Source organism: Pseudobacteroides cellulosolvens ATCC 35603 = DSM 2933 (assembly GCF_001262605.1).
GTDB classification, from domain to species: Bacteria; Bacillota; Clostridia; order Acetivibrionales; family DSM-2933; genus Pseudobacteroides; species Pseudobacteroides cellulosolvens.
Map to the genome: position 1 here is coordinate 749729 of NZ_LGTC01000001.1, position 57671 is coordinate 807399.

General features: G+C 35.1%; 49 protein-coding genes, 1 pseudogene and 1 riboswitch (2 of these 51 running past the window's edge). Of the genes and pseudogenes, 43 read left to right on the forward strand and 7 right to left on the reverse strand.

All coding sequences use genetic code 11. The features are described 5' to 3' along the window. From Bccel_RS03130 to Bccel_RS03220, 19 genes and pseudogenes are all read left to right on the forward strand, one after another. Positions 1-486, forward strand: partial view of a helix-turn-helix domain-containing protein gene (locus Bccel_RS03130; protein WP_036942959.1) — the end only. Its footprint begins 1098 nt before the window's first position; only the last 486 of its 1584 coding nucleotides appear in the window; the start codon falls outside the window, past its left edge; it ends in the stop codon at positions 484-486. A gap of 428 nt (positions 487-914) precedes the next feature. After that, entirely contained in the window at positions 915-3305 is a 2391-nt protein-coding gene (locus Bccel_RS03135) for an S-layer homology domain-containing protein (protein WP_036942961.1), read from the forward strand. A gap of 211 nt (positions 3306-3516) precedes the next feature. After that, entirely contained in the window at positions 3517-3873 is a 357-nt protein-coding gene (locus Bccel_RS03140) for a putative DNA-binding protein (RefSeq protein ID WP_036942964.1), read from the forward strand. A 14-nt stretch (positions 3874-3887) separates the two neighbouring features. Beyond that, entirely contained in the window at positions 3888-5231 is a 1344-nt protein-coding gene (gene ffh, locus Bccel_RS03145; protein ID WP_036942967.1) for a signal recognition particle protein, read from the forward strand. Positions 5232-5296: 65 nt separating this feature from the next. Next, on the forward strand, positions 5297-5539 hold the full coding sequence (gene rpsP, locus Bccel_RS03150) for a 30S ribosomal protein S16 (protein ID WP_036942969.1): 243 nt from the start codon (positions 5297-5299) through the stop codon (positions 5537-5539). A gap of 90 nt (positions 5540-5629) precedes the next feature. Then, positions 5630-5860, forward strand: coding sequence for a KH domain-containing protein (locus Bccel_RS03155; RefSeq protein WP_036942970.1), 231 nt, complete (start codon positions 5630-5632; stop codon positions 5858-5860). Positions 5861-6001: 141 nt separating this feature from the next. Then, the gene (gene rimM / locus Bccel_RS03160; RefSeq protein ID WP_036942972.1) at positions 6002-6523 is read left to right on the forward strand and encodes a ribosome maturation factor RimM; all 522 of its coding nucleotides are present in this window, start codon (positions 6002-6004) and stop codon (positions 6521-6523) included. A 62-nt stretch (positions 6524-6585) separates the two neighbouring features. Next, positions 6586-7269, forward strand: a complete 684-nt coding sequence (gene trmD, locus Bccel_RS03165) for a tRNA (guanosine(37)-N1)-methyltransferase TrmD (RefSeq protein ID WP_036942975.1) — start codon at positions 6586-6588, stop codon at positions 7267-7269. A 147-nt stretch (positions 7270-7416) separates the two neighbouring features. Next, entirely contained in the window at positions 7417-7770 is a 354-nt protein-coding gene (gene rplS, locus Bccel_RS03170; RefSeq protein WP_036942977.1) for a 50S ribosomal protein L19, read from the forward strand. A gap of 146 nt (positions 7771-7916) precedes the next feature. After that, positions 7917-8564, forward strand: a complete 648-nt coding sequence (gene lepB, locus Bccel_RS03175) for a signal peptidase I (RefSeq protein ID WP_050753044.1) — start codon at positions 7917-7919, stop codon at positions 8562-8564. A gap of 148 nt (positions 8565-8712) precedes the next feature. Then, positions 8713-9643 (forward strand): annotated as a pseudogene (ylqF, locus tag Bccel_RS03180) (ribosome biogenesis GTPase YlqF). After that, complete coding sequence (locus Bccel_RS03185) at positions 9621-10397, forward strand: ribonuclease HII (protein WP_036942980.1); 777 nt, start codon at positions 9621-9623, stop codon at positions 10395-10397. The pseudogene ylqF and the gene Bccel_RS03185 overlap by 23 nt, the downstream one beginning before the upstream one ends. A gap of 62 nt (positions 10398-10459) precedes the next feature. Beyond that, positions 10460-12178, forward strand: a complete 1719-nt coding sequence (fliK, locus tag Bccel_RS03190) for a flagellar hook-length control protein FliK (RefSeq protein WP_036942983.1) — start codon at positions 10460-10462, stop codon at positions 12176-12178. 24 nt (positions 12179-12202) lie between these two features. Then, on the forward strand, positions 12203-12499 hold the full coding sequence (locus Bccel_RS03195; protein ID WP_036942986.1) for an EscU/YscU/HrcU family type III secretion system export apparatus switch protein: 297 nt from the start codon (positions 12203-12205) through the stop codon (positions 12497-12499). Beyond that, positions 12483-12854, forward strand: coding sequence for a YraN family protein (locus Bccel_RS03200; RefSeq protein ID WP_036942989.1), 372 nt, complete (start codon positions 12483-12485; stop codon positions 12852-12854). The genes Bccel_RS03195 and Bccel_RS03200 overlap by 17 nt, the downstream gene beginning before the upstream one ends. A gap of 14 nt (positions 12855-12868) precedes the next feature. Further along, positions 12869-15016 (forward strand): substrate-binding domain-containing protein, encoded by a 2148-nt coding sequence (locus Bccel_RS03205; protein ID WP_152965905.1) that lies wholly within the window; start codon positions 12869-12871, stop codon positions 15014-15016. A 197-nt stretch (positions 15017-15213) separates the two neighbouring features. Further along, the gene (locus Bccel_RS03210) at positions 15214-16113 is read left to right on the forward strand and encodes a substrate-binding domain-containing protein (protein ID WP_050753046.1); all 900 of its coding nucleotides are present in this window, start codon (positions 15214-15216) and stop codon (positions 16111-16113) included. Then, positions 16083-17378, forward strand: a complete 1296-nt coding sequence (locus Bccel_RS03215) for a sensor histidine kinase (RefSeq protein ID WP_050753047.1) — start codon at positions 16083-16085, stop codon at positions 17376-17378. The genes Bccel_RS03210 and Bccel_RS03215 overlap by 31 nt, the downstream gene beginning before the upstream one ends. Then, positions 17368-18936, forward strand: a complete 1569-nt coding sequence (locus tag Bccel_RS03220) for an HD domain-containing phosphohydrolase (protein WP_050753048.1) — start codon at positions 17368-17370, stop codon at positions 18934-18936. Before Bccel_RS03215 ends, Bccel_RS03220 begins: the two co-directional genes overlap by 11 nt. Positions 18937-18947: 11 nt before the next feature. On the opposite strand, the gene Bccel_RS03225 is transcribed toward Bccel_RS03220, so the two are convergent. After that, a complete protein-coding gene (locus Bccel_RS03225) occupies positions 18948-20048 on the reverse strand; it encodes an AI-2E family transporter (protein ID WP_036942991.1) in 1101 nt (366 codons plus the stop codon). A gap of 370 nt (positions 20049-20418) precedes the next feature. Between Bccel_RS03225 and Bccel_RS03230 the strand changes: the two genes are divergently transcribed. The 7 genes from Bccel_RS03230 to Bccel_RS03260 all read left to right on the forward strand — a co-directional run bounded on the left by Bccel_RS03230 (position 20419) and on the right by Bccel_RS03260 (position 32599). After that, entirely contained in the window at positions 20419-22227 is a 1809-nt protein-coding gene (locus tag Bccel_RS03230) for a GGDEF domain-containing protein (protein WP_036942994.1), read from the forward strand. 29 nt (positions 22228-22256) lie between these two features. Next, complete coding sequence (locus tag Bccel_RS03235) at positions 22257-22577, forward strand: hypothetical protein (RefSeq protein WP_036942995.1); 321 nt, start codon at positions 22257-22259, stop codon at positions 22575-22577. A 37-nt stretch (positions 22578-22614) separates the two neighbouring features. After that, entirely contained in the window at positions 22615-23544 is a 930-nt protein-coding gene (locus Bccel_RS03240; protein ID WP_050753049.1) for an extracellular solute-binding protein, read from the forward strand. Positions 23545-24106: 562 nt separating this feature from the next. Then, positions 24107-25588 carry a glucuronyl esterase domain-containing protein gene (locus Bccel_RS03245; RefSeq protein ID WP_050753050.1) on the forward strand — a complete coding sequence of 494 codons (1482 nt, stop codon included), beginning with the start codon at positions 24107-24109 and terminating at the stop codon, positions 25586-25588. A 179-nt stretch (positions 25589-25767) separates the two neighbouring features. After that, a complete protein-coding gene (locus Bccel_RS31210) occupies positions 25768-28995 on the forward strand; it encodes a glucuronyl esterase domain-containing protein (RefSeq protein WP_050753051.1) in 3228 nt (1075 codons plus the stop codon). A gap of 575 nt (positions 28996-29570) precedes the next feature. Further along, positions 29571-31769: a glycosyl hydrolase family 8 gene (locus Bccel_RS31215; RefSeq protein ID WP_081926996.1), complete on the forward strand. Its 2199-nt coding sequence runs from the start codon at positions 29571-29573 to the stop codon at positions 31767-31769. A gap of 188 nt (positions 31770-31957) precedes the next feature. Then, complete coding sequence (locus tag Bccel_RS03260; RefSeq protein ID WP_050753052.1) at positions 31958-32599, forward strand: GDSL-type esterase/lipase family protein; 642 nt, start codon at positions 31958-31960, stop codon at positions 32597-32599. A gap of 21 nt (positions 32600-32620) precedes the next feature. Here the strand turns inward: Bccel_RS03260 and Bccel_RS03265 are convergent, their stop codons facing one another. Further along, a complete protein-coding gene (locus Bccel_RS03265; protein ID WP_036943002.1) occupies positions 32621-33529 on the reverse strand; it encodes a helix-turn-helix domain-containing protein in 909 nt (302 codons plus the stop codon). Between the two features lie 413 nt (positions 33530-33942). On the opposite strand from Bccel_RS03265, the gene Bccel_RS03270 reads away from it, so the two are divergent. Both Bccel_RS03270 and Bccel_RS03275 read left to right on the forward strand, forming a co-directional pair. Continuing rightward, positions 33943-34872, forward strand: a complete 930-nt coding sequence (locus Bccel_RS03270) for a dipeptidase (protein WP_036943003.1) — start codon at positions 33943-33945, stop codon at positions 34870-34872. Positions 34873-35149: 277 nt separating this feature from the next. Continuing rightward, positions 35150-38416 (forward strand): ATP-binding protein, encoded by a 3267-nt coding sequence (locus tag Bccel_RS03275; RefSeq protein WP_050753053.1) that lies wholly within the window; start codon positions 35150-35152, stop codon positions 38414-38416. 47 nt (positions 38417-38463) lie between these two features. Here the strand turns inward: Bccel_RS03275 and Bccel_RS03280 are convergent, their stop codons facing one another. The 4 genes from Bccel_RS03280 to Bccel_RS03295 are packed head-to-tail and all read right to left on the reverse strand — an operon-like array spanning position 38464 to position 41639. Beyond that, positions 38464-38937: an ACT domain-containing protein gene (locus tag Bccel_RS03280; protein WP_036943005.1), complete on the reverse strand. Its 474-nt coding sequence runs from the start codon at positions 38935-38937 to the stop codon at positions 38464-38466. Between the two features lie 21 nt (positions 38938-38958). Then, on the reverse strand, positions 38959-39720 hold the full coding sequence (gene dapB, locus Bccel_RS03285; protein ID WP_036943007.1) for a 4-hydroxy-tetrahydrodipicolinate reductase: 762 nt from the start codon (positions 39718-39720) through the stop codon (positions 38959-38961). Positions 39721-39741: 21 nt separating this feature from the next. Next, a complete protein-coding gene (gene dapA, locus Bccel_RS03290; protein WP_036943009.1) occupies positions 39742-40620 on the reverse strand; it encodes a 4-hydroxy-tetrahydrodipicolinate synthase in 879 nt (292 codons plus the stop codon). 20 nt (positions 40621-40640) lie between these two features. Beyond that, a complete protein-coding gene (locus Bccel_RS03295) occupies positions 40641-41639 on the reverse strand; it encodes an aspartate-semialdehyde dehydrogenase (RefSeq protein ID WP_036943012.1) in 999 nt (332 codons plus the stop codon). Between the two features lie 135 nt (positions 41640-41774). Further along, positions 41775-41947, reverse strand: a riboswitch (Lysine riboswitch). 334 nt (positions 41948-42281) lie between these two features. Here Bccel_RS03295 and Bccel_RS03300 point away from each other — a divergent pair. From Bccel_RS03300 to panD, 13 genes are all read left to right on the forward strand, one after another. Further along, on the forward strand, positions 42282-44009 hold the full coding sequence (locus tag Bccel_RS03300; RefSeq protein ID WP_081927000.1) for a SpoIID/LytB domain-containing protein: 1728 nt from the start codon (positions 42282-42284) through the stop codon (positions 44007-44009). 139 nt (positions 44010-44148) lie between these two features. Next, positions 44149-45174 carry a tRNA preQ1(34) S-adenosylmethionine ribosyltransferase-isomerase QueA gene (gene queA, locus Bccel_RS03305; RefSeq protein WP_036943013.1) on the forward strand — a complete coding sequence of 342 codons (1026 nt, stop codon included), beginning with the start codon at positions 44149-44151 and terminating at the stop codon, positions 45172-45174. A gap of 88 nt (positions 45175-45262) precedes the next feature. Then, the gene (tgt, locus tag Bccel_RS03310; RefSeq protein ID WP_036943015.1) at positions 45263-46393 is read left to right on the forward strand and encodes a tRNA guanosine(34) transglycosylase Tgt; all 1131 of its coding nucleotides are present in this window, start codon (positions 45263-45265) and stop codon (positions 46391-46393) included. A 100-nt stretch (positions 46394-46493) separates the two neighbouring features. Further along, entirely contained in the window at positions 46494-46766 is a 273-nt protein-coding gene (yajC, locus tag Bccel_RS03315) for a preprotein translocase subunit YajC (protein WP_036943016.1), read from the forward strand. 128 nt (positions 46767-46894) lie between these two features. Further along, positions 46895-47332 (forward strand): TIGR04086 family membrane protein, encoded by a 438-nt coding sequence (locus Bccel_RS03320; protein WP_036943019.1) that lies wholly within the window; start codon positions 46895-46897, stop codon positions 47330-47332. Between the two features lie 141 nt (positions 47333-47473). After that, positions 47474-48841: a hypothetical protein gene (locus Bccel_RS03325; RefSeq protein WP_036943021.1), complete on the forward strand. Its 1368-nt coding sequence runs from the start codon at positions 47474-47476 to the stop codon at positions 48839-48841. Positions 48842-48974: 133 nt separating this feature from the next. Further along, complete coding sequence (scfA, locus tag Bccel_RS28620; RefSeq protein WP_081927002.1) at positions 48975-49115, forward strand: six-cysteine ranthipeptide SCIFF; 141 nt, start codon at positions 48975-48977, stop codon at positions 49113-49115. Between the two features lie 195 nt (positions 49116-49310). Then, positions 49311-50654 (forward strand): thioether cross-link-forming SCIFF peptide maturase, encoded by a 1344-nt coding sequence (scfB, locus tag Bccel_RS03330; protein WP_036943024.1) that lies wholly within the window; start codon positions 49311-49313, stop codon positions 50652-50654. 237 nt (positions 50655-50891) lie between these two features. Next, entirely contained in the window at positions 50892-52223 is a 1332-nt protein-coding gene (gene secD / locus Bccel_RS03335; RefSeq protein WP_036943027.1) for a protein translocase subunit SecD, read from the forward strand. Next, complete coding sequence (gene secF / locus Bccel_RS03340; protein ID WP_036943030.1) at positions 52216-53163, forward strand: protein translocase subunit SecF; 948 nt, start codon at positions 52216-52218, stop codon at positions 53161-53163. The genes secD and secF overlap by 8 nt, the downstream gene beginning before the upstream one ends. Positions 53164-53455: 292 nt before the next feature. Further along, positions 53456-54298 (forward strand): 3-methyl-2-oxobutanoate hydroxymethyltransferase, encoded by an 843-nt coding sequence (gene panB, locus Bccel_RS03345; RefSeq protein ID WP_036943032.1) that lies wholly within the window; start codon positions 53456-53458, stop codon positions 54296-54298. Next, complete coding sequence (gene panC, locus Bccel_RS03350) at positions 54299-55144, forward strand: pantoate--beta-alanine ligase (RefSeq protein ID WP_036943035.1); 846 nt, start codon at positions 54299-54301, stop codon at positions 55142-55144. A gap of 3 nt (positions 55145-55147) precedes the next feature. Further along, positions 55148-55537 carry an aspartate 1-decarboxylase gene (gene panD, locus Bccel_RS03355; RefSeq protein WP_036943038.1) on the forward strand — a complete coding sequence of 130 codons (390 nt, stop codon included), beginning with the start codon at positions 55148-55150 and terminating at the stop codon, positions 55535-55537. A gap of 62 nt (positions 55538-55599) precedes the next feature. Here panD and Bccel_RS03360 read toward each other — a convergent pair whose 3' ends face one another. After that, positions 55600-55872, reverse strand: a complete 273-nt coding sequence (locus Bccel_RS03360) for a hypothetical protein (protein WP_036943040.1) — start codon at positions 55870-55872, stop codon at positions 55600-55602. Positions 55873-56224: 352 nt separating this feature from the next. Here Bccel_RS03360 and Bccel_RS03365 point away from each other — a divergent pair, with 352 nt between their 5' ends. Together Bccel_RS03365 and Bccel_RS03370 are read left to right on the forward strand one after the other, a co-directional pair. Further along, positions 56225-56536: a DUF6514 family protein gene (locus Bccel_RS03365; protein ID WP_036943042.1), complete on the forward strand. Its 312-nt coding sequence runs from the start codon at positions 56225-56227 to the stop codon at positions 56534-56536. A 256-nt stretch (positions 56537-56792) separates the two neighbouring features. Further along, positions 56793-57671, forward strand: the 5' portion of a protein-coding gene (locus tag Bccel_RS03370) for a deoxyguanosinetriphosphate triphosphohydrolase (RefSeq protein WP_036943043.1). It continues 120 nt past the right edge of the window; 879 of the gene's 999 nt are visible here — the first part of the coding sequence; it begins with the start codon at positions 56793-56795; the stop codon falls past the right edge of the window.

Sequence of the window (57671 nt, forward strand, 5' to 3'; positions counted from 1 at the left end):
ATTATAAAGTTCATTAATGAAAAATGCTACGATACGGTTGAGGTTTTTGGACAAAATCTAGATTTCTACGATATAATAGCCAAATTTGAGACCCAGGAAGAGATTAATGAATGGATAAAGGATATAACTGATATTGTTGTCAGTTATCTAAAGGAAAAACGTGATGTTAAGGTTAACAGGGCTATACTAAGGGTTCAGGAATTTATTCGCAACAACTACCATAATGATCTGACTCTTAAGATGGCAAGTGATTTTGTTGGTTTGAGTGAAAGCCACTTAAGCAATATATTTACTAAAAAAACAGGGCAAACTTTTACCGACTACCTTACTTCGGTAAGGATAGAAAAGGCCAAAGAACTTCTAGAAACCACCAATTTGAAGGTTTATGAGGTAGGTGTTAGCATAGGCTATGCCAATGTGGAGCATTTCAGCAGGGTTTTCAAAAAATTCACAGGTTTAAGCCCAAATAATTATAAAAACTCATAATATAAGGAATGACTAAAATATTACTAAACCTTTTTCCATGCCTAAAACAATTTAGTGCATATTATGCCAAAAAAGAGCATTGAAACGACAACCGATCTAAACTAAAATAAATATAGAAACATTTTGTAAAATTAAATTATGATTTTACTTATTTTGGGAGCATAAACTCCCATTTTCGTTTTAATTTATCATTTTCTGATCAATTCTTATCTTCAATTTAGCCAAATATAAAAAAAGATTTGCAAATCTTTGGAAATAAGGATAGAAATGTAGAAAAAGGTTTACACATTTTTGCCTTATTTGATATAATATTCTTAGTGTTTCATATAATAAAGATGATTACAGCTAAAGATGCTTATTTAAGGCTTCGGCATGTTTGGGTTGGTGATCTTTAAATATTTATTTTTTTGGGGAGGATGATTATTTTTATGTTATTAAAGGATGGGAAAAGATATTCTAATGTAAAAAAGATAATTTGTTTAATGCTTGTGCTGTTCAATATGCTGGTTTATTTGCCGGTAATTTCATTTGGAGCAGACGGCCCTAGTTTAAATGTTGGTTCAGCAACTGGTAAAAAATTGGATATTATTGATATACCTATTAAATACTCAAATATACCTAGTAGTGGAGTAGGGTATTTCAGTTTTACCCTTAAATTCGATAAGTATTGTTTAAAGAAAAAAGAAATTATAAAAAATTCAAGAATAATAAATAATTTAGCAGCAATAGATTTAAAAGATGAAGATGGAGATGTATGCGGAATTGAGTTTTCGTTTTTTTCACTACAAGAGGATGTATTAAATAATAATGAAGAATTTGCTAAAATTCGGTATGAGATTATAGATAATTCTAATAGCGATTTAACTATTGAAGATTTAAAGGTATGGACTTACATTTATAATAGTTCTAAAAGAAGATATGAGCTTTCTAAAATAGATTGTGTAGGGAATAGTGGGAAAGTTAGTATATCTGCATCTAATTCGCCTACACCAACAAATACGCCCAAAAACACACCAACAAATACACCAACAAGCACACCTAAAAATACACCAACAAACACACTAACAAACACGCCAACAAACACACCTACCATAAGTACAACATCAACTCCGACACCAACACCAAGTAAGAATCTTGAAAACGGTCTGTTAGGAGAGTACTATCAGTGGGATGATGTGGATACCAAGCCTTTTGATAAAAATCTCAAACGCTTTGAAAGGGTAGATAAAGAAATTAATTTTGATTGGGGTACTTTAGGAATAAAAAATGCTGATGGTATTAGTACGCCGAGTGATTATTTTTCAGTAAGGTGGACAGGTTACTTTGTTCCAGAATACAGTGGAAATTATAAATTCCAGACAAAATCTGATGATGGAGTCAGATTGTATTTTGATCAAGATGGTGACGGAGATGTTACCTGCTTGTTTGAAGATTGGAAGAATCATTCGGTTACAAAAAATGAAAGCACTGCAATGAGTTTGAATAAAGATAAAGCATATAAGATAGTTTTGGAGTATTATGAAAATGATGGAGAAGCTAGTGTTCAGCTTTTATATTCGCTAAACAATTATGGTTATGTTATAGTTCCAGCAGGGCAGTTAAAAACTGTTGATCCATCCAAATTAAATCCAACATCGACAACAAAAGTAACACCGACACCTACATCAACTGCGGCAAAAACATCAGCAACGCCAACAAAGGCATCAACAACAGCAATACCAACACCTACAGCGACTTCAGCACCGTATATTCCACCTTCATCAGGAGGGACAACAATAACTTTACCAACTGCAGTACAGCCTTTACCAACTGCAGTACCACAGGTTATACCAAGCGACTTGTCCCTAGCGTTAAGTTCAGACAAGACAGCATACGATGCTGGCCAGAATATTTTGTTTTCAATTCATTACAGAAATAGATTAAGTACTGAGGTGGGCAATGTAAAGCTTTCGGCAGATATACCGCCTAACACTACATTTGTAGATAGTTCAGGGGGGGTTATAGCAGGAAATAAAATTACATGGGATTTAGGTACTCTGCAAGGAAATAATGAAGGCACTGTAAAGTATACCGTCAAGGCTAATTCATTTGACGGTGCGGATAAAGAAACAACTGTTACCGCCAACATCAGCAGTACAAATTCTACTGACAATACGGTGGATGATAACAAATCAGTATTGAAGATAATGTTATATGCTAAGAAAGCAATTCTTGGCAGTCATAAAAAATACATTAACGGTTATAAAGACGGTACATTTAAGCCGGATAAACCAATTACAAGGGCAGAGATATCAGCTTTAATAGTAAGGGTTTCGGGACTAAGTCCAGTTTCAGACAAGCAGATCTTTAAGGACGTAAGTAAAGATCACTGGGCATTTAAGGAAGTTAATGCTGCAGTCAGCAACGGGTACTTCAAAGGGGCGACAGCTACACTGTTTAAGCCAGATTCAAATATTACAAAGGGAGAGCTTGCTGCGGTTATATGTAGATGCCTTGGTATGGAAGAGTCATCTATTGATGAGGCAGACTTCTTCTTTAGCGATACAAAGAATTATTGGGCAGGTAAGTACATTGAAGAATTGTACAGATGTAAAATAGTAGTTGGAAGTGCTGGAAAGTTTTATCCTAAAAATCAGGTAACAAGAGCGGAAGCAGTTACAATGATTAACAGGTGGCTTTACAGAGGGCCTTTAAATGGAAAAACACTACCGTTTAAGGATGTGCCGACAAGCCACTGGGGATACGGCCATATTGCAGAGGCTGTATTTGATCACAAATACTCCAGAGATCCAAAAGGCGGAGAAAAATATGAGGATTAAAAAGTAAAAAATAGTGATAAATAAAAGATTGGTGAAGCTACCAATCTTTTATTTATCACTGAGAAATTATTGTGTATTCACATCGCAATTTCTCACAAAAATAATTATTACAAAACATATTAAATTATTTCAACTTTTCCTTGACAAATTTAAATTGGTAAACTAAAATTAGGTGTAAAGTATTTTTACTTTACACTGAGGATTGAATAATATGAATGATGTATTTGAAATAGGGTTGCTGATGGATTTCTATGGACAGCTTCTTACAGAAAAGCAAATGGAAATTCTGGATTTACATTACAATAATGACTACTCCCTTGGGGAGATTGCTGAGGAACTTGGTGTAAGCAGACAGGCAATTCATGATAACATAAAACGTGGAAAAGCAATACTTTACGAATTTGAGCAAAAGCTTGGGCTTCTTCAAAAGTTTACCGAGCAAAAAAGAAAAGCAGTGGAAATATTGGAATTATTAAAGGGAATAAACATAGATAAGCTTGATAATAGTGGTAAGGAAAGTATTGGCAAGATACAAGAAGGTGTTGAATTCATTATCAACAGAATCTAGAGGAGTTTTGATATATGGTATTCGAAGGGTTGTCAGGAAAGTTACAGGAAGCTGTTAATAAGCTTCGTGGAAAAGGAAGAGTAAGTGAAAAAGACGTTAAGGAAATGATGAGGGAGATAAAGTTAGCCCTCTTGGAAGCAGACGTCAATTTTAAAGTGGTAAAGGACTTTATAGGAAAGGTATCCGAAAGATCTGTAGGTCAGGATGTCTTGGAAAGTCTTACACCAGGCCAGCAAATAATTAAGATTGTTCATGAAGAGTTGATAGAGCTTTTAGGCCGCGAATCAAGCAAGGTTACCTTTTCACCCAAGTCTCCCACAGTTTTTATGATGGTGGGTTTGCAGGGGTCCGGTAAAACAACTACATCTGGAAAGCTGGCAAGTCTCCTTAGAAAGCAGAATGCAAAAAAGCCTTTATTGGTTGCATGTGATGTTTACAGACCTGCGGCTATTAAGCAGTTGGAGGTTGTAGGAGGACAGCTTAACATTCCCGTATTTAACATGGGCGATAAGGTTAATCCGGTGGAAATTGCCAAAGCAGCAATAGAACATGCAAGATTGAAATTATATGATCTGGTTATAATAGATACAGCAGGACGTCTTCACATAGACGAAGAGCTTATGAATGAGCTTGTTGGCATTAAGAAAGCTGTTATGCCTCAGGAAATCTTGCTGGTAATCGATGCAATGACAGGCCAGGATGCGGTAAATGTTTCCCAGAGCTTTGATGAAAAGCTTGGGGTGGACGGTATTATCCTTACCAAGCTTGATGGTGACACAAGAGGTGGGGCAGCATTATCTGTCAAAGCAGTTACAGGAAAGCCTATAAAGTTTGCCGGTATGGGCGAGAAGTTGAGCGATTTGGAGCCGTTTTTCCCTGATAGAATGGCATCAAGAATTCTCGGTATGGGTGATGTGTTAAGCCTTATTGAGAAGGCACAGGATGCTTTTGATGAAAAGAAAGCCCTTGAATTAGAAAAGAAAATGCGTACCATGCAGTTTACTTTTGAGGATTTTCTTGACCAAATGCAGCAGATTAAGAAAATGGGGCCTCTTACACAGATATTAGGCATGCTGCCTGGTGTAAACACCAAGGCATTGGAAGGTGCCGGTCTTGATGAAAAGAAAATGGGCAGAGTAGAGGCTATTATTAAATCAATGACCAGACAGGAAAGAAATGATCCTGCTATAATAAACGGAAGCAGAAGAAAAAGAATAGCATTTGGAAGCGGTACAACTATTCAGGAAGTAAACAAGCTTTTAAAGGAATTTGAAGAAATGAAAAAGCTCATGAAAGCTATGGGAGATATGAGCAAGTTTGGTAAAAAGGGCAAAGGAAGATTCCGCATGCCGTTTTAGATGGATAGTGATTGAAAATTAATTTTGTTCATAAAAAACATTATTCTTTAAAGGAGGTGAAAAACGTGGCAGTTAAAATGAGATTAAAGAGGATGGGTGCAAAGAAAAGTCCTTTCTACAGAGTAGTTGTTGCTGACTCAAGATATCCTAGAGATGGTAGGTTTATTGAAGAGATTGGTACTTATAACCCTATAACTGATCCAGCTCAGATTAACATTGACAGTGAAAAAGCTCAGAAATGGTTAAAAAATGGAGCTCAACCCACTGATACTGTTAAATCATTGCTGAAGAAAACAGGTGTTATATAAGTTCTATAAATTATTAGCCAGTGGTTGCTGCTACATATAAGGGGCTACTCCATATATGTGCACATGTGTAGGATATTTGGAGGTCGTACAATGAAAGAACTACTTGAATTCATAGCAAAATCCCTAGTTGATGAGCCGGATATGGTTTCAGTTAATGAGGTTGAAGGCGAACAGTCAATTATCCTTGAGCTCAAGGTGGCTAAGGATGACATGGGAAAAGTCATCGGAAAACAGGGAAGGATTGCCAAGGCAATACGAACTGTTGTAAAATCGGCAGCAGTGAAAGAAAATAAAAGAGTTGAAGTTGACATAATCCAATAAGTAGCCTTTGTATACTGCTATCGGATTTACTTCACATATTCTAGTACAGATAAACACTTTAGACATTTTAAATAGTCTAAAGTGTTTTATGTATTATGTTTTACTAAGTCACGGCTTTATAATATTTTGAGGTGAAGATTTATGAGTGAATTTATACAGGTTGGAAAAATAGTAAATACCCATGGGATAAAGGGTGAGGTAAAGGTTATACCTCTAACGGATGATCCAAGAAGATATGATGAATTGAATGAGGTTTTTGTAGGCACTGATAATAAAAAAGAAGTATTTAATATAGAAAATGTCAAGTATTTTAAAAATACTGTTATTATAAAATTCAAAGAGTCAAGCGATATGAACTATGCAGAAAAGCTCAAAGAGATGTTTATATACGTTGACAGAAAAAATGCGGTGAAGCTTCCTGAGGGCAGGTACTTTATATTTGACCTTATCGGCATTGAGGTTTCAGAGGTCGACGGTAATAAGCTTGGGGTGCTTGTAGATGTACTTCAGACCGGAAGCAATGATGTTTATGTGGTTAAAAACGATGAAAATAAGGAAATTCTTATACCTGCACTAAAGAGTGTCTTAAAGGAAGTATCCATAGAAAACAAAACTATGAAAGTAGAGCTGCCAGAAGGTCTTCTTGACATATACCTGAAATAAGTAATGACTAGAATGTTACTAAGTAATGACTAAATTCACAATGTAAAAAGGAACAATATGCTATGAGATTTGATGTATTGACCCTGTTTCCCGAATCATTCAACCTGGTTATGTCCGACAGTATAATCGGAAATGCAAGGGAAAATGGATTAATAGAAATTAATACAATTAATATACGTGATTTTTCAACCAACAAGCACAAAAAAGTTGACGATTACCCATATGGCGGAGGAAGCGGAATGGTTATGACGGTTCAGCCTATATATGATGCTTTTATGTCCATAGTAAGCAGTGTTGGATATAAGCCCAGGACCATATATATGTCGCCCCAGGGTAAGGTTTTTAACCAGAAAATGGCCCAGGAAATTAAGTGCTATGATCATGTGGTGTTGCTATGCGGTCATTATGAGGGAATTGATGAAAGGATCATAGAAGAAATTGTTGATGAGGAGATTTCAATCGGTGACTATGTTTTGACTGGGGGAGAACTGCCGGCTATGGTTGTAATTGATTGTGTCAGCCGCCTGGTACCTGGTGTGCTTTCAAGTGAAGATTCTTACACCGAAGAGTCCCATTACAATGGTCTCTTGGAATATCCCCAATATACAAGGCCTTATGAGTTTATGGGAAGAAAGGTTCCAGATATACTGTTATCCGGTCATCATGCAAATATAGAAAAATGGCGAAGAGAACAATCAATTGAAAGGACCCTACGAAAGAGACCTGATTTGATGAATAAAGGATAAAAATAATTAGTTGGTAAATTTATCACAAAAATTTAAAATAGTTATTTACATAAAAAAAACATTGTGTTATAATACATCAGTGTGTATTACGGGCGGTCCTCTGCATTGTAGTGCAAGAACGTCTAGGCAAGGGAGGAGGACGAAAAAATGGATATAATTAAAGCAATTGAAAATGAACAATTAAAAACTAACCTTCCACAATTAAATGTTGGAGATACAGTAAGAGTTCATGTAAAGGTTAAAGAAGGAAATAAGGAAAGACTTCAGGCTTTCGAAGGTACCATAATTGGTAAAAAAGGCGAAGGCTTAAAGGAAACTTTCACTGTAAGAAGAATATCTTATGGTGTAGGAGTTGAAAGAATCTTCCCTGTTCATTCACCTAAGCTTGACCATATCGACATAGTTAGAAAAGGTAAGGTAAGAAGAGCAAAACTTTACTATCTCCGTGAAAGATTAGGAAAAGCTGCGAAAGTTAAAGAAAGAATTGATTCTAAGGCTTAATGAGAAAATAAAAAAGGGACGAAAGTCCTTTTTTTTGTATTTATCAAGGCTGAAATATATTTAGTATAGTCATTACTAATTTTATATGTTGTACACAAATAATGACTTAGCAATATATTAATCATTTCTAAGGATAGGGTGTCTAAATGGAAAATAATCACAACTATAATGAAGAGAAAATAAAATGTGATGAACATGGTAAAAATATGCCTGTTATGAAAAATATAATCCAATGGGTTGGAATTATTATTCTTGCATTGTTTATATCGCTTCTGATTAGAGGTTTAGTATTTGAATTCGTTACAGTTGACGGACCTTCAATGCAAAATACCATGTTTTCAGAGCAGCGGCTTATGGTTTATAAGCTGGGTTATGCCATATCCTTTCCTAAAAGAGGCGATATTATTGTGTTTAAGTACAAGGAGGGGACTAACCCTGTTTTGCCTTTGGTTGACAAAATACCGCTTATTAATGATATTATTCCTAATAAGGATGAAGAGGACTACATAAAAAGAGTAATAGCAGTACCAGGTGATAACGTTGATATAAGGGACGGGGCTATTTATGTTAATAAGGTAAAACTCGTGGAACCCTATGCCATTGGAAGGACAGATGTGTTTTCAGGGCTTAAGTTCCCTATAGATAGTATACCTAGCGATAAGTTGTTTGTGGTAGGGGATAACAGGGAAATGAGCTCCGATTCCAGAATGATTGGTCTGATTGATATTAGTCAGGTAAAGGGAAAGGCTGTATACAGGATATACCCATTAGACCAGTTGGGAGTACTTGAATGAGGGATGACTAAAAAAACTAAAAAATAGTTGAAAAAATTAAATTAAGTAATAATTAAATTAAATAATAATTGATTATAAGATTATTTAATATTAAATATAAAAAAATATATAAAATAAATATATTAAAAAAGCAATTACGGAGGAAATAATGAATATACAATGGTTTCCGGGGCATATGGCAAAGACCAGAAGGCTCCTTGCAGAAAACTTAAAAATGATAGATGTGGTAATAGAACTTTTAGATGCAAGAATACCCAGAAGCAGTAAGAATCCTGAAATAGATGAGATCATCAAGGACAAGCCCCGTGTAATGGCATTTAACAAATCGGATTTAGCAGACGACAAAGTGTCTAAGGATTGGCAAAAGCATTACAAATCTATTGGTTATTCATGCATATTTATAGATTCTATAAAAGGAACAGGTATTAATGAGTTGAAAGCAATGGTTAATGATGCCGTTAAGGATAAAATAGACAGGCAAAAGCAAAAAGGTTATGTTTTCAGGCCTGTCAGGACAATGGTTGTTGGTGTTCCTAATGTAGGCAAATCATCCTTCATAAATAAAATTGCAGGAAAGGCTAGTGCCGTAACAGGGACAGGCCAGGAGTAACAAGGGGAAAGCAGTGGATAAGGATAAATGAAAAAATTGAGCTTTTAGATACTCCGGGTATTTTATGGCCAAAGTTTGATGATATGGAAGTAGGCTCAAACCTTGCATTCACAGGAGCAATAAAAGACGATATATATGATATAGCTGAGGTAGCGGCTACATTAATGGAAAGGCTAAAAAATACCTATGCTGACAAATTAGCGGCAAGATACAAGCTGGAAGGAATAGACGATATGTCCGGTTTGGATCTGCTTACCGCTGCCGGAAAGAAAAGAGGGTGTCTTGTTTCGGGCGGGGAGATCGATTTGTACAGGATTGCCGCTATAGTTCTGGATGAGTTTAGAGGGGAAAGATTGGAAGAATTTCCCTTGAAAGACCCGACGATATACTAACTGTCAAGGCTGATAAAGGTGCAAAGGAGATGGAAGTTAAGGAGGATTTTGAAAATGGCAACCAAGATGAAAATTAAGGATATAGAGCTTTCTATTAAGGAGCTTGATGCTAAAGAGGCCCTTGATAAGCTTTACAGTATAAGGGAAGAAACAGGTTTGTCCCTTGATAAGCTTATAGCTAAATACCTTAAAAAGAAGGATGCATTTGATAAGGAAAAGGCAAGATATGATAAAATGTGTGCTTATGAAAAGGATGCCTTAAAAAGCGGTATCGAGTTTATTGCGGGAGTGGATGAAGCGGGGAGGGGCCCGTTGGCAGGACCTGTTGTAGCAGCGGCGGTAATACTTCCTAAGGGTATTTTTATAGAAGGTCTCAATGATTCTAAAAAGCTTTCTCATGAAAAAAGAGAAAAGCTATTTGAGATAATAACAAAAAATGCATTGGCATATGGAATTGGTATGGCAGATGAGAAATGCATTGATGACATAAATATTTTAAATGCCACCATTAAAGCAATGGAAGAGGCTATAGCAAAGCTTACTCCTTTACCGGAACTGATTTTAACTGATGCAGTTAAGCTAAGAAACGTAGCTATAAGACAGTTAAATATTATCCGTGGGGATAGCTTAAGTGTTTCCATTGCAGCTGCATCGGTTCTGGCGAAAGTCACTAGGGACAGGCTGATTTGCGAAATGGACAACAAATATCCTGATTATGGATTTGCAAATCATAAGGGTTATGGAACAAAAGATCATATAGAAGCTATAAAGAAATTTGGAATTTGTCCGATACATAGAGTGAGCTTTACTAAAAATTTTGTAGTGACTTAAAGCATATCTGCCTATTCAGAGGCAGGTATGGCTTTGGTCATTACTTACCTGATAGGTGAATTATGAAGGTTACTCATTTTAATGATAGTCTGTTAGCTGGGATTTCCAATATTGACGATGTTCTTTCAAAGCTCGATGTTGGTGATTCATTAAAGGCAAGGGTTATTGGTATATCGGAAAATGAGCTTGTACTGAAACTGACAGACGGCTCTTTATTAAAGGCTGCCTCAATGGTTCCGCTGGATTTAAAGCAGGGACAATTGGTGGATTTTATAGTGAAAAATAAAACTGATAATCAGCTTTTTATTGAGACAGTAAAAGAAGGCGTTCAAAAGGCTGAGACTGATAATATAAAGACAGCACTTCTTTCCATGGATGTCAAACCTGACGATAAAAGCATGGATATAGCAAATGCAATCAAATCCAACAACATTTCATTAGATAAAGATACTTTCAATAATATAGCACAGTCCTTAAAGTTTTTTAAAAACCTGTCTCCTTTAAAGGCGGCTTTTCTTGCTGCTAATAATTTAAGTATAGAAGAAAAAAATATATCTGCCTTAAACTCACTACTTGGTAATGGCACCAAGATCGGTAAAAGCCTTAACAGTTTAAATGACATATTTGAAAGTATGGATGATATTGGGCTTTTGGTGAAAATTGAGGTTAATCTTAAGAAAGCCGGTTTTAATTTGGAAAAACAGGGTGACAATTCTCCCTTGAATGATAAAAGTCAGGATAATTTGAAAGGGAGCATACTGAAAGAAGTAACTAAATTGGTGGATGAAAGCACTAAGGCATCCGTCAACACCTCCTTAAAAAGCATATTAGGTAAGCTCACCGATGATGGAGTTGAGGGAGTATCCCAATTGATTAAAGGATCAACGGATGGGGATTTTGAATCTCTCTCAAATAAGGTTAAGGATTTTATAAATAAAAACATATCCAACATTGAAAGTTCAGATAAACCTTTTAGTGATAAATTGAATACATGGCTTAAAGATACTTCGTCCATAAATGGAAAAAGCAATGGTATTTATAACAGTACCGATGAGTTTGTTGAAGATATAAAAAATCTTCTGGAAAAAATAAAAAATGCAAGGGCTAAAAACGATAGTCATGAAGAGGGGATGAGTTCATCCCAATCTAACACAAATGAAAAGGAAGCACGGCATATAAGCAAAGTTTTAAACTCATTATTTGTAAGGATTGATTCTGATACATTAAAGGACGATCTTCATGCTAAAAACCTTTATAAGGATATAAACAGCGTTCTGGATATTATAAGGGATACGGTTTCTTTATCCGATAATGCCATGAGGGATCAACTCCTAAATAAAACCGACAGCATGCAAAACATGATTAGATTTATAAACGATCTTAACAGTCACAGCACATTTCTACAATTACCTTTGAAAATACTTGATCAGAACACTAACTGTGAAATATATGTTTTAAAGAAGAATGGAGGGAAAAAGAGAATTGATCCCGGAAATGCGACTGCATATATCTCACTTGAGACTACCAATATTGGAAAAGTTGATACACTTATAAGTATGAACAAGAAAAACATAAGCGTCAATATGATTGTGGAAAATGACAGTGTTCGAGATTTTGTAAAGATAAGCCACAACCTGCTGTATAAAAGCCTAAGAGAGAAAGGGTATAACCTGGCTGACTTAAAATGCAGGGTTGCTTGTGAGGATATAAACTTTATAAATGCAAACAGTGTAATGAATAAAGAAATTGTTAAACGGGGTTCCATCGATTTTAAAATATAAGCCATTATACTAGGGGAGGAAGTCATGGATAAGGAGAAAAAGAAAATCAAGGAAGCTGCTGCACTTAAGTATACTCCAGGAGAAAATAGTGCACCTAAAATTGTAGCATTGGCAAAGGGCGAAACAGCAGAAAAAATAGTTGAGAAGGCAGTGGAGAATGATGTGCCTGTGTATGAGAATGCACAACTGGCACATACATTAAATGCTCTTGGCATAGGAGATGAAATACCTCCCGAGCTTTATGAGGTAGTGGCCGAAATTTTGGTATTTGTAGGTTCTATAGATAACGGATATGGTGAAGCAAATGGAAAAAGAAAATAAAAGAAAGATTGGCAGTGCAAATGAAAAAATTGCAGCAAGTTATCTTGAAACTTGTGGATACTCAATTATTATTATAAATTTTAGAGCTGGAAAATATGGAGAAATAGATATTATTGCCCGGGAAAAGGAATTTATCTGCTTTGTAGAGGTTAAGTCCAGAGGTAGCCTTATATTTGGCACTCCGGCAGAAGCGGTAAACAAAAGGAAGCAGGATAGGATTAGAAAGGTTGCATATATTTACATAAATCAACATAAGCTGCACAATGAGAATATAAGATTCGACATAGTTGAGATGATAATGGAAGATAGAAGCCATAAAGTCAGTGATATCAATCTAATCAGGAATGCCTTTTGAAAGGAAATATAAATATGAATAGAAAACGTTTGAATATTGGTGTTATTACTAAATATGTCGAGAATTTCTATTTCGGATCTCTGTTAAAGGGTATACAAAGTATTGTTAAACAAAAGGACGCAAGAATGGTTGTTTTCAATACATATATGCTGGACAGGTTCAGATCGAATGAAAAAGAAGGTGGAGCTTATTTCCCGATATCATTTAATCATATAGATGGATGGATAATTCTAACAGAAGGTATCAGCGAGGAGTATAAAGTAAAACTGTTAGGAAAAGGAAAGCCTGTTGTTCTTGTGGGACATAGGCCAAATAACTATAATTGCAGTGTTTTGCTTGAAGACAATTTTTGGGGTGCAAAACAGGTTGTAGAGCATCTGATATCTCATGGGCACAAAAGAATTGCATATTTGGGATGCAGCAATGTGTATGACATAACGGAGAGATTTGAAGGATACAAGAAAACACTTGAAGGTTATGGTCTTTATGATGAAAGTATTGTTTTTAATACCAAAGAACCAATGCCAAATCTTGGGAGAGAGGTTGCACTTTCATTGGCTGAAAAAGGAATTGACTTTACTGCCATATTTTCAGCTAATGACTATCTGGCTTTTGGGTTTATAGACGGTCTTAGGGAAATGAATATTAATGTGCCTGAAGATATAGCAGTTGTCGGTTATGATAACACCGATAAGAGCAAAATATCTAAACCGGCTTTAAGCAGCGTAAACCAGGATACATATGGTAAAGGTATTGAGGCAGCTAAAATAATATTCAGAATTATAGAGAGTAAAGTTTTACGCAGTGAAACTATACTATTCAAATCAGATTTGGTACTGCGGGAATCATGTGGTTGCAAACTGGAACAAAAGACGGATGAGAATGATATCATACAAAATATTATTGGCCTAAAAAGGTCTATGATCGAAAGGCTTGAAGATGTATTGTATAAAAATTCCGACTTGGGAACCATGTTTTTTAGTATGAACGTAAATGATATAATAAAACTCATTCCCGAAATTGTTGATGAATATACATGGTTCTGTTTCGGGTTATTGGATAATGACAATGAAGCAGCAGATAATTTGATTATTCAAACTGTTGTGGATAATATAAAGAAAAGCAGATCGGATAACGAGTTTATGTGCAGTCTGGAAAATTTCCCGCCTTTGGAATTATTGACTGATTATGAATTGGATTATGATGATGTATTATGGATAGTCCCTGTTTCCACTGAGAAGAAGAACATAGGTGTTATGGCATACATATCTAAAATTTATGAAGAAACCAGTTTCTTTGCATATGACATGCATATGGTTCTGTTCAACCTTTTTGGTATTTCCGTTGACAGAGGACTGGCTATGGATAAGTTGAAGGAAACACTTGCTTCTCTCAAAAAAACACAGGAACAGCTGATAGAATCCGAAAAACTTGTGTCTCTTGGCAGTCTGGTAGCCGGTGTTGCACATGAAATAAATAACCCTATTGGTGTAAGCGTAACTGCTACAACATACATGGAAAGCAATACCGCTCAGTTAAAAGAGTTGTTTGAAACAAATAAATTAACTAAATCAGATCTTACAAGGTTTCTTAATAAAAATAACGAATCGGTAAAAATACTGCTTATGAATTTACAAAGAGCTTCCGACCTTATTAGAAGCTTTAAACAAATTGCAGTGGATAATACAATTGACGAAAAAAGAATATTCAAAGTAAAAGATTATGTTAATGATGTTATATTAAGCCTTAATCCTAAGTTAAGGAAAAAGAGAATAAAGGTGAATTTAGAATGTCCTGAAGATTTGGAGCTTCATTGTAATCCTGGCGAGCTATCCCAAATTTTGACCAATCTGATATTAAACTCAATTATTCATGGCTATGATGAAGAAGAACATGGTGAAATATCTATTTTATTCAAAAAGCATGGTACAGAGCTGATAATTGAATATAATGATTTTGGAAAGGGAATGAAAAAAGATGTTCTGGAAAAGATTTTTGAACCCTTTTTTACAACCCAAAGTGGAAGTGACGGCTCAGGATTAGGACTTATAATAATCAGCAATATTATAAAACAAAAGTTTGGCGGGACTATAAAATGCGATAGTGAATACAAAAAAGGGACTAAGTTTATCATAAGTATTCCGTTATCGTCTGTCTTATAATGAAAAGGTATAAAATAAATATATATTAAATATGTAAATGTGCCGATATATTTTAATGTATTAGTAATGTCCAAAATATAACTTCCGCTATAAATTTCGCTCATGTGTTGACTTAACTCGTCAACACCCGCTCATAATCGGAAGTAATATTTTAGCCATTCCTTTAGTAATGACTCAATATGAGAAAGGATTCAAATATGCACGAGAAATTACGTATTGGAGTAATTACAAAGTATGCAGAAGGCTTATATCATGGTAAGCTTTTATATGGCATTCATGAGTATGTAAAAAGGCAAAATTCCAACTTATTTGTGCTGAATACTTTTATGATTAACAGGTTTTACTCTGATATAAAGAAGGTTGAAAGTTATTATCCTTTAGCCATTAATAATATAGATGGATGGATCATACTTACAGAAGGTGCGAGTGATGATTATTTAAATATAATTATGAAAACAGGTAAGCCTGTTGTGCTGATAGGTATTGATAAAGGACAAAACAATTGCACTGTTATTAAAAGTGATAATATTAGTGGTGCCCAAAACGCTGTTGAACATCTGATACATCATGGACATAGAAAAATAGGCTTCTTAGGCTGGATGGGGCTCAGAGACATGAAAGAGCGTCTGGAAGGTTATAAAAATATCCTTAGTAAGAATGGTATACCATATGATGATAACCTTGTTTACAGTACGGAATCATCTTTACCACGAGAGGGGAAAGCCGCAGTTCAATATTGGCTAAATAACGGTATTGATTTTACAGCTGTTTTTGCCGGTTGTGATGCACTTGCGGGAGGTGTTATTGAAGAACTTAAAAATTCAGGATTGTCTGTACCGCAAGATATAGCTGTTGTAGGATATGATAACAATACGTTTGCAAAAAACTGTAAACCAGGTATCACAACAATAAATCAGGATATTTTTGATTTAGGATTTACTGCCGCGAGGGCATTATTTGAAGAGATAAATAAAGAATCCGATAGGGCAGAGAAGTTTTTGCAACTGCTGACATTGTACTTAGAAAATCCTGCGGATGCAGCTGTGAAGCTGCTGCTGATGATAATATGGAACCTACAAAGGAAAATATTAAAATAAAGAATTCAATTATCAAGTTTCTTGAAGATACACTTTTAAAAAATTCAGATGTAGGCACAAAACTGCTTACAACAAATATCGAGGGAATTAATGAACTTCTTCCTCAAATTGTTGATGATTATAGGTGGGAATGTATAGGATATTGGGATGAAGATCAAACAGGAAAAAGCAGCTTAAAAATTGACAGAATATATAATTCATCAAAGGACTCAGATGTCATTAATTTCTCGTGTGATGTAGAAAATTTTCCTCCTTTGGAACTTATACCGGACATAAACAAGTTAAGTAAAGATGATGTTGTATGGATATTGCCCATATCATCAACAAACAGAAACTGGGGTGTAATGTCATATATAAGTCCTTTTAATGAAGCTTCAGCATTTATAAAATATAATATTTCCATAGTGATTGTTACACTGCTAGGTATAGCTATGGACCGTGAAATTGCAAAAACAGAACTGGAAAATGCATTGGAAACACTTAAACAAACTCAGAATCAACTTATTCAATCGGAGAAAATGGCTGCTTTAGGAGGACTGGTTGCAGGAGTAGCACATGAGATTAATACACCTATAGGCGTTAGTGTTACTGCAGCCTCCTATATGGATGAGAAAAACAATGAAATCATAAACTTGTTTGAATCAGGCAAGCTAAAAAAAGTTGATATGGATAAATATATAAATACTACTATGGAATCAATTAAAATACTTGTCATTAACCTGGAAAGAGCTTCAAATCTGGTAAAGAGTTTTAAGCAAATAGCAGTAGATCAGACAAGGGAAGAAAAAAGAACTTTTAGACTAAAAGAATATATCGATGAAGTTTTGCTCAGCTTACATCCAAAGATTAAAAAGACAAAGCACAAGATAATAGTTAATTGTATGGATGATATATGGATACATGCTTCTCCTGGAGGCATATCTCAGGTAATAACCAATCTTGTGGTAAACTCCCTGGTACATGCCTTCGATGATGGAGACGAAGGAATAATGACCATAAATATAATAAATGAAAACGATGAAATAATTATAGAATACAGCGATAATGGCAAAGGGATAAGTGAAAGTGATATCAAAAAGATATATGAACCTTTTTTTACAACTAAAAGGGGCAGCGGTGGAACCGGATTAGGGCTTAATATAGTATACAACATTGTTACAAATGAATATAAAGGGAAAATAAAATGTAATAGCACGCCTGGAAATGGTACGGCATTTATTATCAGAATACCTGAAAAAGAGGTGATTAAATCCAATGGCAAGTAACGATATTATAATTGATAGTGAATACATGGATTTTTTCGATGATGCGACTGATGATATAGTATTGGAGGATAGGACCAAAAGATGGAAGATAATGATAATAGATGATGATTATGAGGTACATACTATTACAAAGCTTGTGCTTAGTGATTTTGCGTTTAATAATGTCAGCTTGGAATTCATAGATGCTTATTCCGCAAAGGAAGCACGTGAGCTGTTAAACAAAACGCAGGATATAGCAATAATCCTTTTAGATGTTGTAATGGAAGAGGAGGATTCCGGTCTAAAGCTTGTACGTTTTATCAGGGAGGAAGTTAAAAACTATGAAGTAAGGATAATTTTAAGGACAGGCCAGCCTGGTCAAGCACCGGAAAAGAGGGTTATTGTTGATTATGATATAAATGATTATAAGGAGAAGACGGAGTTGACGGCACAAAAGCTGTTTACAACTATCGTTGCGTCTCTAAGGGCATATGAAAGCATACATCTTACCAACATTAATAAAAAAGGTCTGGAGAAGGTTATAGAAGCATCATCATATCTTTTTGAAGTTCAATCAATAACAAAGCTATCGGGAATTGTTTTAGAACAAATCAATTCCATGCTCTGCTTCTATAAAAATATACCCTTAAAGGAACAATCCAGCTTTGTTGCATTTAAAAATTCCGGTAATTATTATATTACTGCAGCTTCAGGGAATTTTGTCAAGAATGTCAATATGGATATAAGAGATGTTATTAACGAAAGCTTATACACAACAATAATTGAAGGGATAATTGAGAAAAGAATATTTACAATAGGCACAAATATTGTACTCCATTTTAAAAGTGTTACAGATCTTGAGTACGTTTTATTCTTTGAAGGTGCCGATGAATTCAGAGAATTTGATAAAAGTCTTTTGGAAATTTTTAGTCACAACATATCAAATGCTTTTGAAAACGCTGCATTAAATCTCAAACTTCAGGATACACAAAAGGAAATTATTTATACACTGGGTGAAATAGCAGAAGCACGCTCCAAGGAAACCGGTAATCATGTAAAAAGGGTTTCTGAATTTACACGGCTACTGGCTTTAAAGTACGGTATGACTGAAACTGATGCAGAAACTATTTCTCTTGCTTCTGCCATGCATGATATTGGCAAGCTTGGTGTTCCCGCAAGCATATTAAATAAGCCAGGCAAGCTGACAGAAGATGAATTTGAGGTTATTAAGACCCATACAACAATAGGTTATGATATGCTTAAAAATTCAACAAAGGAAATTATTAGAACAGCGAGCATTATAGCATACCACCACCATGAAAAGTATAATGGCAAAGGCTATCCTAATGGGCTAAAGGGTGAAGAAATTCATATATATGGTAGAATAACAGCAATTGCAGATGTTTTCGATGCTCTAGGAACAATCAGAGTTTATAAGCCGGCATGGGAATTGGATAAGATATTGGAATACTTTAAAACTCAGAGAGGAGAACATTTTGATCCGCATTTAATAGATTTATTCTTTGAAAATATTGATGAGTTCCTTGCTATTAGAGATTCCTTCAAGGATCAGACATAGGGAGTATATAATTACTCCGATTCCAGCCTTTTATCCAAAAAATTAAGGAAAATTGTTTTTAGTAGTGCCATAACAGGTACTGAAAGAAACATACCGACAACTCCATACAATGCTCCTCCTATGGTTATGGATATCATAATTAGTATAGGATTTAAGCCTATTTTGTCACCTATTATTTTTGGTGCAATAACCGATCCGTCAATTTGACCGAGAATAAGCAGGAAAATAAGGAGCCAGACAGCCTTAACAGGGCTGATAAATAGAGTAATAATAACACTTGGTATAATACCGATTAATGAACCGAAATACGGTACAAGATTAAAAATTCCAACAAAAAGGCTTATAAGTATGGGATAGGGCATACCAGTAACAATACAAAAAACAAAACATATTATGCAAATTACAATGGCATCTATAATTTTACCAATAATATACCTGGAGAAAATATCATTTGCATTTTTAGCAAAATTAACAAGTTTATTGCCGTTATCCCTTTTCATAACTACATATACTGTCTTTTTAATGGTTGATAATATAGCCTCCTTATCATAAAGAAGATATATTGAAATGGTAATGCCCAAAACAAGCTTCAAAATAGTTGACGTAATATTGATGATATTGCTGAAGAGATAATTGATTAATGCAACTAAAAGGTTTTGTGATTCTCCAATTATCTTCTCCATATTGTTTTTCAGATAGTTGCTCAAATTGTATTGATCATCCATCAGCTTAAAGTCAGCAATTTTAGATTCAGCCCAGGTAGTTGTCTTTTTTACGTATTCGGAAAAATTTTCATTTAACTGGGTTATACTGTTGATTACAATAGGTGCAAGTATTGTAACTGCAAAAATGATGAGACCTGAAAATAATACATATATTATGGATATGCTTAAATATCTACGCACCTTAAGTTTCTTTTCAATAAATACCATCAATGGATTTAAGGTATATGCTATGGCAAAAGCCCAGAATAGGTAACTTAGTACTGAGAGTACGAATTTTATACCGTTAATCAAATGTTCAGCGTTATCAACAAGTTTGTATACAACTATAGCTATTATAATTATAGGTATGTATTTCCAATAAGGTATTTTTCTGTATTTAAAAGACATGTTACCCACCTTAATACGAAAATTATATTAGGATTATATCATAAAGGTCAATATAGTCAAAGAAGTTTTTATAGATAAAGATATATAAATTGATTTCTATTAATTTTAGAGGATATTTAAATTATAATGTGGAATTATTATATAATAAAATATTATTTTGCATTTGCCCATTGAAATCTTTACACGTCGCAAAGTCTTATAAGTTATAACTCCAAAATAACTTCCGCTATAAATTTCGCTCATTTCTTAGTGCAATTTTCCTATAAGGACCATCCCTTATTTTGAAAGGCAGGGATATTATATAAATAGCATTTTATCATTAAAGCAATACAAAAATTTAATTATGTTTAGTGTTCTTGCAGCATTAAGTATGATTGCAAGGATTTTTGAGCTGAATTTTTCCTATGGCATCAGCTTTGCTTTTGGAAATGTGTTTACCATTATCATTTTGAGCTATTATGGGAAATTTAAAGCTTTGAGTGTAGCAGTTGTTTCAAATGTTCTGGATATATGTTTTTTTAATGGAAGCATATATACAGTCTTTTTCACTTTTGAAATTTTAGTCCTATCAATATTTTGGAAAAATAAGATACGCAAATTACTATTTATTGATATATTATACTGGATTATGGTTGGAATACCGTTTTCATTTCTTATTTATTATTTAAACAACAGAACATTTGGTTTGGAAGTATACTTGCTTGTTATAAATAATTGGATATGCGGAAATATAAATGTACTAATTGCAGATTTAATTATTTCATATGTTCCCATACAATTAATTTTGGGCAGGAAAGAAAAAATTTTAACCGATCTAAATAGATTGATGTTTCATCTGACAATTGCAGCTGTTATTGGACCGTTTCTGGTTTATATAATGATTGACGGTTGGCTGACACAGGATAGGGTAAGTTCTGAAATAAGTCAGATTCTAAACACATCACGGCTGAATATAATTGACCAGATAAATAGCTGGGATACAAATGACCTAAGAAAAATTCGATTGAGGTCGCCGGTACATTTAAAGGATTTAAAAGAAATAATTGCTAGCAATCCATTAAATGATAAGGTTGAAGTATTTGTTGTTGATAGAAAGAATTCTCTATATTCAGCAAACCGTAATTTAGAAAAGCCAAATATGATTTATGACTGGAAAGATGGAGGAAATATTATAAATGTTTCCGATAATATATATTGCTGGATGCCTGAAAGTAAAAGACTGGGATTTGACATTAAAAAATGGAGTAAGGCATTTTACATTATGGTTTATCAATTTGAAGACATAGACTTGCAGCTTCAGATAAAAGTTCCATTGTCAAATTATACTGTAAGTATATGGGAAAATTATCGCAACAAATTCCATATACTTATAGTGTTTTGTTTTATTTCAATATTTATATCTATTATGATGGGTCGGGTTTTATCCAGAGATTTGTCAAAACTTACACAAAGTACAACAGACCTTCCGGACAAGCTAAAGCGACAGGAAATAATTGAATGGCCCGATACATCCATGGTGCAGGTAAATAACCTGGTATCAAATTTCAAAGTGATGTCAAATAATTTGGTTACTCTATTTAATGATATCAATATTATGAATGACAAGCTCTTATCTCAAACAATAGAACTTGAAAATTCAAGAGAAGAAATGAAAAGATTGGCATACAACGATGCCCTTACCGGATTACCTAACAGGTATTATTTTACAAATTACTTGGAGGAGCTTCTATCCAGTGGATATGAAAGGAAAATTGCTGTAATGTTTATTGACTTGAACAGGTTTAAACATATTAATGATAAATTAGGTCATGATATTGGCGACATGCTGCTAAAGGAAGTTGCAAATAGGTTTAAATATGTACTTGGTCATGATGATTTTGTTGCCCGTCTTGGTGGAGATGAATTTGTTATCATACTAAGGGATATAGATTATGAAAAGGCATCAGTGACTGCCGAACAAATTAATAATGTATTATGTGAGACGGTCATTGTACTACAAAAAGATAAGAAATATGAGCTCAATATATCCGGAAGTATAGGAATAAGCTTGTACCCTGATGATGCCGTTGATAAAACGACATTACTCAAAATGGCGGATATGGCAATGTACGCTTCCAAGGAAACAGGTGAGAAAGAATTTAAATTTTATTCTGATCTGAATAAGATTGTGTTAAGTTAAAATGGTAAAAATGAAAGGAGAACTACATTATGAGCAAAATGCGTAAATTAATTTTGATTATTATGATTGTTTGTTTGGGTATTACAGCAGGATGTGGCGAGCAGGCGGAAAAGTCGGTTAACAACATAGAGGATGAGGCAAAAGTTCAGAAAAAGGAATCTACTGAAAAAAGTAAAGGTACTGTGGAACTGAAGTTGTGGAGCTGGTTTAGCCAAGCTGGAATAATTAAGCAATTTGAAGCTGAAAATAAAGGAATAACAGTAAAGGAAGAGCTTTTTAGTTTTGACAAATGTGCCGAAGAGTATATGAAGGCTCTTTCCAGCGGCGTAGGACCTGATTTTTATATTTGACAGCGGTTTTTTCGGGCAGTATACAGTTAACAATGTTTTGCAGGACTTATATGAGGAGCCGTTTTCAGCGGGCAAGTACAAAGATGATTTTTTAGGTTTTGAAAGTGGATTGTCTGTTGATAAAAAACAATTATTGTCACTTTCCATATCAACTGCACCGTACGTTACAATGTACAGAGAAGATATAATGAAAGCAAATGGATTTCCATATGAGCCTGCTGAGTTCGGCAAATTTATAGAAAACCCCGACAATCTTATAAAAATTGCAAAAAAACTAAAAGAGAATAACAAATACATCTTTTCCTATCCTACTGATCTAACTGATGTGGTTGGAAATTCTTTAGGTTATTTTGATGATAAGCTGGATTATGTACGTTATGGAAATTTATTTGAAAAATCATTGGATATAATGATGCAGTCATCTAAAAATGGATGGTTATTGGATGAAAATTTCTGGGGAGAAGGCGGAAAAACTGCACTTAAGGAAGATAAGCTTGCTATGTGTTTTTACGGCTCTTATATTATGGGGACATTGGAAAGATATGTGCCGGAGCAAAAGGGTAAGTGGAGAATTACAACACCGCCTTTGGGTTTAGCTTCCTGGGCGTCGGATTCTCGTGCGGCCATAAATATACAAAGCGATCACAAGGAAGAGGCATGGAAATTGATTGAGTACATAGTAACTCAAAAAAATAAGGGTGGAGTGGATTATACAAATACTATACCTTCTTATAAACCTTATATTAATTTTGAAAAAAACTTAAATAAAAAATTGCAATTCTACGGAGATCAAAATGTATATCCAATTATAAAAAAACTCGCAGAAAATACCAAGTATTTCAAATTAACTCCTATGGACCATAAAGCTCTTGAAATATACAGGAATAGCGTGTGGACAGTAATGAAGCAAAAATCAAAGCCTGATGAAGCTGTTGACAAGATGAAAAAAATATTGAAAAGGAATTAAGTAAAGATAAAAAAGCTTTGATAGGTGAGTAGGTGAATGTGTTAAGTCAAGAAGAATATTTTGATATATTTATTAAATAACTGATTTTTTAAAAAACAATAAAAAGGGCAGCAGGGAAATTGTATAAAAAAGTTCTCTGCTGCCCTTTTTTTAATACAAGGGGAATAATGGTTATGTTAGCCATAAATAGAAACAGAGGTATTTAATGATAATCCATTTAAGAAGATTTCGAAATAATGCAATAAGATATTTACTTGATAGGTTTACATATTAAATTCATAATTAAAGTAATATAATATTTTAGTTAGATATCCATAATTTTCCTGATTCTTATATCTTTAAAAAAAATCTTTATAACAGAAAATATGCTGAAATCAACTTGAGGAATCTAACAATTTGTAACACAGGTTAATATGTAAGAGCAGAGGATAATTTAGTAGAGGAGGGGATAAGTAAGGCTGTAATTTAAAAAATGATTTTTAGAGAGAGAATATAATGGTATAAGATAGAGATTATTATTTGCTTATGATTAACATAATAATAATTAAACGGGGAATTAAGTATGAGAAAGAATAAAGCTTATTTAAGCATGTTTCTTTTAGTTATGTTTGTAACATCATTGTTCACTTTTGGTTCAGGAACAGCCAATGCGTTAATAGCACCGGGTATAACAGTTCCTTCATTCTCACAGTTAAAGGATAATCCTAAATATCCTGATCCATTTAAGTTTTTGGATGGCACAAGATTAAAAGATAGAGGAGATTGGCCAAAACTCCGTAATGAAATAAGTGCTTTGGCACAGACTTTTGAATACGGTATAATTCCAGGAAAACCGGAAAGTGTTAAAGGATCAGTGAGCGGCAGCACTATAACAGTCACAGTAACTGACAAAGGAAAAACTGTATCATTTACAGCTAAAGTTACTTATCCTAGTGCAGGTACAGCACCATATCCGGCAATGATAGGATGTGGAATGAATTCACTTAATCAGCAGGAAATACTTAAACTGGGAGTGGCTTGTATTGATCTTGATACTGAAAGTATTGCCAGTCAGACTAATAATAACAGAGGAAAAGGTAAGTTTTATGACTTATACGGAAGTAACCACAGCTGTGGTGATATAGCAGCATGGGCATGGGGTGCCGGCCGTTTGATTGATGCCCTTGAGTTGACTCCAGCTGCAAAAATCAACCCTAAAAAGCTCGGTGTAACAGGTGGTTCACGTAATGGTAAAGGAGCACTTGGAATTGGTGCCTTTGAAGAAAGAATTGCTCTTACCATACCTCAGGAATCAGGCAGCGGCGGAACAGGAAATTATCGTTTTGCAGAGTCCAAAGGTTCAGCTGTTCAGCGTATACAATCCACAGTTGGAGAACAGGCATGGTTTTCTAAAGCATTGGATCAATTTTCATATGCTGTTAACAAACTTCCATATGACCACCATCAAATTTTAGCACTGTGTGCACCTCGCGGACTGTTGCTGATCGAGAATCCTGATTATGAATGGTTGTGTAATGAAGGTTGTTGGAATAATGGTAAATGTGTACAAATGGTATATCAGGCATTAGGCATAGGCGATAGAATGGGATATTCATCAGTTGGCGGTCATATGCATTGTTCATTGCCAGCATCGCAGTATGGTGATGTAAATGCTTTCATAAAGAAGTTCCTTCTTGATGATAAAACTGCTAACACTAATATCTTTAAGTCAGATAAAAACTATACATTAAACACATCAAAATGGATAGATTGGACTGTTCCTACATTAACAGGAACTGTACCTGAAGTTGGATCAGATACACCAGCAAGTACTCCAACACCAACAAAACCATCATATACACCAACACCAACAAAGCCTGCAAATGTTGAAGACGTAAATGGTGATGGCGTTGTTAATATGGCAGATGCTTTAATAATCGCAACTGCTTTTAACAGTACAACAGGAGAACCTAAATTCAAAGCAAACTGCGATTTGGATAGAAATGGTGTTATAAATATGGCTGATATTTTGTTAATTGCAGCTAAGTTTGGAAAGACCTTTTAGTCTTGCCTTAATTAACTTTTCTTTTAATTAATTTAAAGATAGTTTAAAAGATATTGATCTTGCAGTTGTCTGTTGCAAATTACATTAAACTTTTTGTTTTTTGCTTCCGGCAATTGTAAGATCAATATCACTTTATTTATATAATTTAAAGATTGTTTATTAAAATTAGGAGGAAAATTATGAAGAAAAGCAAGGCTTATTTAAGCAAAATTCTTGTGATCACATTTATTATTTCTCTATTCACATTTAGCTCAGGGACAGCTAATGCTTTAATATCACCAGGTATTACAGTACCTTCATTTTCACAATTGAAAGAAAATGCTAAGTTTCCTGATCCCTTCAAGATGATGGATGGTACACGTATGACAAGCAAGGATCAGTGGGAAAAACGTCGCGAAGAAGTCAAAGCATTGGCACAGACCTTTGAATACGGTGTAATCCCAGGTAAACCACAAAGTGTTAAAGGTTCTGTTAGCGGTAACACAATAACAGTAACAGTAACCGATAACGGAAAAACTGTATCGTTTACAGCTAAAGTTACCTATCCTACTACCGGTACAGCACCATACCCTGCCATGATAGGATGTGGAGCAAATACACTCAACCAGCAGGAAATTCTTAAATTGGGAGTAGCTTGCATTGAGCTTGATACTGAAAGTATTGGAAGCCAGACTAATAATGTCAGGGGAAAAGGTAAGTTCTTTGATTTGTACGGAAGTAACCACAGCTGTGGATCAATCGGTGCATGGATTTGGGGTACAAGCCGCTTGATTGACGCCCTTGAGACTACTCCTGCAGCAAAAATTGATCCTAAGCATCTTGGTGTAACAGGCGGATCACGTAATGGTAAAGGAGCTCTCGGTATTGGAGCTTTTGAAGAGAGAATTGCCCTTACTATACCTCAGGAATCAGGCTGCGGTGGAGCAGGAAATTACCGATTTGCAGAGGCAGTAGGTTCATCTGTACAGCGTATACAATCGTTAGTTGGAGAGCAAGCATGGTTTTCCAAAGCATTGGATCAATTTTCATATGCTGTAAATAAGCTTCCATATGATCATCATCAGATTTTGGCATTGTGTGCACCACGTGGACTATTGTTAATCGAGAATCCCGATTACACATGGCTGCATAATGAAGGTGCATGGGCAAATGGAAAGGTTACAGAAATGATATATGATGCTTTGGGTATATCTGATAGGTTTGGATATTCATCAGTTGGTAACCATATGCACTGTTCATTGCCGGCATCACAGTATGGTGATGTAAATGCCTTCATAAAAAAATTCCTTCTGGAAGACAAGAGTGCCAGCACTGATTTCTTTAAGTCGGATAAAAACTATACTCTTGATAAAGCAAAATGGATAGATTGGACAGTACCTACATTGACAGGAACACTTCCTTCATCAAATCCGTCGTCAAATCCTTCAACAGAACCATCTTCAGTTAACACTCCTACACCGACAATACCTGCAGGTCCAAAAAGTGCATTCGCTAAATTGGAAGCGGAGAACTATGACAGTGTAGAGTCATCAACCCTGAAAAAGATAGATACCCCAACTGGCGGAGGCGGTATAGGATATATTGAAAATGGAAACTATGTTGTGTACAACAATGTTGATTTTGGAACAGGTGCCACATCCTTCAAAGCATCAGTTGCTGCTTCAGGTACATCAAGTATTCAGTTAAGGTTAAACAGTCCGTCAGGTACCCTCTTAGGTACATTGGATGTAGCATCAACTGGCGACTGGGATGGTTATCAGGAACAGACCTGTGATATAAGCAAGGTTACAGGAAAAAATGACTTGTATCTGATATTTTCAGCTGCTGTAAATGTTGACTGGTTTACTTTTGAAGGCGGTAGTGTTAATTCACCTAGCCCTACAAATCCGGTCAGTTCAGCTAATCCAACTAATCCTTCCGGCACAAAAACAGCAGATTTGAATAACGATGGAATTATAAACATGGCGGATGTAATTCTGCTAGCAACAACATTTAATTCTGTGGCTGGGGACGGCAAATATATCGGTTCATATGACTTGAACAGCGATGGGGCAATAAATATGACAGATGTTATTACTCTTGCTACTCAATTCAATAAACCACCTGTAATTATAAATACACCAGCAAGTGAAAAACCCACAAACACACCAACGGCCACACCATCAGATACACTAAGCAGGCCATGGGATTGGGCTGGTATAGTTGGAACAGGCCAGAGCCTTTCTGTTGGTGCTTCAGCAAACCCTGTTAAGACAACAGCACAGCCATATAACAACTTAAAATTATCACTTGGAAGTTTAAAAGTACCTCCGTATGACCCAAATAACAGTCAGCTAAAAATGGTACCGCTGGTTGAGCCTATACGTAATTTCGCATCAGGTTATCCGGCTCCATATCCAGGTAACATATACGGGGAAACACCTCACACAGCAATGGGTAATCAGATAACTTCCATGGTTAAGTCCACAGGAGGAACTGATTATATCACAGCTCATACGGTTGTTGGTGAATCCGGACAGGGTTATGCTCAAATCAAAAAGGGAGCAACCGATACAGGTTCAACAGGACGTGCTTTTGCAGCGTCGATGTTTGAAGTTCAAGCCATCAACCGTCTTGCTAAAGCTTCCGGGAAGACATACGGCGTAGGTGCTATAACATTAGTGCACGGTGAAACCGATAATGGAAGTGCAACTTATGGGAATGATATCCGTCAGTTATGGTCTGATTATAATAAGGACATCAAGGCGGTAACAGGTCAAACTCAGAGCATACCTATGCTTGTAGTACAGCAGCATTCATATCCTCAGACAGCGGGATCAACTGCAGTTGGAACAAACATACAATGGAAGGTAGGAGTAGATTATCCTGAAGATATAATCTGTATAGGACCTAATTACCAGCGTTATTATGGGGGTGACCATGTACATAGTAATGCAGACGGATATAGGCTAATGGGAGAGAAGTTCGGACAGGTATATTTTGAAAAAGTAGTTATGGGACGTGATTGGAAGCCTCTGCAACCAACAGGCGCTACAAAGAGCGGTAATGTAATTACAGTAAACTTCCATGTACCTGTTGCTCCTTTGACATGGGACACTACCATGCAGGCACCGAATCAAAGTGTTAACGAATGGAAGAACGGAAAAGGTTTTGAGGTAACTGCCAATGGCTCAAAAATAACTATAAGCTCTATTGAAATATCGGGCAGTTCCGTAAAAATTACGTGTTCAGGTACACTTCCTGCTTCAGGTGTTAAAGTAGCATATGCTTATACTGCTCAGTCAACTAACAGGACTAACGGAACATGCCGTTGGGGCCTATTACGTGACTCTGATCCATTTAAAGGCAGTGTAACAGGAACAGCTCAGCCAAACTACTGCGTTGCTTTTGAAATGTCGGTTCAGTAATCATCGTAATGTAGCAAAGTGTAACAATGGATATGATCATATCTAAATAATATGGTCATATCCGTTGAATCAGCTAATAGCAAATAATTGTATTTTTGAAATTGCCTTATTTAAATTTATGCGGAAAAATATAAAAACACAATATTTCGAAAAAAAACAGAAGATATTGACTTGAGAGGCTTCTTCGGTACATTCATAATATAAATTAAGCATATATTTAATGTCCAGAAAATTATGGTGTATTCTGCACCACAATTTTTCATGACAACAATTAGGATTGCAAAATCTCAAGCGGTTTTGTTCTTATATTGTTTATTTAATATATAAATTAATTTATGCCGCTTATTATCTCCAGAAATCTTAACATAACTGTTTAACACTAAAAAGGATAAATATAGAAAATTATAATAAAGGGAATTATCAGATATAAAAGAGATTACTAAACATGTTTCTGTTGTTTTAAATTCGCTTAAATATGACTTTTAAGTAATTTAGCCAGCGAAAGGAGTGATAAAAAAATAAAATAACAGAAACAAAAAAACAAGTAATCAATTATTCTAAGGAGGAGTACAAGTATGAAAATCAAAAAACTACTGAGTTTGGTACTGATATGCAGCATTATAGCTACATATTTTGTACAGGCAGGTGTACAGTCTAATGCCGCAACTCCTGTAATACCGGCACAAGGTGCATTTGAAACAGGGGTATACAGGAACCTGTTTAAAGAGGCTGGACATACTGATGCAGAAATCAAGGCAAAGTTGGAAAAAGAGTTTCAGTCATTATTTCATGGCGACAGCAACCATAAAATCATGTATGAAGTAGGTTCAGATATGGCATATATTCTGGATGTCAATAATAATGACATCCGTAGTGAAGGCCAGTCATATGGAATGATGCACTGTGTTCAGATGGATAAGAAGACTGAATTTGACAAGCTCTGGAAATGGGCTAAGACCTATATGCAACAAAAAAGCGGTCAGTTTAAAGGATTTTTTGCATGGCAATGTAGAACTGACGGAAGCCATATGGATGAAACACCAGCTTCCGATGGTGATGAATATTTTGCAATGGCACTTTTGTTTGCTTCAAAACGTTGGGGTAATGGTACAGGAATTTTCAACTATGAAGCTGAAGCTAATGCCATATTGGATGCATGCTTGCATCAGTCTGATGATGGACAAGGATACAACCTTATTAACAAAAACTCAAACCAGGTAGTTTTCTGTCCTAGTGCCGGTAACTATGACTTTACAGATCCTTCATACCATCTTCCTGGATTCTATGAACTGTTTGCTTTATGGGGACCGGAAAAAGATAGGGAAACATGGAAGAAAGTTGCAGCAACAAGCAGAGAGTTTTTCAAAAAGACAACTCATCCAACAACAGGCTTAGCACCTGATTATGCAAATTTTGATGGATCACCAAAGAGCGTATCATGGGGTACAGAGCATGTTGACTTCCGCTATGATGCTTGGCGTACTGTTAACAATAGTGCTTTTGACTTTGCATGGTTTAAAAAAGATGCATGGGCAAGTACATATGCAGACAGAATACAGGATTTCTTTGTAAGTAAGGGTCGTACAACTTATGGAGGATGTTATAAACTCGATGGTACACAATTAAATACTGACCATTCACCTGGACTTGTAGCAATGAATGCTGTTGCAAGCTTGGCAGCTACTAAAGCTCAGGCATATGATTTTGTTGAAGACTTGTGGAAACTATCTGCACCAAGCGGACAATACAGGTATTATGACGGATGTCTCTTTATGTTTGGTTTACTACATGTCAGCGGTAACTTCAGAATATGGGGTGCAGCAGAACCAACTGAATTACCATCAGATACTCCAACACCTACTAAAGATACTTCAGGTCCAGCAGTTAAAGGTGATCTCAACAATGACGGTGTTATAAATATGGCTGATGTTATACTTATAGCAACTGCTTTCAACGCAACAAGCGGATCTGAAAAATATAAAGCAGCATACGATCTTAACAATGATGGTGCAATAAACATGGCTGATGTTCTTACTATTGCACAGAATTTTAATAAATCAGTCACTCAGGTATCAACAAATCCACCTACGGCAACAGCAACATCAACAAAAGCACCTACACCTACTCCAACAAAGCCATCATCAAACCCTAACGCTAAGCTTATAGCTCTTACATTTGATGATGGTCCGGATAACACTAAAACAGCTAGGGTGCTTGACAAACTTGATAAGTATAAAGTTCCTGCAACATTTATGATGATAGGACAAAATATAAGCAGTGGCACAGCTAATATAATTAAGAGAGTTGTAAGTTCAGGACATGAAATAGGAAATCACTCATGGGATTATTCAAGCATGAACAACATGTCCTCAACACAAGTTAAAGATTATATCAGCAGGACAAATGCTGCTATTTCGCAATATGCAGGTGTAACACCTAAGTTCTTCCGTGCACCGAACCTTGCATATAGCCAGACTATGTATGATGCTATAGATTTGACATTTGTACAGGGTGTTACATGCAATGACTGGGTTCAATCTTCCTCTGCAACTGACAGAGCTAATGCTGTTATAGCTGGGGCTAAAGACGGTACAATTATTCTGATGCATGACAATCAGCCTGACCCGCATCCAACACCAGAAGCTCTTGATATAATAATTCCTAGGCTTCAGAGTCAGGGTTATGAATTTGTGACACTTTCTGAATTGTTCCAGAGAAAAGGCGTTACATTAAGAGCAAATGACAATATAGCTCATACTACATTGCCTAACTAATAGAGGCATACTTAGCTTTATATTCCCTCCAAATTCAATAGGGGGCAGAGTGGTTTTTACCTCGATCTGCCCTTTACTCATTACTTTATTTATTGTAACAAAAGTAGTATAATTTATAAAACAGTATTATAAAATTGATTGATTTGTTTAATTGAATAATGAATATTTCTAAAGCGGAGGCAACGAACATGACAAAACAAGACATCAATGATTCAATCCAAAGGGTTGACGAGCATCATATTGAAAGACATGAGCATTTTTTGAATTTTAAGATAAATAACAAAATTGATTTGCTATTTATAGGTGATTCTATTACTAGAAGGTGGTTAGAAGTACCACATCTGTGGGAAGCATATTTCTCAAAATATAATTCAGCAAATTTTGGTGTGGGAGCGGATACAATACAAAATTTAAAATGGCGTATATTGAATGGTGAATTGGACGATATACAGCCCAAAGTTGTAGTGGTGCTTATAGGTACCAATAATTTGGCTCATTATAGTGCAGAAGAAGTTTTTCAAGGGATAGAAGGGATACTCGACATTTTCAAGGAAAAGCTTCCCAACTCCAAAATTATATTAATGGGATTATTGCCGAGAGATCCGGATGAAGAATGCAGCGACTACATTAGTAAAGTTACAGATGTTAATAAAAAACTTCACAAACTATCCAAAGAACGCAATCTAATATTTTTAGATATAGGAAAAGAATTTATTATTGAAAATAATAAGGTTAACAGATCTTTGATGGAAGACGGCTTACATTTGATAGAGCCAGGCTATGTAATATGGGGCGACATAATAGGTCCTATAATAAGGGATAATTTTTAATATGCTAAAACTATAATCCCTTTACTCAGTTAATGTCGGAGCATCAAAAATGTGCTTTTTCTTATATTCCAGTGGAGTCAGAGAATTGTATTTTTTAAATACATAGCTGAAATAAGGAGCGTTTTCAAACCCACATAATACAGCGATTTCTGCCACAGAGTAGCTTGTCCTTGTAAGAAGGGTTTTGGCCTTATCTAATCTGGATCTTGTAATAAATTCATTAGGAGTGATACCGACAGCATTTGTGAAAATCTTATGAAAATGATGCGGACTTATATTGGCAACCTTGGATAAATCATTCAACACCATCTTTTGCTCCAAATTATTATTTATATATTCTATAACTTTTTTCAACGCACAGTAATGAGGTGATAAATACATGGTATTATTCACCAACGACTCGGTTGAATCCTGATACAGGTAGTACATCAGATTTAGAATATTGGCTTTTAGTGACAAATCTGCTGCGGGAGATGGTGTAATAAATTCTTTTAATATGGAATCAAAAATATAAAGACTTCTTTCCATATTTAGAGGATGAAATATTGTAGGGATTTTTTCAAGTATAGGATTCACACAGTAATTTTGGTAGTCCTGATCGTTATATACATAATAGCTCTTAGGGCTTTTACCGGTATTGCTGAGAATATCTACGCATATAAGGTAACAACTGTAAGGCATGATTCCTTGTGTGTATTGCCCTGGCTTTCTGAATATTATATCTCCCTGTTTTACATTGTAACATTTATCATCAATAATTTGAGATCCATTACTATAAACAATTAATTCAAATTCATAGTCATATGTAACACGTTCTTGAAGCTTGTATCCTTTAGGCATATTGGCACCTTGATAAAATAAAGCAGCTGTTAGAACTCTAGGTGCAATTTCTTCATTTTTCACATTGATTTTCTTTAACATAACACTCATACTTCAAACACCCCTTATCTAATTTTAACACAAGATTTTGAAATAATAAAATAATATATTTACTTGAATGGAGAAAAATGTTAGAAAATAATATATTCAAAATAAAGTTTACTGTAAAATAAATGTTGTATTTACGCAAGCCTTCTAGTAGATATAATATAAATAGTAATACCAATAAAACACTTTAGGTATTAACAAATAATTAATTAGTCAATGGGGCATATATATTATGCAAAAAATACTTGAATAATGTATTTTTTGAAATGCCCTTAAATAAACTTTAAAGTGTTTTATTTTTTATGTCTAGGAAATTATGTTGTATTCTACACCACAATTTCTCTCGATAACCATCAAGGTTGACAAAATCCATTTGAGATTTTGTCATATTATATTTTGTAGAAAGGATTTTTAAAATGATTATTGTAGATGCACACTGTGATACAATCACAAAAATAATGGAAACAGGGGAAGAACTGTTTAACAACAACTGTCATATTGATTTGGAACGCATGGTTAAAGCCGGAAAGTATGTTCAATTCTTTGCAGCTTTTATTGATCCGTCATACGGCCAAGCGTATGCAATGAAGAGGGCCATTCAGATCATAGATCGGTTCTATGGGGAAATTGAAAAAAATATCAGCTATGTTTCCCACTGCAAGAGCCATGATGACATAATAGAAGCATTAAATAATAATAAGATTGCAGCAATTCTCTCAATCGAAGGAGGCGATGCACTGCAAGGTGACCTCTCTGCACTCAGAATGTTTTATAAATTAGGCGTAAGAAGTATATGCCTCACATGGAACCATAGAAATGAAATCGCTGATGGAGTATTAGACGGTGCTTCTGGTGGGGGATTAACACCTTTTGGAAAAAAGGTTATAGAAGAAATGAATAGGCTTGGCATGATTATAGATTTATCTCACATATCTGAAAAAGGTTTTTGGGACTGTATTGAACTAACAAAAAAGCCGCTTATTGTATCCCACTCGAATGCTAAAAAGTTATGCGGGCACGTGAGAAATTTGACAGATGAACAGCTTTATGCTGTAAAGAAAAACGGCGGTGTTGTCGGTATAAACTTTTATTCAAGATTTTTAAGGGATGATGGGGCAGCCTCTCAAAAGGATATATTGCATCATATTGAGTATATGTGCTCAATTATTGGAACGGATCACATAGGTTTTGGAAGTGATTTTGACGGCATCGAATCAATGCCTGAAGATATGGGTGGTATTCAAGATATTGAAAAGATAATTAATGACCTTGTGAAGTTAAACTACAGTAGTGATGATGTGGAAAAGATAGCAGGTTTAAATTTTTTAAGAGTAATTAAGGCATGATTTAAAAATTACTTCCTCTTTTGAGCGGGTGTTGACGAGTTAAGTCAACAAAGGAGCGAAATCTATAGCGGAAGTTATTTTTGAGTCATGACTAAAAATAATATGGTTTAATTATTGCTGCTAATTTAGCAAAAAAATGTAAAAATATGTGGAAAATTTCTTAATTTAGGTATACAATATTTATGCCGATCAAAAATAATATAACAAAATATAAAATTTATGTAAATATCACCATAATAAACATGTAAATTTTCAAAATTAAAGTGAGGGATTTATATTGTTACGTCTAGAAGAAGCCATTGATGAAAAGATAGTGGATAATATACGAATGATGTCTTCACAATTTCTGCTAAGTTCCACTGCAATAATAGAAGCAGACGGATCATATTTATATTATCAGCATGATGGGCCATATTGCAAATATTTAAGTGAAATTTTCTGTAAAAGTGGTAAAAGCACAAGAAGTGTATGCAAGGAAGAATGCTTGAGAATATCTACGGAATCAATGGATAGGAAAGAGCCTGTAGAGATACAATGTTGTGGGGGAATAAATATATATGCAGTTCCAATAATATATAAAGAGCAAGTAATAGGCAGCATTAGTGCCGGAATAACAAATCCTCCTTTAGAAAGATCAAAGCTTATGGATATTTCAAAAAAATATTGTATAGACGTATATGACTTGGTGCAAAGGGCTTACAGCACTAAAAGAATAACCAAGAAAGAAAGTGAAATGGCTAGATTGCAATTAAGAATGACAGCTTTATTAATTTCCTCATTATATGAAAACAAAATAAAACAAATTGAAGATGATGAGTTATTAAAACGTCAAAATCGTTTATTAAAAGAAAAGTCAATTCTTGTAGAACAGCAAAAAGAAGAATTAGAGGCAATAATTAATAACATGTCGGATGTGCTTATGGTCTTTGATGAAGACGGTAAGTATATACTTTTAAACAAGGCGGCTGATAGCTCAAATTTTGCAAGCAGTTGTAAATGTGTAGGGGACAGCTATAAGCCAGGAATATACTATGATACGGATGGTAAGGAGCTTCAATATGAAGATTTACCGGCGGTACGCGTTTATAATGGAGAGAGTATAAAAGAACAAATTGTAATTATTAAGACTCCTGAAGGTGAAAAATCAATTGGAGTTAGCGGTACTCCGCTACTTGATGAAAGTGGCAAGATGCGTCTAGGAATAATGTGTGTACGTGATATAACGGAAACAATTAATCAGTATAAGACAATAAAACTGCAAAGGAATCAATTGGAAGCAATATTCGAAACCTTACAAGATAGAATAAGTATTTTTGATAAAGAAGGAAGATTTTTGTTAAAAAGCGATTTACACCCTGTAAAATATAAAACACTGGACTACAATGTTCGGGATTCGGCAAAATACATAGTTTTTTCCGATGTTGAAGGCAATCCATTGCCTGATGAGGAGATGTGCCATTACAAGCTGTTTAAAGGTGAAAAAGTAAAAAGCGGCAAAATAAGAACCTTTAATGACAAAATAGAAAGATACTTTGATATAAGCGGTGTTCCGATATTTGATGAAAATAACCAATTTCATTTAGGCGTGATGCTTACAACAGATATAACTGAAACTATTAAATTGGCTAATGAAATAAAGCAGCAGAAAGAACGTCTTGAAGCAATTGTTAACAGTATGTCAAATGGATTAGTGATATTAGACAGCGAGTTTAAAGTCGAGCTTTTAAACAAATCAGCACGGGAAATTTTTATTGGTTCTGATGAAAATGGAAAAGACAGTGGGTTCCAAAAAAGTAATAAATATTATATTGGAATTGATGGGAAAAAAGTTGAAAAAAGTGAACTTAACATCCAAAAAATCATTGATATAGGCAGCTTTCAAAACGTTATAATGACAATATTAAGGCCTGATAAAAAGATATATGTCAGCATGAACGGTGGCCCAATATATGACAATGATGGTGTGGTGAGGGAGGTAATACTTTGCGTAAGAGATATAACAGAACAGGTTATGCTTGATAATGCAGTTAAATATCAACAAGATGAATTACTGAAAGTAGAAAGGGAAAAAAATGCTGCTTTAGAGAATTCTATTAATATCAAGGATGAATTTTTGACTACTATCAGTCATGAGTTTAAAACGCCGCTTACAGTTATAAATTCTGCAATTCAGGCTATGGAGCTGATATGTAAGGATGACCTTTCAGATAAGGCAAAAAACTTTCTGAATAAAATAAGACAGAATACATTCAGGCAGTTAAGACTGGTAAATAACCTGTTAGATGTTACGAAGATAGGTGCAGGGGGAATAAAATTAAATAAAAGGAATCATGACATTATACTCTTAACTCGGTCTATCACTGAATCGGTTAATCTTTATGCCTTACAAAAGGGAATAAAACTTTCATTTGTTACTTCATTGAAGAAAAAGGTTATTGGATTAGATGAAGAAAACTATGAGCGGATTATGTTAAATCTTTTATCAAATGCAATAAAATATACTTCTTCCGGTGGTAAGATTGAAGTAAGTATTAAAGCGAGGAAGGGAAATGTAATTATCTCGGTTAAAGATACCGGCTTTGGTATTCCAAGGGATAAGCAGGAAATGGTTTTTGAAAGGTTTACCCAGGTTGATAATTCTTTTACAAGGCAAGCTGAAGGGACGGGAATAGGATTAGCACTTGTAAAAATGCTGGTAGAAGCCTTAGATGGATGCATTCATTTAAAAAGCCGGGAATATAAAGGTAGTGTTTTTACAATTATTCTTCCTTCTGCTAAGGTGGAAGGCGGGGATGTATGCATCAACCGGACTAATACAGTTGAAAGTAGGCTGATAAATGCTATAGCAGTTGAATTTTCCGATATTTATCATGTAAATAACCCTAAGGCTTATAATATTAGCAACAATCATCAAAAAGTTCAAAAACTATTGGAGCGAGATGCTATAACAAAAGCAATCTGTTCGGAACTAAATAGCTGCATTGATCTTAAAACAACATTACGCACGATTATGTATAATATAAAGCAAATGATAAAATGTGAAGCAATAGCTATAAGACTGTATAACGGAGGAGATTATCCATACTATGTGTACAAGGGTTTTCCAGAACAGTTTATAAAATTAGACAGCAGCTTGTGTGGTGTGGATAAACATGGAAAAAGACAAAAGTCAATGGATGGAAAACATTACATTTTGGAATGCGTATGCGGGAAGGTGCTTAATGGTGATACCGACTCTGCATTCAGCTTTTTTACAAATGGAGGCAGCTTTTGGACAAACAGTGCATCTTCATTAACAGATACAGAAATGGAAGCTATTAACTCATGTAAAATAAGAAAGTATTGTATTGAACGTGGATATGAATCTATTGCACTGATCCCAATTCGTTCAAAAGAGAGAATAATTGGGTTGATTCAAATGAATGATACAAGGAAAAATATATACTCTGAGGACATGGTGGAATACCTTGAAATACTTGGAGAAAATATAGGTCTTGCAGTGGAGAATTCTCTCATCAATGATAAGTTAAAAAAGTTGGTATAAAATTATAAGGGGCTTTTGCAAAGCCCCCTTTTTAATTGTTTATGCTGTTATTCTATTTGGAATTCCTTTTTAGTAGCAGATAAAGCCGTATCTACATCCTTTTCGTATATAAGGAACGAAATGTCTACCTCGGAGGTTGTTACCAGTTTTACATCAATACCGTTTTGTGCGAGTATTGTAAATAGCTTTGCTGCAACACCGGGTAAATTTTTCATCCCTTCACCAAAAACAGAAAGCTTTGTATTCTGAGCATCAACTTCTATTTTTAAGCCAGGTGCATTCTTTTTGAAGGTGTTTAATGTACTAATAGCCCGGACTAAGTCATCTGAAGGAATAGTAAATGATATATTTACCCTTCCCCTGTATGGCGGAGCTTGATTAATCATATCAATATTGATGTTCTGCCCGGCTATGGAATTAAATATGTCAGATACCAACTTCATATCAACAGGCAGGTTGTCAACAGTAACCAGGGCTACATTATAGGTTACACTAATATCAGTTACGGGCGTTCCAGCCATTATAACCCCTCCTCGCTTTTGCTAATTTGTTTCACTTATAAGGTCATTCATATTATAAAAACCAGGTTTTTTGTTGTATAAAAATCTTGCAGCACTAAGTGCACCGGTAGCAAATATTTCCTTTGAGGTTGCGATGTGATTGATTTCAATAATCTCATCGGTTCCTGCAAATACTACTGAATGTTCACCTACAATTGTGCCGCCTCTTACTGCATGAATGCCTATTTCTTTCTTGCTTCTCTTCTTACGGCGTGAATGCCTGTCGTATACATATTCCTGCTTTTCCGACAGGGCTGAATTAATCTCATCCGCAATCGCTAAAGCAGTTCCGCTGGGGGCATCAATTTTCTGATTGTGGTGTTTTTCGATTATTTCAATATCAAAGTTATATTCAAGAACTTTTGCGGCCTTTTTAACAAGATCCATTAAGAGGTTAACGCCTAGAGACATATTTGCTGAAAAGAAAACCGGTATGGCCTCGGATACCTCTCTTAGCTTGTTAACCTGATTTGGCGATAATCCTGTTGTTGCAACAATCAATGGTGTCTTGTTTTTTACTGAATAGCTCAAAAGTCCATCAAGGGCATCAGGGTTGGAAAAGTCTATAATAACATCCACCTTGACGTCACATTTTTCAAGATCATCAAAAACCGGGTAAGTATTATTGATTTTCGTGTATTTATCATATCCTGCGGCTATCATAAGGTCTTCACTTTCGGCTGCCATTCTAGAAATTACCTGACCCATTTTACCGTTACAGCCGCTCATCAATATATTTATCATTGGAAATCACATCCTTAATTTTTAAAGTAAACCATATTCCTTCATGCTGTTTTTTAGCACATCAAGGTTTTTATCAGTCATGTCTATAAGTGGCATTCTGCAGCTTCCAACATTCATACCCATAAGGTTCATAGCTGCTTTTACAGGAATAGGGCTTACATCAATGAAAAGTGCCTTAATAAGGTTAAGCGTCTTTAACTGTAAATTTTTGCTACCTTCAATATCTCCTGAAAGGAATTTGGCAACCATGTCATGAGTATCTTTAGGTATAATATTCGCCATTACCGAAATAACTCCTTTTCCTCCCATTGCAAGGAGAGGAACAACCAGGTCATCATTACCTGAATAAACGGTAATTTTATCTCCGCACAGGTTTACAATATCTCCAACCTGGTTTAAATTACATTCCTTAATAGCAACTATATTGTCAATCTCTGAAAGGGTTTTAACTGTTTCAGGACTGATATTGAGGTTGGTCCTTGAAGGAACATTGTATAATATTATGGGAATTTTAATGCTGTTGGCAATAGCTTTAAAATGCTCTACAAGGCCCCTTTGTGAAGTCTTGTTATAGTACGGGGTAACACTTAAAATAGCATCAACACCCACTTCTTCAGCATATTTACTGAGTTCGATGGCATGACGTGTATCATTACTACCAGTACCAGCAATAACAGGAATTCTATTGTGTACTTTTTCAACTGCAAATTTAATTGCAGCCTTATGTTCGTCATCAGGCATGGTTGATGCTTCACCAGTGGTTCCGCATATGACTATAGCGTCTGTACCTTCACTGATTTGAAACTCAATAAGTTCAGCAAGTTTATCAAAATCTATTCCATCATTTGTAAAAGGCGTGACGATTGCGACTCCTGATCCTGTGAAAATTGGTTTCGTCATAACAAATACCTTCCTTTACCTTATTTGTTCCACATTTTTATAAGCTCTTGTGCAATTTGAACAGCATTAGTTGCCGCACCTTTTCTTATGTTGTCTGCTACTACCCAGAGATTTACTCCGCTTTCAACGCTATCATCACGACGGATTCTTCCTACGAAGGTTTCGTCTTTACCTGATGCATAGATAGGGAGGGGGTAAACATTGTTTTTAGGATCATCCTGTACAATTACGCCGGGAGCATTCCTTAAAACTTCCTTAAGTTCTTCCAGGTCATAAGGTTTTTCAAATTCAACGTTTATAGATTCACTGTGACCATTAAATACAGGAACCCTTACAGTTGTTGCAGTAATCTTGAGGCTGTCGTCGCCCATGATTTTTCTAGTTTCCTTGATCATTTTTTCTTCTTCTTTAGTGTATCCGTTATCTAGAAATACATCTATATGTGGTAATACATTGTTTGCAATTGGGTGTGGGAACTTTTTAGGAGCTTCTCCCTTAAGACCATCTTCAAGGTCGGAATAACCCTTCATACCTGCACCGGAAACTGCCTGGAATGTGGTATATACTATTCTTTTAATTTTATATTTTTCATGTAAAGGCTTTAATGCAACAACAGCCTGGATAGTTGAGCAGTTGGGGTTAGCAATTATTCCTTTGTTCCATGCAATATCGTGTGAATTAACTTCTGGTACAACCAGCGGAACTGTAGGGTCCATTCTCCATGCACTGCTGTTATCAACAACTATGCAGCCTTTTGAAGCAGCTATTGGTGAGAATTTTTCACTTGTGCTTCCACCTGCTGAAAACAGTGCAATATCAATACCTCTATCAAAGGATGTTTCTGTGAGTTCTTCAACAGTATAATCCTTTCCGTTAAATGTTATAGTTGATCCTGCTGATCTTGCTGATGAAAAGAAATATATTTCTTCTATTGGTAAATTCCTTTCTTCAAGAACCTTCAAAAATGTTCTTCCAACCATTCCAGTTGCACCGCATACCGCTAATTTTACTTTTTTCATATTAATATCCTCCTAAAAATTTTATTATCCTATAGTGAATTTGTTAATATTCCAGAAATTAAAAAAGCCGGTCTAATGAGCACCAGCAGTTCTTTTTTATTAAATCAATTACCATTTGGAATTGTTTAAACATAAAAGACAGATAGCGCTCCATCATTACTGATGACAGTTATACAGTTATTTACTGTATAACCAGGATATAAATCAAGGGAGTCATATCCTTCGGCATTTTTTCCTTTTAACCCACATCATAGATCCCCTCAGATCTCCGTAGGTTTACTAATAAAAAATGCACCTCTACTGTACATTAACTATTCAGATGTTTTTACTTATAATATCATTATGAATCTATATTGTCAATTGTGAATTATTTATTTAAAATAATTTATATGAAAAGTTAATATTTTTTACATTTATCTATTGAATAATTGCCAAAAAATTGATTGGCACAATATTATTATATGTATTAAAATAATATTGTTGACTACTCAATGAAAAGAGATTAATTACTTAGTCATGATAAAAAAATAACTATCGCTACAAATTTTGCCCATGTGCTGACTAAATCGTCAATACTCGGTTGAAAGCGGAAGTAATTTTTCGTTCATGCCTTTTACAAAAGATAATCGGAGGAAATAAATAATGTCAAATAAGCTGGCATCAAGATGCTTTAATTATTTCAAGCATTACAAATTCAAAGAATTATCATTGAGAAAAATTAAATATACTTTACTTATAATGATAATAATTATATCCAATACATATTTCGAAAATAACAATATAATAAGTGCTGGAATTACTGTGCCTGAAAAGGTAAGGATAGGCCTTTATTTTGAAACTACAGCCCTTTCAAGTTTTACCATTAGTGCTGAGAGAGGCCTTAAAATTGGCAGCAGTAATAATAATACTTTTACTCCTATATACGAAGAGCCTTCAAATGGCATTGTTACAGTAAGAAAGGATTCTTATTTTTATTTGAAAAGCAATAAGCTGACAGAATTTAAAATAACAGATAAAAATATTCCAGAAGGTGAAAAGTTTGGACCTGTACATATTCAGATAGGGAGTTCATACCCAGATCAAGCTGCTGCAAAGGAAGCACTGACAGCGATAAAATCGTTAGGAGTTGCTGCTTATCTTGCTTTTGTGGATAACTGGCAGATATGGTATGGTTTTTATACCGATCAAAATGCTGCTCAAGCTGATTTAGATAGTGTTTTAAAGCAGAAGCTGCAAGGATATGCATTTACCCCTATACTTCCGGCTTCAAATAGAATAGTGGTATCAAATCCAACAGGAGAAACTGCATTTATAATGGGCAGTGATACCAATACTTTTAAGATATGTCCCAACCAGGAAAATAACCCTTACATATTCAAAATTAATAACAGTGATTCATTAAGGTACAGAGGGGAACTTGAAGTTAAGAGGATTACAGGAAGTGATATGACCCTTATAAATGTCCTTTCGCCAGAGCATTACCTTTATGGGGTTGTACCTGCGGAAATAGGCTCAAGTTCTGATCCGGAGGCTTTAAAGGCACAAGCTGTTGCAGCAAGAACATACCTTATCGGAAACCTGAATAAGCATAAAAAGCAGTTCTTTGATTTGTGTACCACTACTTCATGCCAGGTTTATAAAGGTTTTGCGGGTGAATATGCTTCAACAAACAAGGCTATTGACGATACTGCAGGCAAGAAGCTGACCTATCAGGGGAAAATTGCCGAAGTATTCTACTTCAGTTCCTGCGGCGGCCGTACCGAGGATGTAAAAAATGTTTGGGGTAGTGATATACCTTATTTAAGGAGTGTAGAGGATAAGTATGAATCAGGCAAGTCGTATAATTATAATTGGGAAACAACATTAACAGCAAGTAAGATAAAGGAAATAATGATAGGCAGAGGATACAATTTGGGGGATATAACAGGGGTAAACATAACAAAAACCTCTGAGGCAGGAAGGGTTACAGAGCTTGTCATAAGCGGTACTAAAGGACAAAGGGTATACAAACTTGATGGCTGCAGGACTGTTTTCGGGTTTAACAGCCAATGGTATACTATTGTAAGTGATGCTGTTGTACCAATGAAAAAAGTCGATAACACTGTGGTGCAAACACAGCTTGCAACAAAAAAGGTTATGACAGCCGGAGGCCTTAAGGATTTGGCTGTAAAAAACGGTCAGATAACTGTAATTGGTGCGGAAGGGGTAAAAAATACAGTATCGGCAGCACCACAAAGTTACAAATTTGTAGGTAAGGGATGGGGTCATGCAGTAGGTATGAGTCAGACCGGTGCAATGGGAATGGCTAAAGCAGGGTTTAAGTATGATCAGATACTTACCCATTATTTCCAGGGCACAGTAATTGAGTAGAATATGGAGAAAATCATTTTAGTATGAAATCATTATTTTGCCCCCTTGTAAACATTGTTAAATTAATGTATTATTTAAATTCATATGGGTTATATTTCTAATGAATTAAATTTTACAGAGATTTAAGAAAAGGAAAAGTATGAAGGTTACAGACTTTTATTATGATTTACCGGAAGAATTGATTGCACAGGAGCCTGTTTTAAACAGAGATATGTCAAGGTTGATGGTTCTTCACAAAGATTCCGGCAATATTGAACATAAAATATTTAAAGATGTTAAGGATTATTTAAAAGAAGGCGACTGCCTTGTATTAAATGATACCAGGGTTATTCCTGCCAGACTTTACGGTGAAAAGGAAGGAACAGGATCAAAAATAGAGTTTGTCCTTTTAAAGAGGATTAACGGTGATGTCTGGGAGGTTATTTTAAAGCCAGGAAGAAAAGCCAAGGTAGGAAGCAGATTCAGCTTTGGTGAAGGTATTTTAAGGGCTGAAGTAATAGAAATTGTTGAAGAGGGAAATAGATTAGTAAGATTTGAATACGATGGAATTTTTGAGCATATATTAGACAAGGTAGGCCTTATGCCTTTGCCGCCTTATATTACAAAGAGGCTTACGGATAAAGAGCGTTATCAGACTGTATATTCCAAAAATAAAGGCTCTGCAGCAGCACCTACAGCCGGTTTGCATTTTACCAGAGAGTTGATACAGCAAATAACAGAAATGGGAGTTAACATTGTATATGTTACTCTTCACGTTGGATTAGGAACATTCAGACCTGTCAAGGTTGAAAATATTACTGAGCATCATATGCATTCCGAGTTTTATACCATTAGTGAGGATACCTGCAGTGTGATAAACAATACCAGGGAAAAAGGCAAGAATGTAATAGCTGTTGGTACAACCAGTGTGAGGGTCCTAGAGACAGTTGGAGATTCAGCAGGAAAGGTATCGCCTGGAAGCGGCAATACCAATATTTTTATCTATCCCGGTTATAAGTTTAAAGTTGTTGATAAAATAATTACAAATTTCCATCTTCCGGAATCAACTCTGATTATGCTTATCAGTGCTTTTGCAGGCAAAGAAAAGGTTTTAAATGCATATAACGAAGCAATAAAGGAAAAATACAGGTTTTTCAGCTTTGGTGATGCTATGATTATTATATAAAGATTATACTTTAAAGATTATATATTTTATAAATAAAAAATTTTTGGAATGTTAATCATTCCGTAAAATAGATTTTAGGCGGTGTAATATGTCAGCAGTAAGATACGAATTGATAAAAAAGTGCGGCCAAACAGGTGCACGGTTAGGAAAGGTACATACCCCTCATGGGTCTTTTGATACACCTGCTTTTATGCCTGTAGGTACCCAGGCCACAGTTAAGGGAATGTCTCCTGAAGAGCTTAAGGGAATAAATGCTCAGATAATATTAAGTAACACATATCATTTATATATGAGACCTGGAGAGGATATAGTAAAGGAAGCAGGCGGTCTTCACAGTTTTATGAACTGGAACAGGCCTATACTTACAGACAGCGGAGGGTTTCAGGTATTCAGCTTAAGTGATTTGAGAGATATCAAGGAAGAAGGAGTTACATTCAAATCCCATATAGATGGATCTAAGCACTTTATAACACCAGAAAAAGCCATTGAGATTCAAAATGACCTTGGAGCAGATATAATAATGGCGTTTGATGAATGCATACCGTATCCATGTGAATTCGAATACGCAAAAAAGTCCCTTGAAAGGACAACAAGGTGGGCTAAAAGATGCAAAGAGGCCCATAAAAACACTGAAAAACAGGCTCTTTTCGGAATAGTTCAGGGTGGTATTTATAAAGAATTGAGAGAGCAAAGTGCAAAAGAGCTTTTGGAGTTGGATTTTCCCGGCTATGCTATAGGGGGATTAAGTGTCGGCGAGCCTGCACAGGACATGTATGACATGCTCGAATGTACTGTTCCGCTGCTCCCTGAAGACAAACCGAGATACCTTATGGGGGTTGGAAGTCCCGATTACCTTATAGAGGGTGCGCTAAGAGGTATAGATATGTTTGACTGTGTACTTCCCACAAGGATAGGGAGAAACGGTACCGTTCTTACTTCACAGGGCAAAATGATTATAAGGGATGCAAAATATGCAAGGGATTTTACGCCAATGGACCCTGAATGTGACTGCTATGCCTGCCAAAACTTTTCAAGGGCGTATATAAGGCATCTTTTAAAAGCAGGAGAAGTACTTGGCATAAGGCTTACAACATGGCATAACCTGAGGTTTTTATTAAAGCTTATGGAAAATGTAAGAAAGGCAATTATGGATGACAGGCTCCAAGATTTCAGAAATGAATTTTTTGAGGCTTTTGGATATAACAAAATCACAAAGTGATTTTTAAACGTTGATGTAGTCGTGAGAAATCATGATGTAGAATACAGCATGATTTCCTGGACATAAATAAACACACAAAATTTACTTAAGGAGGTTTAAGATGGAAGCGTATTCAAGTTTGATTATGATCATTCCTATGATTGCGGTTTTTTACTTCATGATAATTTTGCCGCAAAAGAAAAGGGATAAAAAGACAAGAGAAATGCTGAATGCTTTGAACGTGGGAGAAAACATAATTACAATCGGTGGTGTTGTAGGTAAGATAATAAACATTAAGGATGATGAACTTACAATTGAAACAAGTATAAAGAGAACAGAGATTGTAATTATGAGATGGGCTGTAAAGGAAGTATTAAAATCAGCTGATATATAAGAAAATCAAAAAGTCTGTATCTCATGTACATTTAAAAAACAGTTCTAATATAATGTGCTTTCAAATAAATTATTATATAAGAGTAAACAAATGGAACTTTTTATATATAAAACATTTGGAGGTATATTATGTCGAGGATTAACAGACAGAACATCAAGGAAGCTTTAAACGATCACATGACTTTAGTGTCAATAATAAAGGGTATTGTAATTTCATTTTTAATAACGATACCTTTTTTTGCTGCCTTTTCGTTAGCACTAACCTATACTGATTTTCCGGAAAAGTATATCTCATCTTCGGTAATTATAACTACAGTGATAAGTATAGTAGTTGCCGGATCAACTGCAACAAGCAGGATTAATAAAAAGGGATGGATTAATGGGGCTGCAGTCGGTGCCGTTTATATGCTCATACTGTATCTTTTAAGCAGCATTTCATTCAATGATTTTACAATAACAAGGCATGCCGTTACCATGTTTATTATAGGTATTCTTTCCGGTTCTATCGGTGGAATAGCAGGTGTAAACTTAAAGCACAACAGGAGCAGGAAGAAAGTAAAAGCGTGATAAATAGCATTAATATTTATTAAGAAATTATGATTACAAGTTCCTTTATATGCTATAATAGTAATGTTTAGTATAATTGGTTTAAATGCCAATTTTTTTTTATTTACTGATGAAAATCATATTTAATTTGAGGGGGACTTTATGAGAATAAAATTTAAGGTATTATTGATAATGCTCATTGGAATACTAGCTTTTAATGGTTGCACAAACCAAGCTACTAAAAATAATAATACAAATGCTGTGGTTGAGAATACACCGGCAGCTGCGGTTGTTAACTCAATTACTAACAAAACCTCAGTTACTGATAAAATCTCGGCTGCCGATAAAGCTTCAGCCATATCAACAGAGGGATTTGTAAATACTCCTATTCCAACTTTTTCATTTGATAAAAACAAAATTAAATTAAAGGATTTGTCCTTGCTTGATCCGGTTACCAATAAAACGATTTATATAGGCATGTCAAGGAAGGAAGTTGAAGAGATTTTCAAAAACTCCAACAAAGTAAATAGGGGCATATCTTTTTGCGTTTATAATGGAATAGAAGTTCATTACATGAATGATAAGGTTATATCTTTAAAATACGACGATGATAAATGGGATTATAACAGGAGGTTTAAGTTTGTTTACAATATTGATTTGAAATCCCCAATTAATAATATTACAGACCTGTTGGGAGAGCCGAGTAAAACAATTATACCCACAGAAGATGAGTATTTCGGTGTAGTTAGAGTGTATGCATACGAATTAAAGGATGGGTACTTGAAAAAGCTTAAAACCTTACCTTTTTCCCAAAATATGAAGGGGAGAAATTTATACTATATAGAGATAGGCAGGGATGATACGTTAAGGTATGTTAATATAAGGGATTTTGATAGCATTCTTAAATTTTTTACATCATCCAAATCGGTACAGAAAACAGTAAAAGGCGGTAATTTCAATAGCAATATGATTTTGCCCGCAGAATTAAGCTTTTATGATATCATTACAGACAATAAGGTAAATCTGGAAATGGAAAAGGAAAGGATGGATAAGTTATTAGGACAACCAGGTTATGAGAGTAATACTATAGGATATTATTATGAAAAACTGCATGTGGTTACAGATATAAGCGGCAAAAGCAATTGCATGGCTCTTAATACATCATCAGATATTACTACTTACAATGAAAGATATATATTTGCCAATGATATCACATTAGGCTGTGATACTAAGAAAATAATTAAGAAGTTGGGAACACCTACAATAAAAAATGAAGATAAAGAATATGGGTATGTATTAGGATACGCTTATGAGCTTAAAAACAACAAGTTAGTCAAGCTGAAAAAACATCCGAAAGATGCAAAGGAACTCACTAAGAGATATTACTTTTTATCATTCTGCTTCGGTGAAAAACAGCTTCCTTCCGGCAAAGCAGCTCTAGTGCTTACCAGTATAATTCTTTTTGATAATACATCAGAAAAGTGTCAAAGTTTTAACCCTGATTCCATAGATTGGTCATTTTACTTGTGAGAATTTAATAAAATTAATAGTGTTAGTAATCTTACCTTTATCACTTTTAATAAAGATTTATAAAAAAAACTTCTCAACAAAATTAAAATATGTTAGAATACTATAGAGTAAAAAAGTCATAGGAGGAATACAGATGAAACACATTAAGACGCTAAACGGTTCTAACCTGAAAGACAGTGTTAAAAATGGCGGTTGTGGAGAATGTCAGACATCATGCCAGTCCGCATGCAAGACATCCTGTACAGTAGCAAATCAAAGCTGCCAGAAGCAATAAGAAAAATATAGCTTCCATAAAGGAAGTGGTATTTTAGGTGATTCTAAGTACATAGCATGCCGATTATTTAAGATAAGAATGAGTCACATCGGTATGTTCAGTTTAAAGTGGAAGGTGATATATTATCTCACTTTCCACTTTTTGAATGTCTAGATGTATTAAAAAGAAGTTGAGGCGGGAGTTGAATTTATTTTTATGATTCACAGGTTTAAAATGTTTGGAACAAATATTGTCGCAGATGTGAACAGCGGGTCTGTTCATGTTTTTGATGATATATCTTATGATGTACTTGACTATTACAGGGATTTTCCAAAGGAAGAAATTGTGGACAAGCTGTCTTCAAAATATCCAAAGGAAGCCATTGGGGAAGCCATTTTAGAAATAGATGAACTGTGTAAAAAGGAGCTATTGTTCTGTCCTGATATTTACGAGGAATATATACCTCTATGGGACAAGGAGCCTGTAGTTAAAGCATTATGCATTCACATTTCACATGACTGCAATTTAAGGTGCAAATATTGCTTTGCTTCCACAGGAGATTTTGGCGGTAAGAGAACAATGATGAGCCCTGAAATAGGTAAGAAGGCCATAGACTTCCTGGTTAGAGAATCGGGCAGCAGAAGAAATCTTGAACTGGATTTCTTTGGAGGAGAGCCTATGATGAATTTTAATACCATCAAGGAAATAGTCGAGTATGCCAAAAGCATTTCTTCCAAACATAATAAGAATTTCAAATTCACACTTACTACAAATGCTCTTCTTTTAAAGGAAGAACATAAGGAATTCATCAATAATAATATTCAAAACATAGTTTTAAGTATTGACGGCAGAGAAGAAACCAATGACAGGATGAGATACAAAGTTGATGGAAGCGGCTCATACAAGGATATTATCGGCAAGATAAAGGATATGGCTGATTCGAGAAAACAGGAAAACTATTATGTAAGGGGTACCTTTACAAGAGAGAATCTTGATTTTTCAAATGATGTTATTCACCTGGCAGATGAGGGCTTTAAGCAGATATCGGTTGAACCGGTAGTAGCAGCAAAGGGTACCGGCTATGATATACGTGAGGAAGACCTTAACACATTATACGACCAGTACGAAAAACTAGCTTATGAATATGTAAAGCGCAGCAAGGAAGGAAATTGGTTTAACTTTTTCCATTTCATGATAGATTTGGAACAGGGGCCTTGCATTGCCAAAAGGTTAAGGGGATGCGGCTCAGGACATGAGTACATGTCTATAACTCCTGAGGGAGATATTTACCCTTGTCACCAGTTTGTGGGAATGGAAGAATTCAAAATGGGTAATGTAAATGATGAATCCACTTTTAAGGATACCCAGAAGAAGTTTATGAAATCCAATGTATATACTAAGGAAGATTGTAAAAAGTGCTGGGCTAAGTTTTACTGCAGCGGCGGATGTGCAGCTAATGCATACCAGTTTAACGGTGATATCAATCTGCCTTACAGAATTGGATGTGAGCTTGAGAAAAAGAGGGTTGAATGTGCACTTTGGATCAAGACTCAGGTTTAAAAAATATATATAAAAGTGAAGATTAATAACACTTTTCATTTAGTAATTACACTAAATGAAGGGTGTATATGTATAAATATTAATCACTTTTTGTTTGAATTGACAGTTAATATATCCTAGAAATTTTTGTTAATCCTATAATTACATGGTCGAATAACTCAAAAAGTATTGACGAGAAGGCTTTTAAAATTATATAATATCGTCATGCGGACAAGTTCAAAAGGGGGAATTTTACAGATGAGAGGTAAGGATGCGGTCAAGTTCTTTACAGTTATAGCTGTAATAGCAATTTTGACCTATTTAGCTTTTGCACCTAATGGTACGGAGATTCCTGGAATAGGAACCATACCAAGTGCATACGACATACGTCAGGCTGCAGATTTAAAAGGTGGAATTGATGCAGTGCTTGCTCCAAAGGATAAAGATGGAAAAGCTTATGCAGCAAAGAATGATGAACTAAATCAGGCCAAATCAGTTATCGAGCACAGGCTTGATGCAAAAGGTGTAATGGACAGGGTTGTTACAGTTGACCAAGTCAAAAAAAGAATTACCGTTCAGATTCCTTTGAAAAAAGGTACAACTATCGAAGATCCGGGCAGTACAATAGATGACCTTGGAAAAATGGCATTGCTTACATTTAGAGAAATAGATGAAACCAAGTCTGCAACTGGTCAGATTGCTCCTGTAAGCGGTGATCCAATATTAGAAGGAAAAAACGTTAAGAGTGCGAAGTATCAACAGGATCCGCAGGATGGAAGCCATGATGTTGCACTTAAATTAGATGGCGAAGGTACAAAGAAGTTTGCAGAAGCTACTGCAAGGCTTATAAATAAAAGAATAGGCGTATTTATGGATGACATGCTTTTATCGGCACCAAACGTTAAAGTTGCTATAACTGATGGAGAGTGTGTTATTGAAGGACAGGATTCTCTTGAAGAAGCGGTAAGACTGGCACAAGACATTCAATCAGGTGCTATGCCATTCAAGCTTGAAGCTGAGAGCACAAGCTCAATAAGCCCAATCCTTGGATCAAATGCACTTAGTGTTGGTATAACATCAGGTATTGTAGCATTTATTCTTGTTTGTCTGTTTATGCTTATTTTCTACAGGTTACCTGGAACACTTGCATGTATAGCTCTTTTAGGTCACACTGTTATACAGCTGTTGTTTATATCCTGGTTCAATCTTACAATGTCACTGCCTGGTATTGCAGGTCTTATACTTTCAATAGGTATGGGCGTTGACGCCAACGTTATCATATTTGAGAGGGTTAAGGAAGAGCTTAGAAATGGAAAGACTTTACGTTCTGCAATTGATGTAGGTTTTAAAAGAGCATTCAGTGCAGTTTTAGACAGTAATATAACTACTTTGATTTCAGCCTTTGTACTTCTTTACTTTGGTACAGGGCCGATAAAATCATTTGCATATACTCTGATTGTTGGAGTAATTCTTAACTTCCTAACAGCCGTAACTGCTTCAAGAATTATGCTTAAGTCCGTAGCTGGCTTGAATATTGCAAAGCACAGATGGTTGTACGGTGTGAAAGGAGTGAAAGAACAGAATGGTTGATTTATTTGGTAAAAGATTTTACTTCTTTGGATTATCTATTTTAATAATAATAGCAGGTATAGTCGGCTATTTTGTACATGGCGGTTTTAACCTCGATATCCAATTTGAAGGTGGAGCTATTGTATCTTTACAGATGGAAGATAATAAATTCGATGCTGGAAAAGCAGCAGAGGAAGTATCTAAGGCAATAAATAAAAAGGTATCTGCTCAAAAGTCTGAAAGGGTTGATCCTAACGGTAAGGGCAGGATATACATGCTGGTATTGAACGTTGCTGAGAAGTCCCAGAGCTTATCAAGCCAGGAAGTTTCAAAGGTGCTTGATGCAGTTAAAGATAATTTCAAGGTTAAGAAGGATACTCAGCCTGAAATAAGAAATGTATCAGCGTTCATAGGACAGGAATTGTTAAGAAATGCAATGATGGCAGCTGTAATAGTTTGTATACTGATAGTATTATATCTGTGGTTCAGGTTCAGAACCATGTCAGGACCATCAGCAGGAGTTATGGGTATTGTAGGCCTATTGCATGACGCTGCAGTTATGATTTCGGTATACACAATATTCAATATACCTATGAATGAATCCTTTATTGCTGCAATATTGACAATACTTGGTTATTCAATGTGTGATACAATCATTATTTATGACAGAATAAGAGAAAATACAAAGCTCCTTAGAAAAGTTCCTATAGCTGAGCTTGTAAATAAGAGTATACTTCAAACACTTGGAAGATCAATTAATACAGTTTTAACTGTTTTAATAAGTATTGCTACCGTTTACGGTTTTGCAGTTTACTATCAGATTGAATCAGTACAAGAATTTACATTACCACTCTTAATAGGTATCGCAAGCGGATGTTATTCATCAATATTCATAGCGAGTCCATTATGGGTAATGTGGAAGCAATATAAGGCTAAACAGCCCACAGTTTCTAAAGCTTAATGATTATTATTTTTAATTATAAAATGCCGGTCATATGATCGGCATTTTTTGATGTTAATCTTTAATTATAGACTTGCCAGCATGAAATATTTGTGTTATTGTAATTATTATATTCGGCGGTATCTATATTAAAAGTGTTAATTGAACTGCACGGATAAATAAACATTATTTTTGCAAACTGCTTTGAGCCCTAAGGGACAGAGACAGGTCAAATTTAAAACTATGCTTTATTTGGCCATTCTGTTTTTTAGGATGGCTTTTATAGTTTGTAGAAATACTTGGGAGACATACTATGAACAACAATTTTACTACTAAGGATTTTTTGAAGGCCAAAATGGACGGAAGAAAAATAACAATGCTTACCGCTTATGACTATCCTACCTCCAAGATAATTGACCAAGCTGGTATTGACTGTATACTGGTAGGAGATTCCCTTGGGATGGTTGTACTTGGCTATGAAGATACAACTAAAGTTACAGTTGAGGATATGATACACCATACAAAAGCCGTTGTAAGAGGTGCAAAACGTGCTATGGTAGTTAGTGATTTGCCATTTACCTCGTATCACACCGGTGTATATGACAGTGTTAGAAATGCTGCAAGGTTGGTATCTGAAGGAGGCTGCAAGGCTGTTAAGCTTGAAGGCGGAGAAGATTTTAAGGATGAAATAAAGGCGATTATTAGGGCTGGTATACCGGTAATGGGACATTTAGGGTATACACCTCAGTCTATAAATATATTTGGCGGGCACAAGGTGCAAGGTAAGACCATAGAAGGTGCAAGAAAGCTATTGAAGGATGCATTGGCCCTCCAGGAGGCAGGAGTGTTTTCAATTGTACTTGAATGTATTCCGATGAGGCTTGCTGCCTTGATAAGTGAGAAACTTAGTATTCCAACCATTGGTATAGGCTCCGGTGTGGAATGTGATGGGCAGGTAATTGTAATACATGATGCTGTAGGATTATACAGGGATTTTAGCCCCAAACATGTTAAAAAGTACGCTTGTGTAGGTGATATTATAGAGCAGTCTGCAAAAGACTATATTAATGACGTAACCAATAAGTATTTTCCACAAGCATGCAATTCATATAAGATAGAGGATGAAGTTATTGACATATTAAGGGGAGAATTTTAAATGAGAGTTATAGAGAAAATAAGCGATTTAAAAGCTATTATAAGGTCACAAAAGTCTTCAGGCAAGACAATTGGATTTGTTCCTACAATGGGTTATCTCCATCAGGGGCATATGTCATTGGTTAAAGCATCAAAGGACGAAAACGATTTTACAATCATGAGTATTTTTGTTAACCCTACCCAGTTTGGGCCTAATGAAGACTTTGACAAGTATCCGAGAGATATGGCAAGAGACACAAAGATGGCCGAGGCAGCTGGAGTTGATGTGATATTTGCACCTTTAAAAGATGAAATGTATCCAGCAAGATATAAAACCTATGTTGATGTTGAGGATATTACAAATGTATTATGCGGGAAATCACGTCCCAGTCATTTTAAAGGGGTAACAACTGTTGTGACAAAGCTTTTTAATATAGTTGAACCGGACAAGGCCTATTTTGGTCAAAAGGATGCTCAGCAAGTCATCGTTTTAAAGAAGATGGTGAGAGACTTAAATATGAACCTGGAGATAGTAACATGCCCTATAGTAAGAGAAAGCGATGGGCTTGCCATGAGCTCTAGAAATACTTATCTTACGCCAGAACAACGCATTGGGGCATTGGTTCTGTCCAAATCACTTTTTGAGGCGGAACAGCTAATAAAAGATGGAGAAAGAGATGCCGCCAAATTAATAGGGCATATAAGTGAGAGAATATCTGAAGTAAGCTTTGCAGAAATTGATTATATTGAGATTACAGATATAATTAATCTGGAAAAAGTTGATACTATAAATGGAAAAGTTTTAATTGCGTTAGCTGTAAGGTTTGGTAAGACAAGACTTATAGATAATGTGATTGTGGAGGTGTAAAATATGTTTATAACTTTGATGAAATCAAAAATACACCGGGCAAAGGTGACTGAGGCAAATCTTGACTATGTAGGCAGCATAACAATTGATGAAGATCTTATGGAAGCGGCAGATTTAATGAAAAATGAGAAGGTGCAAATTGTAAATAATAACAATGGACATAGGTTTGAAACTTATGTTATTCCCGGCAGCCGAGGGAGCGGAATGATTTGTTTAAACGGTGCTGCAGCAAGGCTTGTACATCCTGGTGATATTATAATAATCATTTCATACGGTATGTTTGAAAGGAAAGAAGCTTCGGAGTTTACTCCTAAAATAATTTTTGTTGATGAAAACAATAGTGTTAAAGAGATAAAGGGAGAAGAAAAACATGGGCATATTTACCAATCATAAGGATTGGTAAATATGCCTTCATAAATGTCTAATAAATTATAGTGTATTCACATCACAATTTATCAATTCTTTTTGAATAAATAATCTAAAACCAGACTTCCAATTACAGCTTCTGCCAGTATTGTAAAGCTGTTTTTTACTAAAGTTCTGGCTACGAGTTCGTAGAATAAATCCTTATTTAGAAAAAAGTGGTTGCAGACTATAAGTAAGGCACCTAAAATAAGTAATATGAAGGATATTATGGAACCCGCTTTGATAATAATTTTATTTGGTTTTCCTAAATTGTTAAATTCAGATCTTATTTTTTCTATATTTTTTGTCAAATTAAAGTACATTGGACTAACCCCCATATAAAATATCTACTTTATGTTAACATAATATCACAATAACCTTCAATGATTAATATTTTCCTATGTTTGATGAGTTGCCAATTTAAATATATAGGCCAGGCTGCGAAAGTTATGTATTTTATTAATGGGAATTATTATTAATAATGGTAACAGAATCTTTTCAGATACCATAACTTTTGTCGAAATCTAAGGGTAAAAGTTGCGTAAAGTGTTGAAATTAGTGGCTTTTGAGCGAAATGTTTTTGTTTAAAATATACTGAAAATAATATATAATTTATTCAGAAGTTTTAATAATTACTGTAATCCATGTTGTATATTTTACAAAGGAGGAACACAAATGATTAAAAAATATTTGCAGAGGAAAATCAACATTAATGCTGATGATACAAATGATGAAAGAAATGAAAAAATGGAAATAGAATACTATTTGCTAGAAAGTGACAGCTTTGGTTCGGATGCAGCATATGGGCAAAAGGTATACGGAATAGAAATTATTAAAAAAACAGAAGAAGATGACATCGAATCAGAATTCGTGAGAAATCTATCAACAAGTGTTGACAGTGTTAGCAGCATATTGGATAAGATGGTGAAGAACTCAGTAACGCCTGTTGCATTGCCATTTGTTCTCGATGACTTGATTGGAGTATGACATTTTTTGAGTAACATAAATAATAATAATCACATTAAGATCACTATTAATCTTACACATTATTTTTTAGACATAAAAAGGAGCGGCCTTAAAATTAGGGGCCGTTTTTTATTTCAGACCTAAAAATAATATAAAAAAGTTTCTCAGATTGCTGTAAAATGCCAAAAAACTTGAATATTTAATCTGTTAATGATATAGTATATAATAATTTTATCGTAATATTACAATTTAGCATTGTAAAGGAGATGTATGCTTTATGTCAATCCGAGAAGATTACGAATCCTTTGAAGAAAAATTTTTATCTGAGTTTGCTATAAAGAGCAATAAAACAAAAGGTCGAGAAAAGGAAGAAGTGAAGTGTACGGTCAGGACTGACTTCCAGAGGGATAGGGACAGAATAGTATACAGCAAGGCATTTAGACGACTGAAACATAAGACACAAGTTTTTATATCTCCTGAAGGGGATCATTACAGGACAAGATTAACTCATACACTTGAGGTTTCACAGATTGCTCGTACATTGGCAAGAAGCCTAAGGTTAAATGAAGACCTTACAGAGGCTATAGCACTAGGACACGATCTAGGGCATACACCCTTTGGGCACTCAGGGGAAATGGTTTTGGACAGGGTTTGCCCCCATGGGTTTAAGCATAATGAGCAAAGCCTGCGTGTGGTGGATATTTTAGAAAGAGAAGAGGGCCTTAATCTTACATGGGAGGTTAGGGACGGTATAAGGAATCATACAGGGAAAAATATAGCTTCCACATTGGAAGGGCAGCTGGTAAAATTTGCAGATAGAATAGCTTATATAAATCACGACATAGAAGATGCAATTCGCGGAAAAGTCCTTACGGAAGACATGTTGCCTAAGGAATGCGTAAATGTGTTGGGCAAAAGCTCAAGTAAAAGAATAAACAACATGATTATAAATATCATTGAAAACAGCACCAATAAAGAAAGAATTTCAATGAGTGAAGAGTTTCAAAAGGCCAAGGATGAGCTGAGGCAGTATATGTTTGAAAATGTCTACGTTGGATCCATTGTTAAAAAGGATGAGATTAAGGCACAAAATATAGTGGCTGAATTGTATCGATATCTTGTAAAAACACCTGAGCTTATACCTAAGGAAACGGCA

Bases quoted from the DNA above. Each gene is read 5' to 3' on its own strand.
- Bccel_RS03135 (WP_036942961.1), top strand. From the start codon at position 915: ATGTTATTAAAGGATGGGAAAAGATATTCTAATGTAAAAAAGATAATT.
- Bccel_RS03140 (WP_036942964.1), top strand. From the start codon at position 3,517: ATGAATGATGTATTTGAAATAGGGTTGCTGATGGATTTCTATGGACAG.
- ffh (WP_036942967.1), top strand. From the start codon at position 3,888: ATGGTATTCGAAGGGTTGTCAGGAAAGTTACAGGAAGCTGTTAATAAG.
- Bccel_RS03155 (WP_036942970.1), top strand. From the start codon at position 5,630: ATGAAAGAACTACTTGAATTCATAGCAAAATCCCTAGTTGATGAGCCG.
- rimM (WP_036942972.1), top strand. From the start codon at position 6,002: ATGAGTGAATTTATACAGGTTGGAAAAATAGTAAATACCCATGGGATA.
- trmD (WP_036942975.1), top strand. From the start codon at position 6,586: ATGAGATTTGATGTATTGACCCTGTTTCCCGAATCATTCAACCTGGTT.
- rplS (WP_036942977.1), top strand. From the start codon at position 7,417: ATGGATATAATTAAAGCAATTGAAAATGAACAATTAAAAACTAACCTT.
- lepB (WP_050753044.1), top strand. From the start codon at position 7,917: ATGGAAAATAATCACAACTATAATGAAGAGAAAATAAAATGTGATGAA.
- Bccel_RS03185 (WP_036942980.1), top strand. From the start codon at position 9,621: ATGGCAACCAAGATGAAAATTAAGGATATAGAGCTTTCTATTAAGGAG.
- fliK (WP_036942983.1), top strand. From the start codon at position 10,460: ATGAAGGTTACTCATTTTAATGATAGTCTGTTAGCTGGGATTTCCAAT.
- Bccel_RS03195 (WP_036942986.1), top strand. From the start codon at position 12,203: ATGGATAAGGAGAAAAAGAAAATCAAGGAAGCTGCTGCACTTAAGTAT.
- Bccel_RS03200 (WP_036942989.1), top strand. From the start codon at position 12,483: ATGGAAAAAGAAAATAAAAGAAAGATTGGCAGTGCAAATGAAAAAATT.
- Bccel_RS03205 (WP_152965905.1), top strand. From the start codon at position 12,869: ATGAATAGAAAACGTTTGAATATTGGTGTTATTACTAAATATGTCGAG.
- Bccel_RS03210 (WP_050753046.1), top strand. From the start codon at position 15,214: ATGCACGAGAAATTACGTATTGGAGTAATTACAAAGTATGCAGAAGGC.
- Bccel_RS03215 (WP_050753047.1), top strand. From the start codon at position 16,083: ATGGAACCTACAAAGGAAAATATTAAAATAAAGAATTCAATTATCAAG.
- Bccel_RS03220 (WP_050753048.1), top strand. From the start codon at position 17,368: ATGGCAAGTAACGATATTATAATTGATAGTGAATACATGGATTTTTTC.
- Bccel_RS03225 (WP_036942991.1), bottom strand. From the start codon at position 20,048: ATGTCTTTTAAATACAGAAAAATACCTTATTGGAAATACATACCTATA.
- Bccel_RS03230 (WP_036942994.1), top strand. From the start codon at position 20,419: ATGATTGCAAGGATTTTTGAGCTGAATTTTTCCTATGGCATCAGCTTT.
- Bccel_RS03235 (WP_036942995.1), top strand. From the start codon at position 22,257: ATGAGCAAAATGCGTAAATTAATTTTGATTATTATGATTGTTTGTTTG.
- Bccel_RS03245 (WP_050753050.1), top strand. From the start codon at position 24,107: ATGAGAAAGAATAAAGCTTATTTAAGCATGTTTCTTTTAGTTATGTTT.
- Bccel_RS31210 (WP_050753051.1), top strand. From the start codon at position 25,768: ATGAAGAAAAGCAAGGCTTATTTAAGCAAAATTCTTGTGATCACATTT.
- Bccel_RS31215 (WP_081926996.1), top strand. From the start codon at position 29,571: ATGAAAATCAAAAAACTACTGAGTTTGGTACTGATATGCAGCATTATA.
- Bccel_RS03260 (WP_050753052.1), top strand. From the start codon at position 31,958: ATGACAAAACAAGACATCAATGATTCAATCCAAAGGGTTGACGAGCAT.
- Bccel_RS03265 (WP_036943002.1), bottom strand. From the start codon at position 33,529: ATGAGTGTTATGTTAAAGAAAATCAATGTGAAAAATGAAGAAATTGCA.
- Bccel_RS03270 (WP_036943003.1), top strand. From the start codon at position 33,943: ATGATTATTGTAGATGCACACTGTGATACAATCACAAAAATAATGGAA.
- Bccel_RS03280 (WP_036943005.1), bottom strand. From the start codon at position 38,937: ATGGCTGGAACGCCCGTAACTGATATTAGTGTAACCTATAATGTAGCC.
- dapB (WP_036943007.1), bottom strand. From the start codon at position 39,720: ATGATAAATATATTGATGAGCGGCTGTAACGGTAAAATGGGTCAGGTA.
- dapA (WP_036943009.1), bottom strand. From the start codon at position 40,620: ATGACGAAACCAATTTTCACAGGATCAGGAGTCGCAATCGTCACGCCT.
- Bccel_RS03295 (WP_036943012.1), bottom strand. From the start codon at position 41,639: ATGAAAAAAGTAAAATTAGCGGTATGCGGTGCAACTGGAATGGTTGGA.
- Bccel_RS03300 (WP_081927000.1), top strand. From the start codon at position 42,282: ATGTCAAATAAGCTGGCATCAAGATGCTTTAATTATTTCAAGCATTAC.
- queA (WP_036943013.1), top strand. From the start codon at position 44,149: ATGAAGGTTACAGACTTTTATTATGATTTACCGGAAGAATTGATTGCA.
- tgt (WP_036943015.1), top strand. From the start codon at position 45,263: ATGTCAGCAGTAAGATACGAATTGATAAAAAAGTGCGGCCAAACAGGT.
- yajC (WP_036943016.1), top strand. From the start codon at position 46,494: ATGGAAGCGTATTCAAGTTTGATTATGATCATTCCTATGATTGCGGTT.
- Bccel_RS03320 (WP_036943019.1), top strand. From the start codon at position 46,895: ATGTCGAGGATTAACAGACAGAACATCAAGGAAGCTTTAAACGATCAC.
- Bccel_RS03325 (WP_036943021.1), top strand. From the start codon at position 47,474: ATGAGAATAAAATTTAAGGTATTATTGATAATGCTCATTGGAATACTA.
- scfA (WP_081927002.1), top strand. From the start codon at position 48,975: ATGAAACACATTAAGACGCTAAACGGTTCTAACCTGAAAGACAGTGTT.
- scfB (WP_036943024.1), top strand. From the start codon at position 49,311: ATGATTCACAGGTTTAAAATGTTTGGAACAAATATTGTCGCAGATGTG.
- secD (WP_036943027.1), top strand. From the start codon at position 50,892: ATGAGAGGTAAGGATGCGGTCAAGTTCTTTACAGTTATAGCTGTAATA.
- secF (WP_036943030.1), top strand. From the start codon at position 52,216: ATGGTTGATTTATTTGGTAAAAGATTTTACTTCTTTGGATTATCTATT.
- panB (WP_036943032.1), top strand. From the start codon at position 53,456: ATGAACAACAATTTTACTACTAAGGATTTTTTGAAGGCCAAAATGGAC.
- panC (WP_036943035.1), top strand. From the start codon at position 54,299: ATGAGAGTTATAGAGAAAATAAGCGATTTAAAAGCTATTATAAGGTCA.
- panD (WP_036943038.1), top strand. From the start codon at position 55,148: ATGTTTATAACTTTGATGAAATCAAAAATACACCGGGCAAAGGTGACT.
- Bccel_RS03360 (WP_036943040.1), bottom strand. From the start codon at position 55,872: ATGTACTTTAATTTGACAAAAAATATAGAAAAAATAAGATCTGAATTT.
- Bccel_RS03365 (WP_036943042.1), top strand. From the start codon at position 56,225: ATGATTAAAAAATATTTGCAGAGGAAAATCAACATTAATGCTGATGAT.